This window comes from Micromonospora sp. NPDC049081, assembly GCF_040648835.1.
In the GTDB taxonomy this organism is placed as follows: Bacteria; Actinomycetota; Actinomycetes; order Mycobacteriales; family Micromonosporaceae; genus Micromonospora; species Micromonospora antibiotica.
On the sequence record NZ_JBEZEK010000001.1, the window covers coordinates 888,287 to 945,957 of the forward strand.

Sequence of the window (57,671 nt, forward strand, 5' to 3'; positions counted from 1 at the left end):
GTCCCTGGTGGCCGAAGCCCCCACGGTGCGGTACGTGGCGACGTCGGCCGCCGCCGACCCGGACGACACCGAGTGGGCCACCCGACTGGCCGCCCACCGGGCCCGCCGGCCGGGCAGCTGGACCACCGAGGAGACCGCCGGGGACCCGCGCCGGCTCGCCGACGTGCTCGCCTCGGCCGGGCCGAACGAGACGCTGCTCGTCGACGACCTGGGCGGCTGGGTGACCGTGCTGCTCGACCCCGCCCACCAGCCGGCCGACGACGTCGCCACGATCACCGAGCTGGCCGACGCGGTACGCGCCAGCGAGGCGCGGATCGTGCTGGTCAGCCCGGAGGTGGGGCTGTCGCTGGTGCCGACCACCCCGTTGGGGCGGGCGTTCACCGATGCGCTGGGCGCCGCCAACCGGGCCGTCGCGGACGCCTGCGACGCCGTCGCGCTGGTGGTCGCCGGCCAGCCGGTCTGGCTCAAGCCGGCCACCCCGGCCCGGCCGGTCGACGTACCCACCCAGGCCACCCCGACCACCGGTGCGGCCGCGCCGACCAGCGGTGTGGCGGACCCGACCGGCGGCGCGCAGCCGCCGCTGCCGGACGTGCTGACCCCCACCGTGCCGGCGGCCCCGGCCGCACCGACCGCCGACGGCACCGGCTGGGCGGCACCGACCATGGCGCTGCCGGTGGTCGCCACCGGGCTCGTCATCCAGCCCGGCATGGAACTGCCGATGCCCGACGAGTACGCCGGACCGCAGGCGGTGCAGCGGCTCGGCACCCTGGACCTGCCGGGGGCCGGGCTGGGCGTGCTGGAGCGGGTGGTCGAGTTCGCCGCCGCCACCCAGGGCACGCCGACGCCTACGCCGTGGACCGGTGTCCGGGTGCTGCTGCTGCACGGCGACCACGCCGGTGGCGCGGCGGCCGGGGCACCGGTCGGGGAGTCGGCCCGACTGGCCCGGCAGGCCCGCGCCGGCCGGGGTGCGTTGGCCCGGCTGGCCGCCGAGAGCGGTGCCAGCCTCCAGGTGGTGGACGCCCCGCCGTCCGCGCCGATCGAACACGGGCCGGCGCTGGACGCCGACGCCGTCGAGGCGGCGCTGCGCTACGGCTGGCGGTTGGCCGAGGAGGCCGCCGAGGCGGGCGTACGACTGCTGGTGCTGGGGGCCTGCGGCGCGGGCGCGGAGGCCGCTGCGGCGGCGGTGCTCGTGGCGACGGCCGGCGCGGAGGCCCCGACCGTGCTGGGTCGGGTGCACACCGCCGACGGCGAGATCGACGACGCCGCCTGGATGGTGCGGTGCGCGACCGTACGGGACGCCCTGCACCGCACCCGCCGCTCCCCCCGCGACGCCAAGGACATCCTGGCCGAGCTGGGCGGCGGCGACGTGGCGGTGGCGGCCGGTGTGCTGCTCGGTGCGACCGCCCGCCGGGTCCCGGTGCTGCTGGACGGGCCGGTCGGGCTGGCCGCTGGCATGGTCGCCCGGGACCTGGCCGGCCAGGCCCGGCACTGGTGCCTGCTGGTCGACCACGGCGGCCACCCGGCGGTCCGGCTCGCCGCCGACGTGCTCGGCCTGACCCCGCTGCTGGACCTGCGGCTCGACCTCGGCGAGGGGGCCAACGCGCTGGCCGCCCTGCCGCTGCTGCGCTCGGTGCTGGCGCTGGCCGGGTCGCTGCCCGCGCACCCGCACCACGGTGGCCCCGACGACGAGCCCACCGGCGACCCGACCGGCGACGTCGCCCCGACCACGCCGACCGCCGCCACGGCCACGCCGACCGGTGAGGTCGGGGCCACGCCGACCGGTGAGGTCGGGGCCACGCCGACCGGTGAGGTCGAGGCCAACACCGTTCCGGCCACCGCCGACCGGGCCAGCGACCTCCCGGCCGGCGACGCCGCGACCGGGGCGGCGGACCCCGACGCCGGGCCGGCCGTGGGCGAGGTGGCGGATCCCGACGCCGGGCCCGCCGGGCCGGACGCCACCCCGGAGTTCGCGGAGCCGGTGCCGGCCGGCCCGGGCCCGACCACCACCGACGCCGGGCCGGAACGCGACCCGTCCGGCCGGCGTGCCGGCTGAGTCGGGGCGCGGCGACGGGTTCCGACTGGCGCTGACCACCCTCACCACCGTGCCGGTCCGCGCCGGCCGGATCGACCGGGCCACGGCGGGCACCGCGATGGCGCTCGCCCCACTGGTCGGGGTGCTGCTCGGCGTGCTGCTCGGGGCGGTGCTGCTGGTCCTGGCCGCGCTCGCCCCACTCCTGGTCGCCGCCGGGCTGACCGTCGGAGTGGCGGCCCTGCTGACCCGGGGGCTGCACCTGGACGGGTTGGCCGACACCGTGGACGCGCTGGGGTCGTACCGGCGCGGGGCGGCGGCGCTGGAGATCATGAAAAAGCCGGACGTGGGCCCGTTCGGCGTGGTCGCGCTGGTGGTCGTCCTGCTGCTCCAGACGGCGACCCTCGCCGAGCTGGCCGGACGCTCCTGGCCGACGGCGCTCGCCGCGGTGGTCGCCGGCACCGCCGCCGGTCGGCTCGGGATCACCCTGGCCTGCCGTCGGGGCGTGCCGGCGGCCCGTCCCGACGGGATGGGCGCGCTGGTCGCCGGGACGGTCGGGCCGGTCGCACCGGTCGTCGGCACCCTCGTCGTCGCGCTGGCGGCGGTGCCGGCCGTGCCGGGCCGCCCGTGGCAGGGGCCGCTGGCCGTGCTGGTCGCCCTCGCCGTCGCCACCGGCCTGCTCCGCCATCTGGTACGCCGCCTCGGCGGGATCACCGGCGACGTGCTCGGGGCCCTCGTGGAGGTGGTGACCACGCTGGTCTACCTGGGCTTGGTGCTGTCCGGCTGAGGACGACGCGGCGTGCCGGGTAGCGTTTGCCCCGACAACACCGGCACGGCCTTCCGGGGGACGACTTGCTCATCACGGACGACTTCCTGCCCGTACCGGTCCCGGAGTCGCTCAGCGCGACCTACCTGGTACCGATGGCGGGGTTGCCACCGGTGAGCCCGAAGACCGCGGTACGGGCGTTGGCGGGCCGGCTCGCCGACCCGGTCTACGGACTGGCCACGCAGATGCTGGACAGCCCGCTGATGTCGGTGGACACCCGCTCGATCGACGAGTTCCCGCAGCTGCCGCCGGACCTGCTCACCGCCTTCGGCGCGACCGAGGCCCAGTTGGGCCGGCTCGCCGCCGCCAGCCACCTGGTGGTGGTGCAGGCCGAGTACCGGCCGGGTTGGCCACCGGCGCACGAGTGGGCGGCCCGCGCGGTGGCCGCCGCCGTCGCCGAATCCGTCGACGGTGACGTGGTGGACGTGTTCGGGTTGCAGTTCCTCGACCCGGCGACGGCGCTGAAGTCGCTGCCGGACGCACAGGGCCGCATCCGGCTGGTCGACTGGGTGCTGGTCCCGTACTCCTCGGACACCGAGGGGCTGTGGTTCACCACCAAGGGGTTGCGCCGCTTCGGGCTGCTGGAGTTGCAGACCCAGGGGGTGCCCGACCACCTCACCCGGGCCTGGGGCGCGGTGCTGACCGGTGCCGCCCGCCGGCTGCTGCGGGACTGGACCGACGGGCTCGCCGGCGAGGAGGTGCCGGCGTTCGTGCAGCTGCCGGTGCTGGCCACGGTGACCGGCCACGACATCGCGGTGGCGTACGGCAACCCGGAGCAGCACGGCGCGACGGCCCCGGTGCTGCTGCGTCTGGAGCTGGACCCGGCGACCGACCCGGAGGCCGACTCGTTCCTCAGCCTGCGCCCGCCGCCCGGCCACCCCGGGCCGGACGGTCGCTACTTCGCGGCGGCCTGCGCGACCCTCTTCTCCGGCATCGAGCCGGACGTCCGGTACGCCCGCTCGGGCGACGCGATGAGCCGGGCCGTCGCCACCGCCCGCGCCGGGTTGGACGACATCCGGGCCCGGTTCCTCGCCGACGGGCTGCCACCGGAGGCCCAACTGGTGGTCAAGTACGGCCTACCCGGCGACGACGGCCCCGAGTACGTCTGGGCCGGGGTCAACTCGTGGGACGCCCCGGAGCGGATCGTCGGCGCGAGCGCCAGCGACGCCAACACCGACCCCACCGTCCGGATCGGCTCCCCGGTCGAGGTGGCCGTCACCGAGGTCGTCGACTGGGCGGTCCTCGACGGCACCGGCGTCATCGAGGGCGGCTGGACCCAGGCCGTCCTCGACGCCGGCGAACGCCCCCACCCCACCCACTAACCCCACCCGCCCTCGCCCTCGCCCCGCCTCGCCCCGGCCCGGCCCGGCCCGGTGAGCAAGAGGTTTACGTCAAAATCTCGGCCTGACATGACGTAAACCTCTTGATCACCGAGCCCAAGTCGGGGTCGCGGGAGCTGGCCTCGGGTGATCAAGAGGTTTAGGTCAGGATTTCGGCCCGACGTGACGTAAACCTCTTGATCACCGAGGCCAGCCCGGGGGCCGAGGACAGAACCGGTGGGTGGGGTCAGCGGACGGAGGGGGTGACGAAGGGGGGGCGGGTGATGCGCATCTGGGCGCGGCGGCCCCGGATGTCGACCTCGACGAGGTCGCCGTCGGCGAGTTTCGGGTCGGTGTCCAGCAGGGCGAGGGCGATGCCCTGCTTGCGGGTGGGGCTGAAGGTGCCGCTGGTGACCGTGCCGACCGGGGCGTCACCGGCGTGGACGGTCATTCCGGCACGGGGGATGGCCCGGTCGACGGCCTCCAGGCCGCGCAGCGTACGGCGGGGGCCGGCGGTCTTCTCGGCGCGCAGCGCGTCGCGGCCCCAGAAGGCCGGCTTGTCCCAGCCGACGGCCCATCCGGAGCGCCCCTGCACGGGGGTGATGTCCAGGGAGAGGTCCTGCCCGTGCAGCGGGTAGCCCATCTCGGTACGCAGGGTGTCCCGGGCGCCCAGCCCGCAGGCGCGCAGCTCGACCTGCTCCCCGGCGGCGAAGAGCGCGTCCCAGACGGCGACGGCGTGTTCGGCCGGCACCACCAGCTCGTAGCCCAGCTCACCGGTGTAGCCGGTACGGCAGACGGTCAGTTCGGCACCGGCCAGTGTCGCCGGGGAGAAGCTCATGTAGTCGTGCCCGGTGGGCAGGCCCAGCGCGTCGAGCAGCTCGGCCGAGCGGGGGCCCTGCACGGCCAGCACCGCGTACCGGTCGTGTTCGTCGGTGACCTCGACGTCGGCCGGGGCGGCGGCGCGCAGCCGGCGTACCACCTCGGCGGTGTTCGCCGCGTTGGGGATGAGGAAGACGTGGTCGTCGGCGTACCGGTAGACGATGATGTCGTCGACCACCCCGCCGGTGGCGTCGTCGCAGCAGAGCGTGTACTGCGCCTTGCCCGCCCCGATCCGGTCCAGGTCGTTGGTCAGGCAGGAGTTGACGAACCGCGCCGCGCCGGGGCCGGTGACCCGCGCCTTGCCCAGGTGTGAGACGTCGAAGACGCCGACCGCCGTCCGGACCGCCGCGTGTTCCCTGAGTACGCCGCCGCCGGCGTACTCCAGGGGCATCTCCCAGCCCCCGAAGGGGGCGAACTTGGCACCGAGCGCGGTGTGCCGCGCGTGCAGCGGGGAACGGCGCAGCCGGGTCGCGGCGGCGTCGGAGGTCACGTCCGTCATGGGTGGCAACTTACCGGTGGGTGCGCCGCTGGTTAGCATCGGCGGGACCCGTCGGCAGTTCGGCGGGACGCACCCGCGCTCCGGCGGTTAGGTTGCCGCCGGAGACCATCACCGCCGGTACGCGACGACGCGGCCGGCCCGGCCCGCCCGGAGTAGCTCAGTGACATCGTCCAGCACCACCCTCAGCCTGGTCGACACCGACCCCGCCGAGCTCACGGTCGACGCGATCGTGATCGGCGTACACAGTCAGACCACCGGCCCGGACGCCACGAGCGGTCCCGCCGGCACCCTGCTGCTGGCCGACGGCGCGGAGAGTATCGCCGCCGCCTTCGACGGCAAGCTGACCGCGACGCTGGCCCTGCTCGGCGCGACCGGCGGCCCCGGCGAGGTGATCAAGCTGGCCACGCTGGGCACCGTCACCGCACCGCTGGTCGTGGCGGTCGGGCTGGGTCCGGAGCCGACCGGTGCCGCCCCCGCCCCGGAGACCCTGCGCCGGGCCGCCGGCGCGGCGGTCCGGGCGCTGGCCGGGGCACCCCGGGTGGCCCTGAGCCTGCCGCTGCCCGACAATGCCGACGCCCCGGCCGTGCTGCGCGCGGTCGCCGAGGGCGCGCTGCTCGGCGGCTACCGGTTCGCCGGTTACAAGACCAAGCCGCAGCCGTCCCGGCGGGAGCCGGTGGCCGAGGTGCTGATCGCCGTACCGGACGCCGCCGACGCGACCGCCAAGGCCGAGATCGACCGGGCCACCGCGGTGGCCGGTGCGGTGCGCACCAGCCGGGACTGGGTCAACACCGCGCCGAACGAGCTGCGTCCGCCGGCCTTCGCCGACGCCGTCGCCACCGCCGCCCGCGCCGCCGGCCTCGACGTCGAGGTGCTCGACGAGCAGGAGCTGAGGGCCGGCGGGTACGGCGGCATCACCGCCGTCGGGCAGGGCTCCGAGGCCCCGCCGCGCCTGGTCAAGCTCACCTGGACCCCGCAGGGTGAGACGAACGGCAAGCGGGTCGCGCTGGTCGGCAAGGGCATCACCTTCGACACCGGCGGTATCTCGATCAAGCCGGCGCAGGGCATGTGGGAGATGAAGTCCGACATGGCCGGCGCGGCGGCCGTCGGGGCGGCGATGCTGGCGATCGCCGCGCTCAAGCCGTCCGTGACGGTGACCGGTTACCTGCCGATGGCGGAGAACATGCCGTCGGGCACCAGCTACCGGCCGGGTGACGTGGTCACCATGTTCAACGGCAAGCGGGTCGAGGTGCTCAACACCGACGCCGAGGGCCGGATGATCCTCGGCGACGCGATGGCCCGGGCCTGCGCCGACGGCACCGACTACCTGTTCGAGACGTCCACCCTCACCGGTGGTCAGGTGATCTCGTTGGGCAAGCGGATCGCCGGGGTGATGGGTACCCCCGAGTTGTGCGAGCGGGTGAAGGTGGCCGGTGACACGGTCGGCGAGCCGGCCTGGCCGATGCCGCTGCCGGACGACGTCCGCAAGGGCATGGACTCGGACGTGGCGGACATCTCGCAGGTCAACGCGGGCATGGACCGGGCCGGTCACATGCTCCAGGGCGGGGTGTTCCTGCGCGAGTTCGTCACCGACGACGTCGCCTGGGCGCACATCGACATCGCCGGCCCCGGCTACCACTCGGGTGAGCCGACCGGCTACTGGACCAAGGGCGGCACCGGTGTGCCGGTGCGTACCCTGGTGCAGCTGGTCGAGGACGTCGCCGCCAACGGCTGACGGATTCGCGACACGACGACGGGACGCCCACGGGCGTCCCGTCCGCGTTTTCCCGGGCCGGGCGCGTCGCCGGTCGGGCGTGACGTCGCCGGCACCGGGCGGGGCGGGGCGGGGCTCAGAACAGCTCGGGTCGGCGTTTGCGGCGTTCGTTGTAGTCGCGCATCCGCTGCGGGTAGCCCATCAGCCGGACGTCGTAGATCGGGATGCCCAGGGCGTGCGCGAAGCGGCGGGCGCCCTCCGGGCCGTCGATGCGCCGCCGGGTCCACTCGCCGTCGTCGGCGATCATGATGACGGTGGTCTCGGTCATCGTGGTCCGGGGTTCGATGAACGCCTCGACCCCCCGGCGGGTGCGGGCGAAGTTGGCCAGGTGATCCAGGTCAGCCCGTTCGGCCGGCCGGTCACGGTTGGCCGGGGTCGGCGGTTTGCGTCGCCGGAACAGCGCCACCGGGCTACTCCTCTCCCCCGTCCGTCGTCGAGGACGGTGCCAAGAGTACGTGTCGGGGACGTGTCGTTGGGCACCTCGGTACGCGCCCCGGACGGGCAAGTGACAAGATGACCGAGGTGGGGTCTGCCCGTGCCGCCCCGCCGTGACCCCCCGATGCAGCGAAGCGACCAGGGAGTTGGACGTGAGCGAGCCGAACGACGCAACCTTCGACATCGTCATTCTCGGAGGTGGCAGCGGCGGCTACGCGGCGGCGCTGCGTGCCGCCCAGCTTGACCTCTCCGTCGCGCTGATCGAGAAGGGCAAGCTCGGCGGCACCTGCCTGCACAACGGCTGCATCCCGACCAAGGCGCTGCTGCACGCGGCGGAGATCGCCGACCAGACCCGGGAGTCGGCGCAGTTCGGCGTCCAGGCCGAGCTGGTCGGCATCGACATGGCCGGGGTCAACGCGTACAAGGACGGGGTGATCTCCCGCCTCTACAAGGGCCTGCAGGGGCTGGTCGGCGGCAACAAGAACATCACCTTCGTGGCGGGTGCCGGCAAGCTGGTCGGCAAGAACGTCGTCGAGGTCGACGGCAAGCGCTACACCGGCCGCAACGTGATCCTGGCCTCCGGTTCGTACGCCAAGAGCCTGCCCGGCCTGGAGGTCGACGGCGAGCGGATCATCACCAGCGACCACGCGCTGACCCTGGACCGGGTGCCCGCGTCGGTGATCGTGCTGGGCGGCGGCGTGATCGGCGTCGAGTTCGCCAGCGTGTGGAAGTCCTTCGGGGTGGACGTCACCATCGTCGAGGCGCTGCCCCGGCTGGTGGCCGCCGAGGACGAGGAGTCGTCCAAGGCGCTGGAGCGGGCGTTCCGCAAGCGGAAGATCAACTTCAAGGTCGGCAAGCCCTTCGAGAAGGTCGAGAAGACCGAGAAGGGCGTCAAGCTGACCATCGCCGGCGGCGAGACCGTCGAGGCCGAGCTGCTGCTGGTCGCCGTCGGCCGGGGCCCGAACACCGCCGACCTCGGCTACGCCGAGCAGGGCGTCAAGCTCGACCGGGGGTACGTGCTGACCGACGAGCGGCTGCGCACCGGCGTGCCGAACGTCTACGCGGTCGGCGACATCGTGCCCGGCCTCCAGCTCGCCCACCGGGGTTTCGCCCAGGGCATCTTCGTCGCCGAGGAGATCGCCGGCCTGAACCCGGCCGTGATCGACGAGGCCGGCATCCCGCGCGTCACCTACTCCGACCCGGAGCTGGCGTCGGTGGGGCTGACCGAGGCCAAGGCCAAGGAGCAGTACGGCGACAAGGTCAAGGTCTACAACTACAACCTCGGCGGCAACGGCAAGAGCCAGATCCTCAAGACCGCCGGTTTCGTGAAGCTGGTACGCGTCGAGGACGGGCCGGTGGTCGGCGTACACATGGTCGGTGCCCGGGTCGGTGAGCTGATCGGCGAGGCGCAGCTCATCTACAACTGGGAGGCCTACCCGGCGGAGGTGGCGCAGCTCGTACACGCCCACCCGACCCAGAACGAGGCGCTGGGCGAGGCGCACCTGGCCCTGGCCGGCAAGCCGCTGCACGCGCACGCCTGACCCACACTCATTCCGCGACGCCGGCGGCAAGCGGGCGAGGATCGCACCAGGCCACGAAGGAGTTTCAGAACATGCCGGTATCGGTCACCATGCCTCGGCTCGGCGAGAGCGTCACCGAGGGCACCGTCACCCGCTGGCTCAAGCAGGAGGGCGAGACCGTCGAGGTCGACGAGCCGCTGCTGGAGGTCTCCACCGACAAGGTCGACACCGAGATCCCCTCCCCCGCCGCGGGGGTGCTGAGCCGGATCGTGGTCGGTGAGGACGAGACCGCCGAGGTGGGCAGCGAGCTGGCCGTCATCTCCGGCGAGGGCGAGTCGGCCGGCTCGCAGGACGACGGCGGGGCCGCCGAGCCGGAGCAGGCCGAGCCGGCCACCGAGCCGACGGCCGCCGCCGAGGGCACCGGCCCGGAGCCGGAGCAGCCGGAGCAGGAGCAGCCGGCGGCGCAGGCCGCCCCGGCGTCCTCGGGCGAGGGCACCGCGGTGAAGATGCCGGCGCTGGGCGAGAGCGTCACCGAGGGCACCGTCACCCGGTGGCTCAAGCAGGTCGGCGAGACCGTCGAGGTCGACGAGGCGCTGCTGGAGGTCTCCACCGACAAGGTCGACACCGAGATCCCGTCGCCGGTCGCCGGCACCGTTCTGGAGATCAAGGTCGCGGAGGACGAGACCGCCGCCGTCGGTGCGGACCTGGCGATCATCGGTGCGGCGGACGCCGCCCCGGCCGAGTCGACGCCGGAGCCGGAGCCCGCCCCGAAGGCGGAGGCCAAGCCCGCGCCGAAGGCCGAGCCGAAGCCGGAGCCCGAGGTCGCCGAGCCGACCCAGGGCGCGGGATACAACGAGCCGGCCGCCGAGGCCGAGTCGGCGGCCCAGCCGGCGAAGGCGGAGCAGGCTGCCCAGCCGGCCGCCCCGACCGCCACGCCGGCCCGGCCGGCCGCCCCCGTCCAGGGCGGCGGCGAGGAGGCCGCCGGTTACGTGACCCCGCTGGTGCGCAAGCTGGCCGGCCAGCACGGCGTCGACCTGGCCTCGGTCACCGGCACCGGCGTCGGTGGCCGGATCCGCAAGCAGGACGTGCTGGAGGCGGCGGAGAAGGCCAAGGCCGCCAAGGCCGCTCCGGCGGCCCCCGCGCAGCCGGCTGCGAAGGCTCCGGCGAAGCCGGCGGCCAAGGCGCAGCCGAGCGCCAAGCGCGGCAGCACCGAGAAGCTGCCCCGGATCCGGGCGACCATCGCCAAGCGGATGCAGCAGTCGCTGCACGAGATGGCGCAGCTGACCACGGTGATCGAGGTAGACGTCACCCGGATCGCCAAGCTGCGCGCCCAAGCCAAGGAGGCGTTCCAGCAGCGGCACGGCGTGAAGCTGTCGTTCCTGCCGTTCTTCGCCCTGGCGACCATCGAGGCGTTGCAGACGTACCCGATCGTCAACGCGAGCATGGACCTCGACGCGGGCACGATCACCTACCCCGACGCCGAGCACCTGGGCATCGCAGTGGACACCGAGCGCGGCCTGATGGTGCCGGTCATCCACGGTGCGGGCGACCTCAACCTGGGCGGCATCGCCAAACGGATCGCCGACCTGGCCGAGCGCACCCGGACCAACAAGATCAGCCCGGACGAGATCGCCGGGGCGACCTTCACGCTGACCAACACCGGCAGCCGGGGGGCGCTCTTCGACACCCCGATCGTGCCGTCGCCGCAGTCGGCGATGCTCGGCACCGGTGCCGTGGTGAAGCGTCCGGTCGTGGTGAACGACCCGGACCTCGGCGAGGTCGTCGCGGTCCGGTCGATGGTCTACCTGGCCCTGTCCTACGACCACCGGCTGATCGACGGCGCCGACGCGGCCCGTTTCCTGGTCGCGGTCAAGGAGCGGCTGGAGGGCGGCAACTTCGAGGCCGAGTTGGGCCTGTAACACCCGCGTTCGACGGAGGCGCCCCGGTCGGTCGACCGGGGCGCCTCCGTCGTCAGCACGCCAGGTGCCGGCCCGGGCGGACCGACCGGCCACCACCCGCCGGGCCATGCCGGGCGAGCGGGGCGGGGCGGGCGCACCGACCGGCTACCGCACGTCGGGCCCCTCGATCCGGGCAGGGCCGGCCGGGGCACGGCACCCGGCGGATCGGCGGGTCAGCCGCGCAGGGTCTGCTCGGAGACCGTCCAGAGCCGCTCGGCGGCGGCCGGGTCGAGGGCGTACGCGGCGACGCCGGTGCGGGTGCCGGGCTGGTGCGGGGCGGCCTGCTGGCAGTCCTCGAAGTACCGGCCACCGATCCCGTCGAGCAGCGGCGAGGTGGCGACCAGGACAGAGGTGGCGGCACCCTGCTCGACGGTCTTCCAGGTGGCCGCGCCGCCACCGCTGGCGGCCCGCATCCGCTCCAGTTCCTCGGCGCTGACGTACCGCTGGAGGTTGGTGTGGATCGCGCCGGGCATCAGCGCGTTGCTGAGGATGCCGTCGTCGGCCCAGCGCCGGGTCGCCTCGACGGCGAACAGCACGTTCGCGGTCTTCGACTGCCCGTACGCCGCCCACGGGTCGTAGGGGCGCTGCCGGAAGTGGATGTCGTCGAAGACCACCGGGGACCGCAGGTGCGCCGCGGAGCTGACCGAGACGATGCGGGCGCCGTCGGCGGCGGCGAGGGCGCGGTGCAGCCCGGTGGCGAGGGCGAAGTGCCCGAGGTGGTTGGTGGCGAACTGCAACTCCCAGCCCTCGGGGGTACGCCGCTCGGGCGAGGCCATGATGCCGGCGTTGTCGACCAGCAGGTGCAGCGGCCCGTCCCAGGTGGCCACGAAGGCGGCCACCGACGCCTGGTCGGCGAGGTCGAGCGGGGCGACCAGCAGCCGGTCGTTGCCGGTGCTGGCGGTGATGTCCCCGGCGGCCCGCTGGCCGGCGTCGAGGTCCCGGACGGCCAGGGTGACGTCGGCTCCGGCGGCGGCGAGGGCGCGGGCGGTCTCCACGCCGATGCCGGAGGCACCGCCGGTCACCACGGCACGGCGGCCGGTGAGGTCGACGTCGCGGACCACCTCCAGGGCGGTGGTCCGGGCGTCGAAGGGGGTGTGGACTGGCGAGTCGGTGGTCATGATCCGTCCTTGTCAGTGCGGTACGGGCCGGACGACCCGACCGCTACGATGAGAAGTGGAGGGCCCTCCGTTACGACTCCGAGCCTAACCGGAGGATCCTCCGTTTGCCACCCGACCCCCGAGCGGACCCGATCCCCGCGCAGACCCGGCCCTGAGCAGACCCGGCCCTGAGCAGACCCGGACCGGGCCCTGAGCGGACCCGACCGCCGGAGACACCACCCGTCAGCACCACTGCACCAGACCAGGAGGCGACGTGTCGCAGAACCGCTCAGGAGGCGACGTGCCGGAGCGCGGTTCCCGGCCGCTGCGCGCCGACGCGCTGCGCAACCGGCAGCGGCTGCTCGACACCGCCGTGAAGGCGTTCTCCCGACAGGGGCCGGAGGTGACCCTGGAGTCGATCGCCCGGGACGCCGGGGTGGGCATCGGCACCCTCTACCGGCACTTCCCCACCCGGGAAGCGTTGGTCGAGGCCGCCTACCGCAGCGAACTGGCCAAGCTCTGTGCCGCCGCCGACGACCTGCTGACCCGACTGCCGCCCGCCGAGGCGACCCGGGCGTGGATGGACCGCTTCGTCGACTACCTGGCCACCAAACGGGGCATGGCCGACGCCCTGCGCCTGGTGATCGCCGCCGGCACCAACCCGTACGCGCAGAGCCGGGACCTGCTGGTCGCCGCGCTGACCCGACTGCTGGCGGCCGGCGTCGCCGACGGCACGATCCGCCCGGACGTCGACCCCGGCGACGTGCTGGCCGGGCTGGGCGGGATGTCGCTGGCGGCGCAGGGACCCGAGCAGCGGGACCTCGCCGGCCGTTTGCTCGACCTGCTCCTGGCCGGCCTACGCCGACACTGACGGCCCGGGTGCCGACGCCCGTCGGCAGGCCAGGACCGACACCCACGGCGATGGGTCGGGTCGACACCCACGGCGATGGACCGGCACCCGTGACGGTGGGCCGGGCCGACAACCGGCGATGGACCGGCATCCGTGGCGGTGAGTCGGGCCGGCACCCACGGCGATGGGCCGGCACCCGTGACGGTCGGCCGGGCCGACAACCGGCGATGGACCGGCACCCGTGACGGTCGGCCGGGCCGACAACCGGCGATGGACCGGCACCCGTGACGGTGGGTCGGGTCGACAACCGGCGGTGGGTCGGCATCCGTGGCGTTGGAAGGGCGGACAGCGCGGCGGGTGGGTCGTAGGATCGTCGCCAGCGTCGCAGTGCACCCGGCAAGGAGACCGCCGAGGGCATGGAGGCGCGGGACAGCATGGGACACACGTGCACCCCGATTCCACTCCGGCCGACCGGTTGACCGCGCTCGGCCACCAACTGGTAGAGATCCACCTCTGGTTGCTCGACGAACTCGACCAGCTCCGGGCCGGCCTCGACGCCGGTCCCGACGGATCACCCGGGGCAGGCCGGCTACGCGGCCTGCGTACCCACTGCCTCAGCTTCTGTGCGGCGCTCACCCGGCACCACACCGGCGAGGACGCCGGGGCGTTCCGGGTGCTCGCCGACGAGGCACCCGAGCTGCGGCCCGTGCTCGACAAGCTCAGCCGGGACCACCGCATGGTCGACTGGATCGTCCACCGGATCGAGGCGCTGTTCACCGGCCCACCGCCCGACGACCCGGCGGCCCTCGACCGGGTACGCGTCGAGCTGGACGGGCTGTCCGCCATCCTCGAATCGCACTTCCGCTACGAGGAACGCACCCTCACCGCCGCCCTCGACGCGCTCGGCGACCGGGCCGGCGGCACCACCGAACTGCTCGGGGTGACCCCACCGCCGGACTGGTGACCCCACCGGAGTCGCGGCGAACCCCACCGGAGGCGCGGCAGATCCGGCCGGGAGCATGGGCGGTGATTCTCCGGTTGGCAGAATCCGGGGTCGCGGGCTGGCCGGGACGGCACGCGACGGCGAAGCTGGGCCGGTGACCGTCTTCTCGCTCCAGGCCACCCCGACCGACGCGGCGGGCTGGGTCGACCTCGCCCGCCGGGCCGAGGCGGTCGGCTTCGACGCCCTGCTCGCCGCCGACCACCCGGGCGACGTGACGTCCCCGTTCGTCGCGCTCGCCGCCGCCGCGTCGGTGACCTCCACGATCGGGCTCGGCTCGTACGTGTCGAATCTGGGGGTGCGGGAGCCGATCCTGCTCGCCGCCGACGTGGCCACCCTCGACCTGGTCTCCGGCGGGCGGGCCCGGCTCGGTGTCGGGGCCGGCCACACCCCCGCCGAGTGGGCCGCCGTCGGCCGGGTACGCCCCGACGTGGCCGGCCGGGTACGCCGCTGCGTGGCCGTCGCCGAGGCGGTCCGTGCCCTGCTCGACGGTTCCCCGGTGACTGTCGACTCCCCCGACCTGGTGGCGCGGGAGGCCCGGCTGACCTCGCCCCGGCCGGTGCAGGAGCGCATCCCGCTGACCATGGGCACCGCCAACTCGACGCTGCTGCGCTGGGCCGGCGCGCACGCCGACGTGGTCGGGTTGACGGGTTTCGGGCGTACCCTCGCCGACGGTCACCGGCACGAGGCGCGTTGGCGGACCGACCAGATCGAGGCGCAGCTCGCCCAGGTGGCCGCCGGCGCGGCCGGCCGGGACACCCCGCCCGCGGTGGAGGCGCTGGTGCAGACGGTGGTGGTCACCGACGATGCCGAGGCCGCCGCCGCCGAACAGGCGGGCCGGATCGGGCTGACCGTCGCCGAGCTGCTGGCCACCCCGTTCGTGTTGATCGGCACGGTGGACGAGATCGTCGCGGCGGTCGCGGCCCACCGGCGTCGCTGGGGCGTCACCCGCTTCGTGGTACGCCGGGACGCCCTCGAACCGCTCGTCCCGGTCCTGTCCCGGCTGCCCGGCGCCGCACCGACGCGGGACGGGTGAGGTCCCGGTCCGCGGGCACAGCGGAGGGTGCCGGGGCTGGAACACCCACGGTGTCGGGCGTCCGCCGAGGGGCGGAGGCCAACGCTTGACCTGGAGCGCGCTCCAGGTTGAACACTGGTCGGCATGACGACGACACGGACTCTGGGCCGCAGTGGAATCGAGGTCGGCGCGATCGGCATGGGGTGCTGGGCGATCGGTGGCCCACTCTGGGGCGACGACGGTCAGCCGTACGGCTGGGGTGAGGTGGACGACGACGAGTCGGTCGCCACCATCCACCAGGCCCTCGACCTGGGTGTCACCCTCTTCGACACGGCCAGCAACTACGGGGCCGGGCACAGCGAACGGGTGCTCGGCCGGGCGCTCGCCGGCCGGCGGGACCGGGCGGTGATCGTCACCAAGTTCGGCAACCGCGCCGACGAGGCGACCCGGCGGGCGCTGGGCGTGGACGCCAGCCCGGCGTACGCGGTGGCCAGCCTGGAGGGGTCGCTGCGTCGGCTCGGCACCGACCACGTGGACCTCTACCTGCTGCACCTCAACGACCTGCCGGCGTCCGCCGCGCTCGACCTGGTCGACACCCTGGAGGGCCTGGTCACCCAGGGCAAGATCCGCGGGTACGGCTGGAGCACCGACAACCCGGGGTCGGCGCGGGCGTTCGCCGGGGCGGGGCCGCACTGCGTCGCCGTCGAACACGACGAGTCGGTGCTGAACGACAACCCGGAGGTGCTCGCCGTCTGCGACACCTTCGACCTGGCCAGCCTCAACCGGGGGCCGCTGGCGATGGGCCTGCTCACCGGGGCCACCCGCACGCTGGGCGCGGACGACGTGCGGGGCCGGGCGCCGCAGTGGCTGGTCTGGTTCCGCGACGGCCGGCCCACCCCCGAGTGGTCGGCCCGGGTGGCGGCGATCCGGGCGGCGTTGACCTCGGACGGCCGTACCCTCGCCCAGGGGGCGCTGGGCTGGCTGCTGGCCCGCAGCCCCCGTACGCTGCCGATCCCCGGCTGCCGGACGGTGGCGCAGGCCCGGGAGAACTTCGCCGCCCTCACCCTCGGCCCGCTCCCGGCGGACGCGTTCGCCGAGGTGGAGCGCCTCCTGGCCGACCTGCGCCCGACCCCCGCCGGCACCCCGGCCACCCGATAGGTCCCACCACCGCGCACCCCACCCCCACCCGCCTCCCGCCCGCCCCGACCTCCCCACCCCACCTCGGCGGATCGCCGGCCGGCCCCGGTGATCAAGAGGTTTAAGTCAGTTGATCAAGAGGTTCAGGTCAAGTTGAAGATCAATCTTGACGCAAACCTCTTGATCACCGGGACGAGGCGGGTGGGGTTGGGGGTGGGGGGTTGGGGTGGGGGTGGTGGTCGGCGCATCTGGTTGGGGGTGCGTAGCCGAAGATGGGGGTATGCGGATCCTGATGGCCGGCGTGTCCGGCTTCCTCGGCACCCGGCTGGTCGACCGGCTCACCGGCGACGGGCACCAGGTCACCCGGCTGGTCCGGCGCTCGCCGCGTACCCCCGACGAACAGCGGTGGGACCCGGCCGCCGGGCAGCTCGACCCGGCCGTGGTGGCCGCGGCCGACGCGGTGGTCAACCTGGCCGGGGCCGGGGTCGGCGACAAGCGGTGGACCGACGACTACCGCCGGGTGATCCGGTCCAGCCGGGTGGACAGCACCACCACGCTGGCCGTGACGATCGCCGGGTTGCCGGCGGCGGACCGGCCCCGGGTGCTGCTCAACTCCTCGGCGGTCGGCTGGTACGGCAACACCGGCGACCGGGTGGTCGAGGAGGACGCCCCGGCGGGTGAGGGGTTCCTCGCCGACGTGTGCCGGGTCTGGGAGGCGGCGACCCGGCCCGCCGAGGACGCCGGGGTACGGGTGGTGCGGCTGCGGACGGGCCTGCCGCTGCACCGCGACGGGGGGCTGCTCAAGCCGCAACTGCTGCCGTTCAAACTGGGCATCGCCGGCCGACTCGGCAGTGGGCGGCAGTGGCTGCCGTGGATCTCACTGTTGGACTGGCTGGACGCCACGGTGTACCTGCTGGCCGCCGGGGAGGTCGCCGGCGCGGTCAACGTGGTCGGCCCACACCCGGCCACCAACGCCGAGTTCACCCGGGAGTTCGCCCGCCAACTGCACCGGCCGGCGATCGTCCCGATTCCGGCGGTCGCCCTGAAGGTCGCCCTGGGCGGCTTCGCCCAGGAGGCGCTGACCAGCACCCGGGTCCTGCCCGCCGTGCTCACCCGGGCCGGTTTCCCCTGGACCCACCCCGAGCTGCCCGCCGCCCTGCACGCCGCCCTGCACGACGGCTGACCCGCCCGGCACGACTGGCCGGGCTGCACGATAGACCCGCCCGGCACGACTGGCCGGACTGCTCGCCGCCCGGCGACCTGCCCGGGTGGCGCGGCGGGCATGCGGGCGCGGCGGTCGGCGGCCCGGTCGAACCGGGAGGGGTCGGGGTCGCGGGTCCGACCGGTCGGTCCAGTTCCGGTTGGTAACGTCCGCTCCGTGCCGACTTCCCCGACCCTGGCCGCCGACCAGCCACCCACCGCCGCCCCGGACACCGCCCGGGGTCGGCGGGCCGACCTGATCATGCTGGTCGTCGCGGTGGCGCTGGCGGTCTGGGTGACCAGCGGCCTGTGGCGCGACCCGAACCAGCGGGCGATCACCGTGAACTCCAGCGACCAGGCACTCTTCGAGTGGTTGCTCGCCTTCGGCGGGCACGCCGTCACGCACGGGGAGAACCCGCTCTTCACCCACCTGATCAACGTGCCGGACGGGGTGAACCTCGCCGTCAACACCTCGATCACCGTGTACGCGGTGGTCTTCGCACCGCTGACGTACCTGATCGGGCCGCCGGCGACGTTCCTGGTGATCCTCACCCTCAACCTCGCCGCCACCGCGCTGGCCTGGTACTGGTTGCTCTCCCGGCACCTGGTCGCCAGTCGGCTCGCGGCGGGCGTCGGGGCGCTGTTCATCGCCTACTCCCCCGGCATGGTCGCGCACGCCAACGCCCACCTGAACTGGACCGCCGGCTGGTTGGTGCCGCTGCTGGTGGCCGGGGTGTTCGCGCTGCGCCGGCCGGGTCGTTGGTTGCGGGGCGGGCTGGTGCTCGGGGTGCTGGTCGCGGTGGCCTTCTCGATCGCCGCCGAGGGGTTGTTCTTCACCGCGCTGGCAGTCGCCGTCTTCCTCGCCGTCTGGGCGCTGCACCCGGCCCGCCGGGCGCAGGCCCGTGCCGCGTTGCCGGACCTCCTGCGCGGGTTGGCGGTGACCGCGCTGGTCGCCGGGATGCTGCTGGCGTATCCGCTGTGGTTGCACTTCGCCGGGCCGCAACGGTTCCACGGCACCGGTTTCGACCCGGTCATCCACGCCGAGGACATCGCCGCGTTCGGGGCGTACCCGAGCCGGTCGGTGGCCGGGGCGCTGGGCTGGGACACCACGCTGGCGCCCAACCCGACCGAGGAGAACAGCTTCTTCGGGGTGCCGCTGCTGCTGCTCACCGTGGTCTGCTTCGGGTGGCTGTGGCGTCGGGCCAGCCCGGGCCGGCAGGCCACGCTGACCGCGCTCGGGGTGACCGCCGTGGTGTTCGCGGTGCTGTCCTGGGGCCCGGTGGCGAAGTGGAACGGGAGCCGTACCGGCCAACTGCTGCCTTTCGGTGTGTTGGACGACCTGCCGGTGGTCAACGCCGCCCTGCCGTCCCGGCTGGCCCTGGTGGTCGCGCCGGTCATCGGGGTGCTGCTGGCGTACACCGTCGACCGGCTGCGGGCGACGCCACCGGGTCGCACGGCGGCCTGGGTGTGGGGGGTGGGTTTCGCGGCGGCGCTGCTGCCGCTGCTGCCGACCCCGCTGCTGACCAGCGTCCGCCCGCCGGTGCCGGAGTTCGTCACCGCCGGCACCTGGCGGGAGTACGTCTCACCGGGCGGGGTGCTCACCCCGATCCCGCTGACCCTGGACGTCACGCCCGACGGCCAGCGCTGGCAGGCGTACGCCCTGTCCCACCGGCAGGGTGAGTTCCGGCTGCCCGCCGGCTTCTTCCTCGGCCCCGGCGGCCCCGACGGGCGGGGGCGGATCGGGCCGCCGCCGCGCACCTTCGACACGCTGATGGACCAGGCCGGCCGGACCGGGCTGGTGCCGATCGTCACCGAGGGCAGCATCCGCCTGTCCCGGGCGGACCTGCGGTACTGGGGGGTCGAGGCGGTCGTCCTGCCCGACGAGGTGCACGGGGCCAAGTACGACCTCGACGAGGACGCCCTGCGCCGTACCGCCACCGCCCTGCTCGGCGAGCCCCGCCGGGTGGACGACGTGTGGCTCTGGACGGTCCCCGCCGCCTGACGGTCCCCCTGACCGGTCACGCCCACGGCCCAGGTCCACGCCCGGCCGCGCGGGGTCACGCCCGGCGCCTGGGGTCACGCAGGGTGGGGCGACGAGGCTCACGGGGCGGAGCGCGGGCGGGCGGGGCTAGGGTGGCGGGGTGAGCGTGACGACTTCCGGGGTGACCGCCGTCCGGGCCGGTGTGGTCGACTACCCGACCGCGTGGGACGAGCAGCGGCGGCTGCACGCCGAAGTGGTGGCCGGTGAGCGTGGCGACACCGTGCTGCTGCTGGAACACCCGAGCGTCTACACCGCAGGCAAGCGCACCGAGCCCTGGGACAGGCCGATGGACGGCACCCCGGTGGTCGACGTCGACCGGGGCGGCAAGATCACCTGGCATGGTCCGGGGCAGCTCGTCGGCTATCCCATCGTCCGGCTGCCCGACCCGGTCGACGTGGTCGCCTACGTCCGCCGCACCGAGCAGTTGCTGATCGACGTCTGCGCCGAGTTCGGGCTGACCGCCGGCCGGGTCGAGGGGCGCAGTGGCGTCTGGGTGCCCGACGACGATCGGGGCCCGGCCCGCAAGGTGGCCGCCATCGGCATCCGGGTCGCCCGGGGGGTCACCCAGCACGGCTTCGCGATCAACTGCGACTGCGACCTGTCGTACTACGACCGGATCGTGCCCTGCGGCATCGCCGACGCCGGCACCACCTCGCTCACCGCCGAACTGGGCCGCTCGGTCCCGGTGGCCGAGGTGCTGCCCGTCGTGGAGCGGCACCTGCCCACCCTGCTCGGCTGAGCCGGTGCGGATCGATCTCGTCACCGTCGTCGTCGCCGACTACGACCCGGCCATCGCGTTCTTCACCGGGATCCTCGGTTTCGAACTGGTCGAGGACGAGCCGTCGCTGACCAACGACGGACGCCCGAAGCGGTGGGTGGTGGTCCGTCCGCCCGGCGCGCAGACCGGCATCCTGCTGGCCCGCGCCGACGGGGAACGGCAGGAGGCGGTGGTCGGTGACCAGGTGGCCGGTCGGGTCGGCTTCTTCCTCCAGGTCGACGACTTCGACGCCGTCCACCGGCGAATGGTCGACGCCGGCGTGGAGTTCGTGAAGCCGCCGCGCACCGAATCGTACGGTCGGGTGGCGGTGTTCCGGGACATCGCCGGCAACCGCTGGGACCTGCTCGGCCCGGCCTGACGCCGCTGCCCGCTGCCTCCGTCGAGCCGCCGCAGCTCCACCGGGTCCGGTATCCGCCGGGCCGGGGCCCAGGTCCTACCTCCCGCCCCCGCATCCCCCATCTGTTCCGATCCCGGCCCGGCCCCCGCACTGGTCCCGCTCCCGGGCTCCGCTCCCGGCTGCCGCTCCCGGATCCCGCTCAAGCCGCCGCAGCACCTCTCCGTCCGCTACACAGCGTAAAGACCCCGCCGGGCGTCACTTACCTCACTCGCGCACTTTGCTCTGCTGCCCTGGACGCACCGCATGCGGAGAGTGCCCGTCGCGTCGATGGCAGCAGAGCAAAGTGCGAATGGGCGGGTAAGTGGGACAGGAAGAGGTGGCAACAAAACTCCTGTTCAGCGAGGTGTGGGCTGCTACCCGGCAAAAAGCAGCTCCGCCCACACCTCGCATCGATCACGGAGAGCAACCAACAGCGAGTTCAGCGAGACCACTACCCAGAGTGCGTACCCAGACGCCCGGTGAGGGCCCACGGCAGGCCGGTCGCGCGGACACCCGGCGGCTCAGGGGGCCAGCCGGTGCAGGTCGCGGGGGAAGGCGGTGACCTCCCGGACGTTCGTCGCACCGACCAGCCGGGCCACGAAGCGTTCCAGGCCGATCGCGAAGCCGCCGTGCGGCGGCATCCCGTGCCGGAACGCGTCCACGTACCCGGTGTACGGCTCGACCGGCTCGCCGCGCGCCGCCAGCGCCGCCAGGTAGTCGGCGTGGCGGTGCAGCCGCTGCCCGCCGGTGACCAGCTCCAGCCCGCGAAAGAGCAGGTCAAAGCCGTTCGAGTACGCGGGCCGCGCCGGGTCGGGGTGGGTGTAGAACGGCCGCTTCGCCATCGGGTAACCGGTGACGAAGAGGAAGTCCGAGCCGTGGGTGGCACGGGCCCACTCGCTCAGTGTCCGCTCGTGGGCGGGGGCCAGGTCGGGTTCGTCGGCGGGTGCGCCGGCGAGCCGCAGCGCCTCGGTGAAGCCCACGGCCGGGATCTCGACCGGCACGTCGGGCAGGGTCAGCCCCAGGGTCGCCACCGCGCCGCCGGCCCGCCGGGCCACCTCGGCGAGCATCCCCGCGAGGGTGTCCCGCAGCACCGCCATCACGTCCCGGTGGTCGTCGACGAAGCCCAACTCGACGTCGAGCGAGGTGTACTGGGCCAGGTGCCGGACGGTGTCGTGCGGTTCGGCCCGGAACACCGGCCCCACCTCGTAGACCCGCTCGAAGACGCCCACCATGAGCTGCTTGTAGAACTGCGGCGACTGGGCCAGGTAGGCGGGCCGACCGAACCAGTCGAGGGCGAAGACGTTCGCCCCGCTCTCGGTGGACGTGGCGACCACCTTCGGGGTGTGCACCTCCACGAAGTCGCGGGCGTCCAGGGTGGCCCGGAAGCCGGCCACCGCCGCCGCCGAGATCCGCAGCGCCGCCGAGCGGGTCGGGTGACGCAGCGCCACCGGGGCGTGGTCGAGCTGGGTGGGCAGGGTCGCGGTGAGCGCCGGCCGGTACAGGTCGAACGGGGGCGGCACGGCGGGCGGGCCGAGTGGTCGTACCGTCGGGTGGGTCAGCTCGACCCCGGCGGGCGCGGTGCCGTTCGCGGTGACCGTGCCGACCACCTCGACCACGGTCTCCTCGGGCAGGGCCGTCACGGCGGCCCGGACGGTCGGGTCGGTGACCACCACCTGGGTCAGACCGGCGGCGTCCCGGACGATCAGGAAGGCCACCGACTTCAACAGTCGGCGGCGGTGCACCCACCCGGCGATCCGCACGGTCGCGCCGACACGGGTGGGCAGGTGGGAGGACAGGATGCGTTGCACGGCGGTTACCTCCTCGATCAATCGCAACGCGATCCCCGGGAGGTGTGGGCGAGCGGGAACCTCGCGGTGCCACCACACCTTCGCCCCCGCGACGGCGGGGGCCTCATTCGTCGCCTTTTCACCGGGGCCAGCCGGGCGGGGTCTACTGGGCGCGCGGACGCGCCGTTCTTCCCGCGGCTCGGGAGGGTCTTCGCGCCCCGGCGTCAGACCGCCTTCCAGCAACCGGCGGCTCTCTGCACTGGCGGATCGGGGCGGTACTCGGCTCCGTCACAGCTCTGCCGGGCACGCTAGCACCCGCCCCGGCCGCCTGTAACGGGCTTTTTCGGCCCGCCGGTGTCCGGTGTCACAAGACCGGTGACGTGACGCCGGTCGCCCGACGTGCATCGATCGCCGCCGTCGGGCGTAGGCTCGGTTTTGTGACGATCGAGCACTCCGCGCCGACGACCCAGCAGGCAGCGCGCTCCGCGACGGTCGCCCCCGAGGGGCGACGGATGCTGCGGATCGAGGCGCGCAACGCCGAGACGCCGATCGAGCGCAAACCGCCGTGGATCAAGGTCAAGGCCAAGATGGGGCCGGAGTACACCGAGCTGCGCGGGCTGGTCTCGCGTGAAGGGTTGCACACCGTCTGCCAGGAGGCCGGCTGTCCCAACATCTACGAATGCTGGGAGGACCGGGAGGCCACCTTCCTCATCGGCGGCGACCAGTGCACCCGGCGCTGCGACTTCTGCCAGATCGACACGGGCAAGCCGGCCGAGTTCGACGCCGACGAGCCGCGTCGGGTCGCCGAGTCGGTCGCCACGATGGGCCTGCGCTACGCCACCATCACCGGCGTCGCCCGGGACGACCTGCCCGACGGCGGCGCATGGTTGTACGCCGAGACCGTCCGGCAGATCCACGCGTTGCGGTCCGGCTGCGGCGTCGAGCTGCTGATCCCCGACTTCAACGCGGTCCCCGAGCAGCTCGCCGAGGTGTTCGGCGCCCGGCCGGAGGTGCTGGCGCACAATGTCGAGACGGTGCCCCGGATCTTCAAGCGGATCCGTCCGGCGTTCCGCTACGAGCGTTCGCTCGACGTGATCCGGCAGGCCCGCGCCGCCGGGCTGGTCACCAAGAGCAACCTGATCCTGGGCATGGGCGAGGAGCGGGCCGAGGTCTCCCAGGCGCTGCGTGACCTGCACGAGGCGGGCTGCGAGCTGATCACCATCACCCAGTACCTGCGGCCCACCCCCCGGCACCACCCGGTGACCCGCTGGGTCAAGCCGGAGGAGTTCGTCGAGCTGCGCGCCGAGGCCGAGGAGATCGGCTTCGCCGGGGTGATGAGCGGGCCGCTGGTGCGTTCGTCGTACCGGGCGGGGCGGCTCTACCAGCAGGCGTTGACGGCCCGCGAGGAAGCCTCGGTCACGGTCGGCTGACCCGGGCCGTGGCGGAACGATGCCCCGGGATCGCGCCGGATCACGGCGACGCCCGCTGGGCATTCGAGTGTGTCGATCTTCCCAGACCTGGGCGACGCCCGCAAGGGGTGGTGGGCGGCAGCTCAGCGTCGATTCGACGACGCTCCCCGGGCAGGGCGAGATCGTGTTAGATTCCGCCAGCCCCGACCCCTAACTCATCGATGGTGGTGTCTTTGATGGCGCAGCCGCACACGGTTGTCATCGGCGCCGGCCCCGCCGGACTCACCGCCGCGTACGAGTTGACGCGGCGGCACGCCCCGGTCGACGTAGTGGAGGCCGACGACGTGGTCGGCGGGATCAGCCGCACCGTGGAGCGGGAGGGCTGGCGGTTCGACATCGGCGGGCACCGGTTCTTCACCAAGGTGTCCCGGGTCGAGGCGTTCTGGCACGAACTGCTCTCCGAGGACGACTTCCTGCTGCGCCCCCGGATGAGCCGCATCCACTACCAGGGGCGGCTGTTCGACTACCCGCTGCGGGCCGGCAACGCGCTGCGCAACCTGGGCGTGTGGGAGGCGTGCCGGTGCGTCGGGTCGTACCTGTGGGCGCGGGTGCGCCCGCCGGCCGACCAGAGCCACTTCGAGGGCTGGGTGTCGGCCCGGTTCGGGGCCCGGCTGTACCGGATGTTCTTCAAGACGTACACCGAGAAGGTCTGGGGCATCCCCGCGACGGAGCTGCAGGCGGACTGGGCGGCCCAGCGCATCCGCAACCTCTCCCTCGGCGCGGCGATCCGCGGCGCGCTGCTGCCCCAGCGGGGCGGCACCGAGGTGACCAGCCTGATCGAGGAGTTCCGCTACCCCCGGCTCGGCCCGGGGATGATGTGGGAACGCTGCGCCGAACTGGTGGTCAAGGCCGGGGGGACGGTCGAGCTGGAGACGGCGGTACGCACCGTGCACCGCGAGGAGGGCCGGGCGGTCGCGGTGACCGTCGACGGCCCGTCCGGTGAGCGGCGGATCGCCGCCGACCACGTGGTCTCCAGCATGCCGATCTCGGCCCTGGTCCGGGCGATGGACCCGCCCGCGCCGACCGAGGTACGCGAGGCCGCCGACGCGCTGCGGCACCGGGACTTCCTGACCGTGGCGCTGGTGGTGCCGGCCGAGGCCGGTTTCCCCGACAACTGGATCTATGTGCACACCCCCGGGGTGCAGGTCGGGCGGATCCAGAACTACGGCGCCTGGTCACCGGAGATGGTCCGGGCCGGCGGCACCTGCCTCGGCCTGGAGTACTTCGTCAACGAGGGCGACGAGCTGTGGTCGACCCCCGACCCGGAGCTGGTCGCCTTCGGCACCGCCGAGTTGGAGCGGCTCGGCCTGGTCCGCCCCGGCTCGGTCACCACCGGGTACGTGGTGCGGATGCCGAAGGCGTACCCGGTCTACGACGAGGGCTACGCCGAGGCCGTCGAGGTGATCCGCCGCTGGCTGGCCGAGGCGGTGCCGAACGTGCACCCGGTGGGTCGCAACGGCATGCACCGGTACAACAACCAGGACCACTCCATGCTCACCGCGATGCTCGCCGCGGAGAACATCCTCGACGGCACCGACCACGACGTCTGGGCCGTCAACGTGGAGGAGGACTACCACGAGGAGGGCGGCAACGACGGTGCCGGCCACGCCGGCACGGGTCAGGGTGGCACCGGCCGCGCCGCCCCCGTCATGCCGCGCCCCCGCACCGCACCGCCGGTCGGGGACCGCTCCCCCACCGGCTGACCACCGTCGGGAACAGCCCCGGTCGATCACGGCCCGACCGGCCCCGCCTGCCGTGGATCGACCCCGCTCGCGGTGGTCCCGCCACCCGGGAACACCGCGGCCCACCGCCGACCACCGGCCGGGGATCATCCGTCCTGGCGGCGACCACTAGACTCGGCGGCATGGCAAAGCCCCAGGAGAAGGTCTCGTTCGGCCAACGGCTGAAGCAGATCGGGATGGTGTTCAAGTTCACCGCCAAGCAGGACCGGTGGTTCGCGCCACTGGCCGCCGGGGCGGTGCTGATCCCGCTCGCGCTCACCGTGGTCGCGGTGATCCTCTGGGGCTGGCTGTGGCTGCCGATCGGCATCCTGTTCGCCCTGCTCGCCCTGCTCGTCGTGCTCAACCTGCGGTCCAACAAGGCGATGATGAACGCCGCCGAGGGGCAGCCCGGCGCGGCGGCGCAGATCATGGAGAGCATGCGTGGCGACTGGCGGGTCACCCCGGCGGTCAGCTCCACCACCCAGATGGACATGGTGCACCTGGTGATCGGCCGGCCCGGCGTGATCCTGCTCGCCGAGGGCAACCCGCAGCGGGTCCGTGGCCTGCTGGGCCAGGAGAAGCGCCGGCTGGCCAAGGTGATCGGCTCCGCGCCGCTGCACGACTACGTGATCGGCCAGGGCGAGGGTGAGCTGCCGATCCGCAAGCTGCGGATGACCCTGATGCGGCTGCCGCGCACCCTCAACGGCAAGGACGTCAACTCGCTCGACAAGCGGCTCAAGGCACTCACCGCCCGCCCGCAGATGCCCAAGGGCGCGATCCCGAAGAACATGCGGCCACCGGGCCGCGCGTTCCGCCAGACCCGGGGCCGCTGACACCCCCGTCGTACGCCCGGCCACCTGCCGGCCGGCCGGCCGCCACCGGCCACCGGCCACCTGCCACCGGCCGGCCCCGTGCCCACCCAGCCCCGCCCGTGACCACCCGGCTCTGCCTGTGACCACCCAGATCTGCCGCGCCCACCCGGCGCTGCCCGTGACCACCCGGCTCTGCCCCGTGCCCGCGTGTCCACCTCTGCGCGGGGGCCAACGCCTGCCCGCTCCGCGCCCACCCGTGCCCGCGCCTGCACACGACCCGGCGTGGTCCTATCCGCAGCGGGGGTCGGCCGTCCATGATCGTGCTCGATCCTGGTTGTAGTGGTCTCACAGCCGTCGGATGCCACTACAACCAGGATCGAGCACGATCATGCGGCGGGCAGCGCGAGCGCCCGGGGCGGCGAGCACCCGCCAGGCAGCGCGGCGAGCACCTGCCCGGCAGCGCGAGCGCCCGGCCGGCAGCGCGAGTACCCGGCGGGCAGCGCGGGCACCCGCCGGGCGGGGCGGGCGGGGCGATCAGGTGGTGGGGCGGGGGGCGTCGGTGATGACCGCGCCGGTGAGGCGGTCGTGCAGGCCCCGGCGCTGCTCGTCCATGATCAGCGGCGGTACGACCAGGGCCAGGAGCAGGCCGCGCAGGAGCGCCCGGGGGACGCCGATCCGCCCGCCGTCGGACCAGTCGAGGCAGCGCAGCCGGGTGATCCTCATCCCGGGGGTCTGGGCGAAGAGGCCGAGGAAGAGGCCGTACTCGACGATGAGCACCGCCACCGGGGCCCAGCCGTCGCGGACCGGGTCGGCGAAGAAGTTCGCCACCAGCAGGCAGAGCACCCAGTCGATCACCAGGGCCCCGAACCGTCGGCCGAGGGTCGGCGGGGTGAAGGCGGGATCGGTGGCGGGCGGCACCGGCGCCGCAGGCGAACTCGTCACGGTGCTCAAGGGTAGTCAGCACCGCCCTGCCACCGGCCAGGGCGGCACCGGCACCCGCGGCGGCGCCACCGCTCAGGGTGGCACGCCACCGCTCAGGGCGGCACCGGCACCCCGCTACCGCTCAGGGACGGCGGCCGGCCGGGGTGGTCACCGGGGCCCCGGGTCGGTCGGCGGCCGGTCACCAGGTGGACAGGCAGAGTGTTTCAGCAATCTGTGCACATTCGGTCTAATCACTACGAATGGCAGCACAGCGCTTCAGCCGGTATCGTCCGAACGGACAACCCGGCGGGTACTGAGCGGCGCAGATGACGCTCCGCTAGCGGCGTAACACGGCAGAAACATTGGAGACACGGGCGAGCAACCCCACGGTCATAGCGTCGCCAGAGCCCAGCCACCGGAGTGGACGTGCCAGGAGGACGTGTGTTTGCCAATCCCGAGGAACTCCTGCGATACCTCAAGAACGAGGACGTAAAGTTCGTCGACGTACGTTTTTGTGACCTGCCCGGCGTGATGCAGCACTTCAATCTGCCGGTGGAGTCCTTCGACGACAGCGTCTTCACCGACGGTCTCGCGTTCGACGGTTCGTCGATCCGCGGTTTCCAGGCGATCCACGAGTCGGACATGCTCCTGCTCCCGGACGTCGCGACCGCCTTCATCGACCCGTTCCGCGCGCAGAAGACCCTCGCGCTCAACTTCTTCATCCACGACCCGTTCACCCGTGAGGCGTACTCGCGGGACCCGCGCAACGTGGCCAAGAAGGCCGAGGCCTACCTCGCCGCCAGCGGCATCGCCGACACGGCGTACTTCGGTGCCGAGGCGGAGTTCTACATCTTCGACTCGATCCGCCACGAGACCTCGGCGCACCAGTCGTTCTACTACATCGACTCGATCGAGGGCGCGTGGAACACCGGTCGTGAGGAGGCCGGCGGCAACCGCGGCTACAAGACCGCGTACAAGGGTGGTTACTTCCCGGTGCCGCCGGTGGACCACTACGCCGACCTGCGCGACTCGATCGTGCGTCGGCTGGTCGACGGCGGGTTCACCGTGGAGCGTTCGCACCACGAGGTCGGCACCGCCGGCCAGTCGGAGATCAACTACAAGTTCTCCACCCTGCTGCACGCCGGTGACCAGCTCCAGCTCTTCAAGTACATCGTGAAGAACGAGGCCTGGGCCAACGGCAAGACGGCTACCTTCATGCCCAAGCCGCTCTTCGGCGACAACGGCTCCGGCATGCACACCCACCAGAGCCTCTGGCTCAACGGCGAGCCGCTGTTCTACGACGAGACCGGTTACGCCGGCCTGTCGGACACCGCCCGCTGGTACATCGGTGGCCTGCTGCACCACGCCCCGTCGCTGCTGGCGTTCACCAACCCGACGGTCAACTCGTACCGGCGGCTGGTGCCCGGCTACGAGGCCCCGGTCAACCTGGTCTACTCGCAGCGCAACCGCTCCGCCTGCACCCGCATCCCGGTCACCGGCAGCAACGCCAAGGCCAAGCGGGTCGAGTTCCGGGTGCCGGACCCGTCCAGCAACCCGTACCTCGCCTTCTCGGCCATGATGATGGCCGGCCTGGACGGCATCAAGAGCAAGATGGAGCCGCCGGCTCCGATCGACAAGGACCTCTACGACCTCCCGCCGGAGGAGTGGGGCGACGTCAAGCAGGTGCCGGGCTCGCTGCCGGAGGTGCTCGACGCGCTGGAGGCCGACCACGACTACCTGCTCGACGGTGGCGTCTTCACCCCCGACCTGATCTCCACCTGGGTCGGCTGGAAGCGGGCCAACGAGGTCGACCCGGTGCGTCTGCGCCCGACCCCGCACGAGTTCGCGATGTACTTCGACTGCTGAGGTCCGCCTCGACGGTCACGTTCCACCGGCCGGGCCGGCTCCGCTTCCGCGGAGCCGGCCCGTTCCGTCACCCCGGCCGGCACCGTCACCCCGGCCCCGTTCCGTTACGCCGGCCCGCAGCGCTACACGACCGGCACCGTCACATCGGCCCGGCACCGTCACGCCGGCCCGGCACCGTCACGCCGGCCCGGCACCGTCACGCCGGCCCGTTCCGTTACGCCGGCCCGCTGCGTTACACGACCCGCACCGTCACCCCGGCCCGGCACCGTCACGCCGGACCGTTGGATGCCACCGGCCCCGTGCCGCGCCGACCAGCAGCACCAGCAGCAGCGCGGTCATCACGATCGCGCCGGGTGCCTTGGTGTACCGGGCGACCGACGTGCCGTCGGGCAGGGTGAGGAAGGCCGCCACCGCCGCCGGCGCCACGAACCAGGTCGTCCGGGTCGCCGACACCGCGAGCAGCAGCAACGGCCAGGTCACGTACCACGGGTGCAGGACCGGGGCGAGCAGCACCGTCGCGGCCAGCGCCGCGCCCGCCGCGCCCAGGGTGACCCGGGGCCGGGCCGCCGCCAGCCGGTGCACCCGCTGCCGGACGTCGTTGAGCCGGCGCAGCGCCGTCCACGCCCGCCACCAGAGCAGCACCAGCAGCACCGCCAGGACCAGCAGGCCCACCGCCCGGGTCACCGGCACCGCGTCCGGCCGCCGACCGGCCAGCTCGCCGACGTAGTCGACGACGAAACCGACCGCCGTCGGCGCCGACGTCCACTGCTGTGAGTCACCGCTGCGGGCCAGGCCGGCGACCCAGCCCAGCCCCAGGCCGGACAGCGCCGAGACCGCCGCCAGGGTGGCCAGGACCGCCCCGGCGAGCCGGCCGCCGTCGCGCAGCAGGGCCCGGAGGGTGTAGCGGCCGTGCACCGCCGCCAACGCCGCGAACGGCAGCACCACCAGCGCTGTCGCCTTCACCGCCACCGCCAGCCCGAGCAGCACCCCGGCCACGAGCAGCGCCCCCGTCCGGCCGGGCGACCGGACCAGCACCAGCAGGCCCAGCAGGAGCAGACCGAGCATCACCGCGTCGTTGTGCGCGCCGGCCACCAGGTGCACCCCGACCAGGGGGGAGGCCAACCCCAGCCAGGCCGCCCGGCGGGTGGGTACCCCGGCGGCGCGGGCCAGGCCGGGCAGGCTGAGCGCCACCAGCAGCACCCCGGCCACCGCGTACAGCCGCAGCACCATCAGGGTGCCGACCAGGGTCCCGCCGAGCACCGCGGCGAGCGCGGCCAGCAGCACGAAGGCGGGGCCGTACGGGGCCGGGGTGTCCCGCCAGATCGGCGCGACCGCGTCGACCCACGGGCAGCCGGCCGCCGCCACCCCCACCCGGTACGGGTCGTGCCCGGCCGCGTACGACCAGCCCTGGCAGGCGTACGAGTAGACGTCCCGGCTGGCCAGCGGTGGGGTGAGCAGCAGCGGCAGGGTCCACAGCCCGGCGGTGACGTACGCCCACCGGGTGGACGGGGCACCGGCGCGCAACGCCCACCAGGCACCCACCATCAGCGCCGTCCCGACCAGCCAGCAGAGGATCGCGGCCGGCCCGTGTGGCGCGCGCCACGGCCCGGTCGGCGGCACCTCGGGCAGCACCCCGCCCAGCCAGCCGGCCACGGCGAGCAGCACCGCTCCGGTCAACCCGAGGTGACGCGCCGCACGGGCCCGTCTCCCGGTCGGCACGCCGGGCTCGGTCACCGGCCACCTCTCCTCAGTCGGCGGGCGCGTCCACGGTGGCGGGCCGCCGGCCCGCCCGAGCCGACCGTACCAACCGGACGGCCACCACGATCACCAACAGCGTCATCAGCGGGGCACCGGGCATCTTGGTATACCGGGGCAGCCCGGTGCCGTCGGGCAGCACCAGGAACGACGAGATCAACGCCACCAACGCGAACCACCGGGTCGTCCGGTGGGTGGTCGCGGCGAGCACGGCCAGCGGCCACAGCCAGTACCAGGGGTGGAACAGCGGCGCGAGGGCCACCGTCGCGGCGAGTGCCAGGCCGGCGTGCCAGAGCGGGTCGCGGGTGCGGGCCCGCCACCACAACCAGACCAGCAGCACCGCCAGCACCAGCATGCCGATCGTCCGGGTCACCGGTAGCGCGTCGATGTCCGCGCCGAACAGGGCCGCGACGTAGCCGGCGGTCTGCCCGACGGCGGTCGGCGGCGACGTCCAGGCGATCGCCAGGCCACCCTGCTGCAGGCCGGAGATCCAGCCGAAGTTCAGTCCGGCCGCCAACGTCGCCCCGACCACCGTCCCCACCGCGCCACCGACCACCCAGCCGCCGTCCCGGCAGAGCCTGCGGATGGAGTACGTTCCGGCCAGCGCGGCCAACGCGGCGAAGGGCACGACGACCAACGCGGTCACCTTGATCCCGGCAGCCAGGCCGAGCAGCACGCCACCGGCCAGCAGCGGGCCGGGGCGGCCGGGATGTGACGCCACCACCGCCAGCCCGGCGACGAGCAGTCCGACCATCAGCGCGTCGTTGTGCGCGCCGGCGACCAGGTGCACCCCGACCAGCGGCGACCCGAGCGTCAGCCACAGCGCCCGTTCCGGTGCCACCCCGCATCGGCGGGCCAGTACCGGCAGCACCGCCGCGAGCAGGGCGACCCCGGCCACCGCCAGCAACCGGAACAGCACGATGCTGCCGACCAGTGAGTCCGTCGCCGCCACCGCCGCGCCGGAGAGCAGGGCGAACAGCGGCCCGTACGGGGCCGGGGTGTCCCGCCAGATCGGCGAGACCGTGTCCAACCACGGGCACGGCAGCTCCGACACCCCCTGCTCGTACGGGTTGAACCCGGCGGCGTAGGTGGCGCCCTGGCAGGCGTACGCGTACACGTCCCGGCTGGCCAGTGGGGGGGCGACGAGCAGCGGGACGAGCCAGAGCCCGATGGTCACCAGCGCCCACCGGGTCGACGGGACGCGATCGCGCAGCGTCCACCACACTCCGGCCATCAGCCCCAGCCCGACCACCCACAGCGCGACGAGCAGCGGCCCGTTCGGGCCCTGCCAGATGCCGACCGGGGTGTTTCCGTGCCGCGAGGAAGGCAGCGCGCCGCCCAGGAACGCTGCGACGGCGAGCATCGTCGAGCCGGCCAGGCCGGTCCAGCGCGCCAAGGGGAGGGGCATGGGAGAACATGCTGCCAGTACCACGGTGACGCCACCGGGGTGGGCTATGGCAGTGGGCTACGGCGTTGGGCTACGGCGGCGATGGTCGGGAGCGCCCTGGTGTCGGTGCCGGGGCCGGTGGGTCCACTCGGCGGGTGGGCGCGGGCCGGCCAGGTCCAGGCCCGCGTGCCAGTCCGGCCAGGTCGCGGCGGTGAGTGGGTCCGTCAGCAGTGACGCGCGGGCAGGAGATCGCTCGAGATCGAGAATTCACCCGGGCCGTCCACCCTGATCTCGGTCCACCCGTCGGGTCCCGGCCGCAGACAGCCGGCTGCCCCCGACAGCGAGAGCCAGCGCGACCACCGTACGTGCACCTGCACGTTCCCGGTCCGGTCGGTCGTGAACCGGACCCCGCTCTGATCCGCGGAGACCAGCCGTCCGGGAGCGCTCACCATCGGCGCGGGGTCGGCGACGGCGTACAGCCGCCAGTCGGCGTTGCGCCACACCTCGCGCAGGTAGGGCTGGCCGCCCAGCACCAGGTTGGCCTCGTCGCGCGCCCACCGGTCGGGTGGCGCGTCGGGCGCGACGGCGACGTAGCGGACGGCGTTGGCGCGCAGCCATTGCGCGTACGAGTCGGCGGTCAGCCGGCCGGTGTAGAAGATCGCGTTGCGGTCGGCGTCGACCTGCCGTTCCCACCCGCGGGCCAGCGGGACGGTAGGTGGGAGGTACGCCGACTCCCAGTGGTCGCGCAGCGGCACCACCTCGGCCCGGCCCACCGGTTGCCGTCGGGCCAGTTCGTCGACGAGCGGACGGTAGAAGGCGGCGCCGCTCTCCACCGAGCCGGCGCGCGTCACGTCGCTGACCATCACCGGGTTCTGCCACCAGACAACGGCGGCGAGCAGACCGGCCAGCCACGGTCCACGCACCGGAGCGAACCCGGCGAGCAGCGGCAGGCCGAAGAGCATCGGCAGCCGCAGGGCGTTGGAGCCGATCGGGCTGGGCAGGTAGAAGACGGCGACCAGCAACACCACGGTCAGCAGCGCACCGATGCGCAGCACCCGGTGCTCACGGCCGAGGACGGCGTACCCCAGCACGGCCAGCGCCACGTTGATCCGCATCGACTCGGCCGAGTACGGCTGGGTGCCGCCGTTGCCGAACAGCACCGCCATCGGCGCGAGGGCGAGCACGGGAGTAAGGCTGAGGACGAGGCCGTCGGCCACCGGGCCGGTGGCTCGCCAGCCACCCGGCAGGGATCTTCCCGGGCCGTCGCCTCGTCGCAGGGCGGCCAGCAGCACTGCGGCACCGGCCAGTCCGGTGAACAGACCGGCGACCGGGCTGGCCCAGGTGGCGAGCGCGGCGAGCAGGGCGGCCACCACCAGCCGCAGTGGCCGGCCGGGTCGTTGCGCCGCCACCGCGCAGAGGGCGAGCAGCCCGAACGCGAGCCCGACGGCGAAGGTGATCCGGCCGCTCGCCAGGTTCCCGACCAGGACCACCGCGCCCAGGACCGCGCCCAGCAGGCAACGGCGGGCACCGGAGCGGACGAACAGCCAGGCCAGTGCCGCCGACGAGACGACCGCTGCCGCCGCACCGAGCGGCCGTACGCCGACCAGCGCGCCGAGCAGTTGGGTGTAGAGGCTGTAACCGCCCTGGTGGACTCCGCCGTACCAGGCGAAGTCGATGGGGGCCAGGCCGTTGCGGTCGGCGAAGCCCGCGCGGGCGACCTGGGCCGACAGGTCGGTGCCCATCGGCGGGGCGAGCAGGAATGCGACGGCGAGCAGCAGCGACACCGCCAGCGCCGCGAGGACGGGACGCGCGAACTGCTCACGGCGGGTCGTCGGCACCGAGCAGTCCTACCACGGTAGGCGCGGTGACACCCGCCCGGGGTCGTCGCGCGCACCGCCAGCGCACGCCGCCAGTGCACCGCCGGCGCGCCGGCACCCGGTGCCGGTCAGGGGCGGGTGGGGCGGACCGGGGACGGGCGGGCGCGGACGTGCAGGCGCTCACCCTGGGGGCCGAAGAGGCTGAGGATCTCCGCCGGCTCGTCGTGGGGGTTGCCGAACCAGTGCGGGGTGCGGGTGTCGAACTCGGCGACCTCACCGGCGTCGAGGGTGAGGTCGTGGCTGCCGAGCAGCAGCCGGACCCGACCGGAGAGCACGTAGAGCCACTCGTACCCCTCGTGCGCCTGCTGGGTCGGCTCCCCCGCCGGCACCTGCGGTGGATAGATCATCTTGTACGCCTGGACGCCACCCGGGCGACGGGTCAACGGCACGATGGTGACGCCGTGACGGACGACGGGCCGGCGGTGGACCCGGGGGTCGCGGGTCTGCGGCGTGCCGACCAGGTCGTCCAGCGGCACCCGGTGGAAGCGGGCCAGGGCGAGCAGGAGTTCCAGGGTGGGCCGCCGGCCGCCGGACTCCAGCCGGGACAGCGTGCTGACCGAGATGCCGGTCGCCGCGCCGAGCTGACCCAGGGTCACGCCGCGCTGCTGCCGCAGCGCCCGCAGCCGGGGTCCGACGGCGGTGAGTACCTCGTCCGGGGGGATGTCGCTGTGGTCGTCGGTCACCGCACCAGTTTGCCATTTCGGCAACCAGATTTGGCAGTACGGTGATCCGGGCGCACGATCCGGGGCATCGGCGGGACGGACCCGCCCGTGAGGAGGCAGTCATGACGTACCCGGTGGTGCACGACGTGGTGGTGGTCGGTGGCGGTGCGGCCGGGCTCAGCGGTGCGCTCGCCCTGGGCCGGTTCCGCCGCGACGTGGTGGTGGTCGACGGTGGTGCACCGCGCAACGCCCCGGCCGACCGCGTGCACAACTTCCTGACCAACGAGGGTGTCCCACCCGCCGACCTGTACGCGACGGGCCGGTCCGAGGTGGCCCGGTACGGCGTGACCGTCCTCGACGGCACCGTCACCGCCACCCACCCGATCGACCCCACCCACCCGATCGACCCGGCCCACCCGCACGACGCCACGGCACCGGCGGGCGACGTCGGTCCGGGGCGGTTCACGGTGACCCTGGCCGACGGCAGCACCCTGCACACCCGCCGGTTGCTGGTCACCACCGGCCTGGTCGACGAGTTGCCCGACGTGTCGGGCCTGGCCGACCGGTGGGGCCGCGACGTGCTGCACTGCCCCTACTGCCACGGGTGGGAGGTACGCGACCAGGCCGTCGGGGTGCTCGCCACCGGCCCGATGGCCGCCCACCAGGCGCTGCTGTTCCGTCAGCTCACCGACGACGTGGTGGTCTTCACGCACACCGCCGGGCCGTTGCCCGCCGACGAGGCGGAGAAGCTGGCCGCCCGGGGCGTCACCGTGGTCGACGGGGAGGTGGCGCAGCTGGAGGTCACCGGCGACCGGCTCACCGGCGTACGGCTACGGTCCGGCCGGGTGGTCCCCAGGGAGGCGCTGGTGGTGGCCCCCCGGTTCGGCGCGCGGGCCGCTTTCCTCGCCGGGCTCGGATTGCCCACCGAGGAATTCGTCGTCGGTGGGCACGCCTTCGGTGACCGGGTGGCCGCCGACGCCTCCGGCGCGACCGGGGTGCCCGGCGTCTGGGTGGCCGGCAACGTCACCGACCCGCAGGCAACCGTCATCGCCGCCGCCGCGGCGGGACTGAAGGCCGCCGCCGCGCTCAACGCCGACCTGATCGCCGAGGACACCGACCGGGCGGTGGCCACGCACCGGGCCACCGCCGCCCGCACCGGCGACGAGGACGGCGGACAGGCCAGTGAGTGACCACGGGACCGGCAACGAGGACGGCGGGCAGGACCGCAGTGCCCACGGGACCGGCAACGAGGGCGGTCCGCACGGAACCGGTGTCGACGCGGCCGTGGACGAGCAGACCGCCCGGCACTGGGACGAGATGTACCGGGCCCGGGAGCGGCAGTGGAGCGGCCGACCCAATCCGCACCTGGTCGACGTCGTCGGGGCGCTGCCGCCGGGCAGCGCCCTCGACCTCGGTTGCGGCGAGGGCGGCGACGCGGTGTGGCTGGCCCGACAGGGCTGGCGGGTGACGGCGGTCGACGTCTCCACCACCGCGTTGGAGCGGTCGGCCGCCGCCGTGACGGCCGCCGGGGTGGCGTCCCTGGTCGACTTCCAGCGGCACGACCTGGCCCGGACCTTCCCGGCGGGCAGGTTCGACCTGGTCTCGGCGCAGTTCCTCCAGTCGCCGCTGGACTTCCCCCGGGCGCAGGTGCTGCGGGCGGCGGTCCGGGCAGTCGCCCCGGGCGGACGGCTGCTGGTGGTCGAGCACGGCGCGGTGCCCCCGTGGGGTGCCGCCGAACATCGCCACGTACGGTTCCCCACCCCGCAGGAGACTCTGGCCGAGCTCGACCTCGACCCGGACGGATGGCACGTCGAGCGCCTCGACGCGCCGCAGCGGCAGGCCACCGGCCCCAACGGCGAGGCCGGCACCCTGATCGACCATCTGGTGCTGGTCCGCCGCCGGTGACCGGGCCGCCCTGGTGACCGGGCCGCCGTCGTCGCCCGGCTACCCGGCCCGGCACGGCCCGGCCCGGCACGGCTGCCCGGCCCGGCACGGCTGCCCGGCCCGGCACGGCTGCCCGGCCCGGCCCGACTGTCCGGCCCGGCACGGCTGCCCGGCACGGCACGCCTGCCCGGCACGGCTGTCTGGCCCGACTATGCCGACGGCTTCGGTGCCGGCGGCGGTGGCTCAGCTCTCCAGGACCCGCTGCATGGCGGCCCGGGACCGCCGGGCGGTGCGCAGGTAGTCGTCGAGGAACTCCCCCGGGTCGTCCGCGCCGAGCAACCGCGCCACACCGGCGAGCTCCACCCCGTGCCGGGGAAGCTGGTCGCCGGCCCGACCCCGGACCAGCATCAGCGCGTTGCGGACCTGCGCGGCGAGGGTCCACCCGGCGACCATCGCGGCGGCGTCCGCCGGGTCGACCAGCCCCGCCTCCCGGGCCGCCGCGAGGGCATCGAGGGTACGCGTGCCGCGCAGCTGCGGGTACGCCCCGGCGTTGCGCAGCTGGAGCAGCTGCACCGCCCACTCGACGTCGGCCAGGCCACCCCGACCGAGCTTGGTGTGGGTGGCCGGGTCGGCACCCCGGGGCAGCCGTTCGTTCTCCACCCGGGCCTTGATCCGGCGGATCTCGACCACCTGCTCCCGGGTCAACCCGTCGGCCGGGTAGCGGACCGGGTCGACCATCTTCTCGAACTCGGTGCCCAGGTCGGCGTCGCCGCAGACGAACCGGGCCCGCAGCAGCGCCTGCGCCTCCCACACCCGCGACCAGCGGGCGTAGTACTGGGCGTAGGCGGCGAGGCTGCGGACCAGCGGGCCCTGCCGTCCCTCGGGGCGCAGGTCGGCGTCGACGCCGAGCGCCGGGTCGGGGGCGGGGGCGGCGAGCAGCCGGCGCAGTTCCTCGGCGATCGCGTGGGCGGCGGCGCTGGCGGTGCTCTCCGCCGTCCCGGCGGGCGGATCGTAGACGAAGAGCACGTCGGCGTCGGAGAGGTAGTTCGACTCGTACCCGCCGAGGCGACCGAGGCCGATCACCGCGAACCGCAGGCCGGGCAGTTCCGGCTGGGCGGCCCGGACGGCGCGCAGCGCGGCGGACAGGGTGGCGTCGGTGACGTACGACAGGCCGGTGCCGACCCGGGTGACGTCGGCCAGCGGGCCGGCCGGCACACCACGCTCGGGTCGCGGGGCCAGCCCGCCGGCCCGGCTGAGCACGTCGGCGCAGGCGATCCGGACGAGTTCCCGGCGGCGCAGCGCGCGTACCGCCCGGGTCGCCTCGACCGGGTCAGCGTGCCGGGCCGCCGCGGCGGCGAACCCGTCGCAGAGCACCTCCCGGGGTCGGGGCGTCAACTCGTTCTCCTCGGCCAGCAGCCGCAGCGCCTCCGGTTCCCGGGCCAGCAGGTCGGCCGCGTAGCGGGACGACGACAGCACCCGGGCCAGCCGCCGGGCCACCGGCCCGGAGTCGCGCAGCAGCCGCAGGTACCACGGGGTGCTGCCGAGCTTGTCGGAGACCTGCCGGTAGTTGAGCAGCCCCCGGTCCGGTTCGGGCGCGTCGGCGAACTCGCTGAGCAGCACCGGCAGCAGGGTCCGCTGGATGGCGGCGGTCCGGCTCACCCCGCCGGTGAGGGCTTCGAGGTGGCGCAGCGCCCCGGCCGGGTCGGCGAAACCGAGGATCTCCAGCCGGTGCCGGGCCGCCTCCGGGGTGAGCCGCAGGCCGTCGGCGGGCACCCGGGCCACCGACTCCAGCAGCGGCCGGTAGAGCAGTTTGGCGTGCAGCCGGCGTACCTCGGTGGCGTGCGCGACCCAGTCGGCGCGGAAGCTCTCCACGGCGCTGCGGCCCGGGATGGCGGCGTAGCCGAGCGCGGCGGCCAGCCAGCGCAGCGCGGCCGGCTCGGTCGGCACGGTGTGGGTGCGCCGCAGCGCCTGGAGCTGGAGCCGGTGTTCGACCCCGCGCAGGAAGCGGTATCCGCGCAGCAGCGCCTCACCGTCGGCCCGCCCGACGTAACCGCCGGCCACCAGCGCGCGCAGCGCCGGCACGGTGCCCGGCACCCGCAGCGACTCGTCGCCCCGGCCGTGCACCAGTTGCAGCAGTTGGACGGCGAACTCGATGTCCCGCAGCCCGCCCGGACCCCGCTTGATCTCGCGGTCCAGCTCCTTCGGCGGGATGTTGTCGATGATCCGGCGGCGCATGGCGCGTACGTCGGAGACCGCCTCGGGACGCTCGGAGGCCCGCCAGACCAGAGGGGCGAGGGCGTCGACCCACTCGCCGGCCAACGCCAGGTCACCGGCGGCCGGACGGGCCTTGAGCAGCGCCTGGAACTCCCAGGTGCGGGCCCACCGCTGGTAGTAGGCGAGGTGGCTGGCCAGGGTACGCACCAGCGGCCCCCGGTTGCCCTCGGGGCGCAGCGCGGCGTCCACCGGCCAGGCGACCAGTCCGCAGATGTGGATCAGCCGGGCGGCGACGGTGGTCGCGGCGGGCAGGTCCTCGTCGGTCGCGGCCACGAAGATCACGTCGACGTCGGAGACGTAGTTCAGCTCGTCGCCACCGCACTTGCCCATCGCCACCACGGCCAGCCGGGGCCGGGGCGTGCCCGCCGGCAGCTCACCCACCGCGATCTCGTAGGCCGCCGAGAGGGTCGCGTCGGCCAGCGCGGACAGCGCCGACATCACCTGTTCCAGGCCCCGCCCACCGGTCAGGTCGGCCGCCGCGATCCGCAGCAACGCCAGCCGGTACGCCTGCCGCAGCACCGCCACCGGCGCGGTGGCGACGGTCAACCGGCTGGCGAGCGCCAGGTCGAGTCGACCGTCGGCGGTGGGGGCCAACCCGTCCGGGGCGGTGCCGAGCACCGTCCACTGCCCCGGGTTGGCGACCAGGTGGTCACCCAGTGCGGAGGACGCCCCGAGGACGGCGACCAGCCGACGCCGCAGACCCGGATCGGCGGCGAGCCCGGCCAGCAGGGCCGACCCGGTGGCGTCGGCGGCGGTGCGGCGTTCGGTCTCCACCATCCGGTGCAGTTGACGCAGCGCCAGATCCGGGTCGGCGGCCCGGGAGAGCGCGGCCAGCAGGTCGGCCGCCGCGCGGTCGGTGGGCTCCTGCTCGTCGGCCTGCCACAGCCCGAGCCCGTCCGCGCCGAGCAGGTCGGCGGCGCGGATCCCGCCGTCGCCCTCGGCGAAGCCGTAGCGGGCCAGCCGTCCCCTGGTCGATCTGCTCATCTCAGTGCCCGAGCAGGGGCAGGCTGCGGCGGGTGTCGTCGTCCAGCTCGCCGAGGGCGAGGGCGGCGAAGCGGACCGCGAACGGCTGCCACACCTCCTCGACGTCGGCCATCACCCGGTCGCAGGCGGCCACCACCAGGTCCTCGTCGTAACCCAGTTCGGCGAGCAGTTCGGAGCCGCGCGCCCATTCGGCGATCATCGCGGTGTCGCACTCGATGTGGAACTGCAGGCCCCAGGCCCGGTCGCCGAGCCGGAACGCCTGGTGCGGGTAGCGGGTCGAGGCGGCCAGCAGGGTGGCGGCCCGGGGCAGCTCGGTGATCTCGTCGGTGTGCCACTGGAGCACGTCCGGGATCAGCGGCACGTACCGGAACAGCAGGTCACTCTCGGCGGCGTCGCGCCGGCCGACCACGCCCGGGCCCACCTCGGGGCCGGACGGGCTGCGCTCGACCAGGCCGGCGTGCGCGGTGGCGAGCAGTTGCGCGCCGAGGCAGACGCCGAGGGTCGGCACCCGGTGCCGCACGGCCTTGCGCAGCAACCCTTCGAGCTTCGGGAACCAGGGTGCGCCGGGGGTGCCGCCGGGGGCCGGGTAGGCGTGCTGGTCACCGCCGAGCACCACCAGCGCCACGTGGCCGGCGAGGTCGTCGGGGAGTTCGTCGCCGGCGTACGGGCGCAGCACCCGCAGCTCAAGGCCCCCCTCCACCAGCCACTCCCCCAGCCGTCGGGGGTCGTCGGTCGGGTCGTTCTCGATCACCAGTGCGGTTCCCACGCCGTCGAGGCTATCGGGTTCGTCGACGGACACCCGGAACGCCTCGGACCGCGCGGCGGGGAGACTATGCTCGGCCGCTGTGATCGCCGACGACCCGTCCGTCCTGCGCCCGCCCGTGCTGCACGAGGGCGACACGGTGATGCTGGTCTCGCCGTCCGGGCCGACCCGTCCGGAGCGGGTGGCCCGGGGTGTCGAGTTACTGACCGGCTGGGGGCTGCGCCCGGTGGTGGCACCGAATGCGTACGCCCGACGGGGTTACCTCGCCGGTGACGACGCGCTGCGCGCCGCGGACCTGAACGCCGCCTTCGCCGACCCGCAGGTGCGCGGGGTGATCTGCACCCGGGGCGGGTACGGCGCGCAGCGGGTGGTCGACCTGATCGACATGGCCGCCGTGCGGCGGGACCCGAAGGTGGTGGCCGGGTTCTCCGACATCACCGCCCTGCAGTTCGCGCTCTGGCGGGGTGCCCGGCTGACCGGCGTGCACGGCCCCGGGGCGGCCTGGGTCGACGAGCGGACCCCGCTGCGCTCGGCGGAGTCGCTGCACGCCGCGCTGATGACCACCGCGCCGGTCACCGTCGAGGCGGTGCCCACGGAGGAGACCTACCCGGTGCGGGTCCCCGGTCGGGCGGTGGGTCGGCTGCTCGGCGGGAACCTCTGCCTGATCACCGCCACCCTGGGCACCCCGGACATGCCGGACCTGACCGGGGCGGTGCTGCTCGTCGAGGAGGTGCAGGAGCCGCCGTACAAGGTCGACCGGATGCTCACCCACCTGCGCCGCGCGGGCGTGCTGGACGGTCTGGCCGGGGTGGCGGTGGGCCAGTTCACCGACTGCGCCGACGGCTGGGACACCACCGTCGTGGACGTGCTCACCGACCGGCTGGGCGACCTCGGCGTGCCGGTCCTCGGCGGCCTGCCGATCGGCCACGGCCCCGGCCAACTCACCGTCCCGGTGGGCACCCCAGCCACCCTCGACACCGAAACCGGCACCCTAACCACCACCCCCGCCGTCCAATAACCCCACCCCACCCCCACCCGGCCCGGCCCCGGCCCGGTGATCAAGAGGTTTGCGTCATCGGAGAACGCATTCCTGACCGAAACCTCTTGATCACCGGGGCGGTGGGGCGGGATTTTCAGCTCAGGGACAGGGTCGGGAGGGGGGATTCCCAGGTTCGGTGGTCACTGTCGGTGACGTCAACGCATCACCACCGACGTACTGGAGGACCGATGTCCCGCATGATGTCGAAGAAGCGCCTGCTGGTCGGTTTCGCCGCCGCTGGTGTGCTCGGGGTGGGGATCGCCGCTCCCACGGTCGCCTTCGCCGAGAACGGGGCCACCCCGACGCCGAGCGCCAGCAGCGAGGCCGCCCCGGGCACCGACCGGCAGCAGCAGCGCGCCGACCGGCAGAACGAGTTCGCCGAGGCGCTCGCCAAGGAGCTGGGGGTGGACACCGACAAGGTGACCGCCGCCCTGGAAAAGGTGCGCGAGCAGCACAAGGACCGCGCCAAGGGTGACCGGCCGGAGCGTCCGTCGGCCGAGGACCGGCAGGAGAAGCTGGCCGAGCGGCTGGCCCAGGCGGTCAAGGACGGCAAGCTCACCCAGGAGCAGGCCGACGCGATCACCAAGGCCGTCGAGGCCGGGGTCTTCCCGGGTGCGGGTGGCCCCGGTCACCACCGCGGTCCGGCGGGTACGCCCGGCGAGTGACCCACCTCCGGCCCGCCCGACCCGGGCGGGCCGGAGATCAACACACCGGGGCCGACGTTGCGGTGTCCGACGCACCGGGACACCGCAACGTCGGCCCTGGCGTCAGGCGCGGCCACCCGAGGAACCGCAACGTCGACCCGGTGGCGTCAGACACTGCCACCCGAGGAACCGCAACGTCGACCCGCTGGCGTCAGGCGCTGCCACCCGAGGAGAAGAGACCGAGGTGGGTGCCCACCGGGTCGCGCACCAGGGCGAGGGTCAGGCCGCTCGGCGTGGTCCGGGGCGGGGTCAGCACCGTGCCGCCCGCCGCCTCGGCCCGACCGCAGGTCTGCGCCACGTCGGCCACCTCGGCGTAGAGGATCGCGTAGCCGGGCGCGTCCTCGGCGAGAGCCCGGATGCCGCCGCCGATGCCGGTCGGCTCCCCCGCCGTGGTCGTCCGGTAGGAACCGCCCTCGGCCGTGCCCTCCTCGGTGAAGGTCCAGCCGAACAACTCCGCATAGAAGCTCTGCGCCTCGTCCGGCCGGTCGGTGCCGATCTCGAACCAGGTGACGGGTGTGCTGGTCACGCGTTGCCTCCTGTTCCCCCGCCGACCGGGCGGCCGGCGGGCTCGGCAGTCAGCCTCCCGGGTGTCCGCGACACCGTCCTGTCGGTGTTTACCGCCCGGTCCACACGGCCAGCACGCCGATCCGTCCGGACAGCCCGCGCCGACCGGACTGGACGGCCCGCACGCCGACCCGTCCGGACAGCCCGCGCCGACCGGACTGCGCGGCCGGCCCACGCCGAGTCAGACCAGGGTCAGCCGGCGCACCCGGTCGGCCGGGACGTCCAGGTCGGCCGGCGAGAACTCCCGGGTCACCCGCTGCGGCAACGCCTCGACCCCGACGATCCGGTCGGTACGGAAGCAGCGCAGCCCGTCGCGGAGCCGGCACCAGGCGAGCAGGTACCAGTGCCGGTCGTTGCCCAGGTAACCCAGCGGCTCGACCTCACGCGACGAGGGCACCCCGCAGCGGTCGGCGTACCGCAGGCGGAGCACCCGGCGGGCGGAGACCGCGTCGGCGACGACGGCCGGGACGGACGTGCCCGGCCCGGTGCCGACCAGCAGCACCCGGCCGGCGAGCAGGCGTGCGGCATCGGCGTCGGCGGCCGGTAGCACCGCGAGCAGCTTGCGCAGCGCGGTGCCGCCCGCCACGGCGAACGGGGTGCCGGCGAGCCGGTGCAGGGCCACCGCCATCGCCACCGCCTCGGTGGCGGTCAGGTTGACCGGCGGCAGGGTGTGCGACCGGTCGACCACGTAACCGCCGGTGCGGCCGGGCTCGGCCCAGATCGGTACGCCGGAGCCCTGGAGGGCGACGATGTCCCGTTCGACGGTGCGGGTGCTCACCTCGAACCGGGCGGCCAGCCAGCGGGCGCTGCGCGGCCGGGGCGACACCGCCCGCAGCTCCTCCACCAGGGCATAGAGACGATCCGTCCGGTTCATCCCCGCACGCTACGACGGGGGTACGACGCACCGCCCCCGTCCACCCCGGCGGGGCGGACGGGGGCGGGCGGTCACCTCAGGTAGGGACCGTCGGTGCCGATCCTGCCGGGGGCCGGGTTGCCGGGCAGGTCCAGCACGTACACCCGCAGGTTGCCCCGGCCGCTGACCGCAGCGGTGAGGGTGCCGTTCGTGACGGTCCGGACGTCCCCGGTCACCGCGTCCCGGTACGTCCCGTTCGGCACCCCGGTGAAGGTGGCCGTGCCGGAGACGGTGACCAGGGCGAAGCTGTCCACCCCATCGCTGGTGAACCGGCGCTTGTAGGCCATCTGGTTGCCGCTGACCCCCTCGGTCGAGTACTGGCCCTTCTGCAGGGCCGGGATGGCCCGCCGGATGCGGTTGAGCCGCTGCACGTGCTTGACCAGTGGCGCGGCCAGCGTGGTCGCCACCGCCCCGCTGGCGCTGCCGACCACCCCGAAGTCGGTGGCGGTGACGCTGCCGGCGAGGTGGTCGCCGTAGTACGCCCGCCCGGTGGTCGCCAACGGGCAGGTCGGCCCGCAGTCGATCTTCGCGCCCTTCTGGAACTCGATCTCGGAGCCGTAGTAGAGCGTCGGGATGCCGCGGAAGGTCCACATCAGGCTCATGTTCTCGGCCCAGGCGTCGGTGCCCCCGGCGTAGCGGGTGTTCGACTTGTTCGGCCCGTAGTCGTGGCTGTCGACGTAGACGACGTTGTAGGTGGCGTCGTTGTAACTGTCGTCGGAGTCGCGGCCGTTGCCGAAGGCGTTGCCGGCGTCGCCGAAGTTCATGTGCATCCGCATGTCGATGACGTTCATGCCGGAGAACTTCGAGTGGTCCGGCGCGTGGTAGGTGTTGCCCCGCAGGAACGCGTTGTCGCTGGTCGGCTGCCCGCCGGTGCCGATCAGCTGCTCGTAGTCGTACTGCTCGATGGCGGCCTTCACGTCGTCCGGGCTGTACTCCTTGCGCTCCTTCCAGGTGAAGAACTGCGCGGAGTGGTTGACCGAGCCCCGGTTCCACTTGTCGTTGACGAACGCGGCCACCTCACCGAAGACGTAGAAGTCCCGGCCCTTTTCGCCGTGCCGGGCGAGGGCGTGTTGCTGGATCGCCGGCAGGAAGCGCCGGTTCCAGGTGACCCGGGGGATGTGCACGGCGGTGTCGATCCGGAAGCCGTCCACCCCCATGTCGATGTACCTGTTGTACGCGTCGATCAGGTACTGCTGGACGGTGGCGTTCTCGGTGTTGAAGTCGGCCAGGTCCTCGTGCAGCCAGCAGCTCCGGGCGTCCTCGCCCTCCCAGTTGCCGATCCAGCACTGGTGGTAGAGGTCGGCGGGGAAGAGCTTGCCGGTCGGCACCGGCCACTGGCAGTGGTAGACGGTGTAGCCCTCCTGGCTGTACGCGCCGTTGGGGGTGCCCCAGTTGAGGCAGCGGTTGGCGGTGGGGGCGGTGCCCGACCAGACGTCGCCGTTGTAGGGGCGGCCCTTGGCCTTGGCGTTCTGCGCGGCGGTCAGGGTCGGGTCGTTGCCGTCGTGTTCGACCATCGGGTCGTACTCGCGGCCGGCCTGCGGTTGGTCGTAGTACCACTTCCACTGCTCGTCGCGGACGCCGTAGACGGTGGGGACGAAGAGCCCCTTGGCGCCCCAGCGGGAGCTGTGGTTGTAGACCACGTCCTGGAAGATCTTCATGCCCTTGGCGTGGGCCGCGTTGATCAGCTGCTGGTAGCTGGCCCCGGGGCTCTCCAACCGGGGGTCCACCCGGTGGAAGTCCCAGCCGTGGTAGCCGTGGAAGTCGTAGTCGGAGCGGTTGAGCACCACCGGGGTGATCCAGATGGCCGAGAAGCCCAGCCCCTTGATGTAGTCCAGCTTGTCGACCAGGCCCTTGAAGTCCCCCCGGAACATCGGGTCGTCGTTCGCCGCGTTGCCGGACCTGACGTGCTGGCTGCCGCCCCGGTTGTTGGTGGCGTCGCCGTCGGCGAAGCGGGCGGTCATCACGAAGTAGATGCTGTCCTCGCGCGGGTCACCGCCGAGCGGCGAACCGCCCACCGGCGGGGTGGTCCCGGTGGTCGCGGTGGCGGGCGCACTCGCCGCCGACCGGTTGCCGGCCGCGTCGAGGGCCCGCACCGTCCAGGTGTACGCGGTGCCCGCGGCGAGGTCGTACGCCACGTACCGGGTCGTCGTGGTGGTGACGGTGGTGGCCCCACCGGTGCCGCCGGTACGGGTCAGTTCGTACCCGGTGACCGCCCGGTCGTCGGTGGCGGCCGTCCAGGACAGCGTGACGGACAACCCGGCGGCGGTGGCGGTGAGCCCGGCGGGGGTGGCCGGGGGTGTGGTGTCCGGGGTGGCGGGCTGGCACGGGTCGGCGGCGTCCGGGGTGACCACCCCGCCGCGTACGGTGCTGCGCCCGACGCGCAGGGTGTAGTCGGCCCCGTTGTTGTTGTCCCAGGTGCCGGCGTTGTTGTTGAACGCGGCGGTGAGTCCGGTGGCGGTGCCGAGGTCGACGGTGCGACGCGCCCAGCCGGTGCAGGCGGCCTGCATCGCCACCCCCGGAGCGACGGTCCAGGCACCGCCGGTCGGCCGGTAGTGCAGGTTCGCGCCGGCCCATCCCCGGCTGGCGAGGTGGTACCAGACCTCGGCGGTGGCAACGCCCGGGGCGGCGGTCGGGGTCGGGGCGACGGTCGGGGTCGGGGTGGGCGTCGGGGTGGTGGTGGGCGTCGGGGTGGTGGTGCACGGGTCGCCGATGCCGGTCCGGCCCCCGGCGACGGTGACCGCGCCGGTGCCGAGCCGGTAGTTGCCGCCGTTGTTGTTGTCCCAGGTGCCGGCGTTGTTGTTGAAGACCACCTGCAGGCCGGTGGCGGCACCCAGGTCGATGGTCCGGCGTCGCCAGCCGGCGCAGGCCGCCTCCATGGCGACGCCGGGCACGGCGGTCCAGCTGCCGCCGTCGACGCCGTAGTGGATGTTGACCGACGTGCCCCAGGCCGCCGGGGGTTGGTAGTAGACGGTGACGGTGTTGGCCGCTGCCGCCGCGGTGAGCGGCAACAGGCTCGCGGCCACGCCGACGACGAGCGCGAGTGCGCCGGCCCGTCGGCGGTGGGTGGTGGTGGTCCGCCTCATGATGGCTCTCCTGACACCCGCACCCGAGCGACGGGTGCAAGCTACTGAAGGCGTTGCAAGAAGTTGCGAACGCGGTGCCAGGAAGTTAGCAGCTTCGATGCGCCGAAACCAGAGGTTCATCCCGATGAAGTGTGGAGGAAATTTCGCAGCCAGCCCGCAATGACTTTCACCGACGGAAAACTCTTCCCATCCCGCCGACCGGTGGAGGCGGGGCACGTCACCGGGCATCCGGTGGGCCGGCGGGACCGGGCGCAGACGACGCCAGGCCCGTGGTCTGGACCGTCCCGGCAGGGACAGCTCAGACCACGGGCCTGGCTCAGGTGGTACGGGCCGCGCGGGCGGCCGTGGTCAGGCGATGCAGGCGCAGACGATCAGGGCCGCACCGAAGTGGGTGGCGGCGCTGACCCGGGCCGCCGGGTGCGGCTGGTCCGAGCAGATGACCTCACCGAGCTTGCCCGGGGTGAGCAGGTCCAGCACGCCGAAGGCGAGCGCCATGACAGCCAGCCCGATCAGCCCGAAGAGCACCGTCGAGGCGATCCCCTTGGCGAAGTCGTCGTAGCTGGTCACGATCGCGGTGAAGACGATGCCGGCCACACCCAGCTGATTGGCGGCCAGCAGCAGCCCGGCGTTGCCGTTGCGCTGCACCCAGATCAGCTCGCGCAGCTTGCCCGGGGTGAGCACGTCGACCAGCACGAAGCCGGCCGCCATCAGCGCCACCCCGACGATCCCGAACACGACGCTCTGCCATGCTCCGGTGAGCAGATCATCCAGCACCGACGGCCTCCCGACCTCCTGCGCCCGGCGCGGGTGCCGGCACGGTGATCGAGACGATAGCGGCACCGCGCCACCCCCGACACCCCCCGGACCGTCGAACGCCCGGACCGTCGGCCGACCCGGAACCGCCGAACGCCCTGAGCCCCGGCGGACCCGGGACGTCGAGGACCCGGAGCCGCGCGGGCCCCGGGTCCCCGATGTCAACGGGTCACAACGACAGGTAGCGCTGCCGCTCGTACGGGGTGACCTCGCGGCGGTACTGCTCCCACTCGGCCCGCTTGTTGCGCAGGAAGAAGTCGAAGACGTGCTCCCCGAGCACCTCGGCGACCAGCTCGGAGCCGGCCATCACGTCGATCGCCTCGGACAGGTTCTCCGGCAGTGCCTCGTAGCCCATCGCGCGGCGCTCGGCGCTGGTCAGCGACCAGACGTCGTCCTCCGCGCCGGGTGGCAGCTCGTAGCCCTCCTCGATGCCCTTCAGGCCGGCGCCGAGCATCACCGCGAACGCCAGGTAGGGGTTGGTCGCCGAGTCCAGCGACCGGACCTCCACCCGGGCCGAGTTCGGCTTGCCGTACGCGGGCACGCGGACCAGCGCGGACCGGTTCAGGTGCCCCCAGCAGACGTACGCCGGGCTCTCGGTGATCCGGTCCGGCAACGCCTGCGGGAACAGCCGCTTGTACGAGTTGACCCACTGGTTGGTGACGGCGGTGTACTCCCGGGCGTGCATCAGCAGGCCGGCGATGAACGACTTCGCCACCTTCGACAGTTTCATCGGGTCACCGGAGTCGTGGAACGCGTTGCGCTCCCCCTCGAACAGCGACAGGTGGGTGTGCATGCCGCTACCCGGCTGGTCGGTGAACGGCTTCGGCATGAAGCTGGCCTGTACGCCGGTGGACAGCGCCACCTCCTTGACCACGTGCCGGAAGGTCATGATGTTGTCGGCGGTGGTCAGCGCGTCGGCGTAGCGCAGGTCGATCTCCTGCTGGCCGGGGGCGACCTCGTGGTGGCTGAACTCCACCGAGATGCCGATCCGCTCCAGCGCGAGCACGGCCTGGCGGCGGAAGTCCCGCGCGACGGCGTGCGTGGTGTGCTCGAAGTAGCCGCCGGTGTCCACGGCGGTGGGCACCGAGCCGTCCTGCGGGCCGTTCTCCAGCAGGAAGAACTCGATCTCCGGGTGGGTGTAGAAGGTGAAGCCCTTCTCGGCCGCCTTGGACAGCATCCGGCGCAGCACGTGCCGTGGGTCGGCCCAGGACGGGCCGCCGTCGGGCAACAGGATGTCGCAGAACATCCGGGCGCTCTCACCGCTGACCCCGCCCTCGAACGGGAACACCTGGAAGGTCGTCGGGTCCGGCATGGCGACCATGTCGGACTCGAAGACCCGGGCGAAGCCCTCGATGGCCGAGCCGTCGAACCCGATGCCCTCCTCGAAGGCTGCCTCCAGCTCCGCCGGGGCGACTGAGACGCTCTTGAGCGTGCCCAGCACGTCGGTGAACCACAGCCGGACGAACCGGATGTCCCGCTCTTCCAGCGTACGGAGGACGAACTCCTGCTGACGGTCCACTTCCCCAACCCCTCGCGACGTACGTCCGGCACCGGTCGGCCGGTCCGTCCTGACCGCCCAGTCTTCACCGGCCTGGTTAAGCAGACGTTACGCGACCTGCCGCCGCTCGTCCTGCGGTGTCCCGACGGCCGGATCGACGGGCGGCCCCGCCACCAGCGGCGGGCCGGCCGGGCGCGGCGAAAGGGTGGCCGTCGTCTCGTCGCAGCCGCCGGGTCGACCGCCTGCGGCTGGGGCAAGATGAGGTCATGCCCACCCTGCGTCTGGCCCTGTGCCAGGTCAACCCGACCGTCGGCGACACCGTCGGCAACGCCGAGCTGATCCGCGCCTGGACCCGTCGGGCCGCCGACGCCGGCGCCCAGCTCGTCGCCTTCCCGGAGATGACACTCACCGGCTACCCCGTCGAGGATCTGGTCTTCCGCCGTTCCTTCGTCGCCGCCTCACAGGCCGCGGTGCGGCAGCTCGCCGCCGACCTGGCCGCCGACGGCCTCGGCGACCTGCCGGTCGTGGTCGGCTACCTGGACGCCGACGGCCCACCCCAGGTCAGCGGGGACGCCCAGCCGGGCCGGGGGGCCCGCAACGCCGCCGCGCTGCTGCACCGGGGTGAGGTGGTCGCGACCTACTTCAAGCACCACCTGCCCAACTACGGCGTCTTCGACGAGGACCGCTACTTCGTGCCCGGCGACACCCTGACCGTGGTCCGGGTGGGCGGGGTGGACGTGGCGTTGACCATCTGCGAGGACCTGTGGCAGGCCGGGGGCCCGTTCGCGGTGGCCCGGCAGGCCGGCGTCGGCCTGGTGGTCAACATCAACGGCTCGCCGTACGAGTTGAACAAGGACGACGTCCGGCTGCCGCTGGTGCGTCGCCGGGCCGCCGAGGCCGGGGCCCCGATCGCGTACGTCAACATGGTCGGTGGTCAGGACGAACTGGTCTTCGAGGGCGACTCGATGATCGTCGACGCCGACGGGGGACTGCTCACCCGCGCGCCGCAGTTCGTCGAGCACCTGCTCGTGCACGACGTGGAGCTGGCCGGGGCGGGCCCGCACGCCGCCGACACCGAGGACCTCGCCGACGGGATGCGGGTGCTGCGTCGTACCGTCGAGGTGGTGCCGGCGGCCCCGACCGGGCCGGCGGCCGACGGCGGCCTGATGGCGCCGGTGGCCGACGAGGCCGAGGTGTGGCAGGCGCTGGTGCTGGGCCTGCGCGACTACGTCAACAAGAACCGCTTCCCCTCGGTGGTGCTGGGCCTGTCCGGCGGGATCGACTCGGCGGTGGTGGCCGCGCTGGCCGTCGACGCGCTCGGCCCACGACGGGTGGTCGGCGTGTCACTGCCCAGCCAGCACTCCTCGGAGCACTCCCGGACCGACGCGGAGGACCTGGCCAAGCGCACCGGCCTGGACTACCGCGTCGAGCCGATCCAGCCGATGGTGGACACCTTCCTGGCGAACATCTCGCTGTCCGGGGTGGCGGTGGAGAACCTCCAGGCCCGGGTGCGCGGGGTGATCCTGATGGCACTGTCGAACCAGGAGGGCCACCTGGTCCTCACCACCGGCAACAAGAGTGAGCTGGCGGTCGGCTACTCGACCCTCTACGGCGACTCGGTCGGCGGGTTCAACCCGGTCAAGGACGTCTGGAAGACGCTGATCTGGCGGCTGGCGAAGTGGCGCAACGCCGACGCGGCCCGCCGGGGCGAGACCCCGCCGATCCCGGAGAACTCCATCGGCAAGCCCCCGTCGGCCGAGCTGAGCCCCGGCCAGCTCGACAGCGACAGCCTGCCCGACTACGACGTGCTGGACCCGATCCTGATCGGTTACGTCGACGGTGACCTGGGCCGGGCCGGCCTGGTCGAGTCCGGCCACGACCCGGCGGTGGTCGACCGGGTGCTGCGGCTGGTGGACACCGCCGAGTACAAGCGTCGGCAGTCCGCCCCGGGTACGAAGATCTCGATGAAGGCGTTCGGCCGCGACCGTCGGCTGCCGATCACCAACCGCTGGCGCGAGGACGGCTGAGCATCCGGGCCGGCCGACCTGCGGTCGGCTGGGCATCCTGGACCGACCGATCGACCTGGTCGGCTGGGCAGCACAGCCCGGCCGACCCGGGTCGGTCGGGCACCCCGACGCCGGCCGGCCACGGTCGGTCGGCGTCGCCCCGGCGGAGTGAAATCCTGCACTGTTCCCTGCCGTCGACCGGTCGCGTGGTGCGACGATCGCGACGGAACCCGGGGACCGCGACAGCGGCCTCGAGGAAAGGAGACAGTCATGGTGGAGTCCACCCCGACCGAGGTGACCGCCCTGTACGGCGGGCCGGCCACCCGACGGGTCCGCACCCGCGACCTGATCGCCGCCAAGGAGCGTGGCGACCGGTGGGCGATGCTCACCTCGTACGACCAGTACACCGCCGGGATCTTCGACCAGGCGGGGATTCCGGCGCTGCTGGTCGGCGACTCGGCGGCGAACAACGTGTTCGGTTACGAGACCACCCTGCCGGTGACCGTCGACGAGTTGTTGCCGCTGGTCCGGGCCGTGGTCCGGGCGACCCGGCACACCCTGGTCGTCGGTGACCTGCCGTTCGGCTCGTACGAGGAGGGGCCGACGCAGGCGTTGCGCACGGCGGTGCGGTTCATGAAGGAGGGTGGCTGCCACGCGGTGAAGCTGGAGGGCGGCCGGCGCTGCGCCGACCAGATCGCGGCGATCACCGGGGCGGGCATCCCGGTGATGGCGCACATCGGCTTCACCCCGCAGAGCGAACACACCCTGGGCGGCTACCGGGTGCAGGGGCGCGGCGACACCGCCGACGAGGTGCTCGCCGACGCGCGGGCGGTGGCCGGGGCGGGGGCGTTCGCGGTGGTGCTGGAGATGGTGCCGGGTGAGGTCGCCAAGCGGGTCACCGCCGAACTGGCGATCCCCACCGTCGGCATCGGCGCCGGCCCCGACACCGACGCCCAGGTGCTGGTCTGGCAGGACATGGCGGGGCTGCGCACCGGGAAGGCCCCCCGGTTCGTCAAGCGTTACGCCGACCTGGCCGGGGTGCTGACCGAGGCGACCCGCCGGTTCGCCGACGAGGTACGCGGCGGCGACTTCCCCGCCACCGAACACACCTTCTGAGGTCGCGCCGGAGCCTGGTGGGGCGCTGCCCCCACAGCCCCACCGGGCTCCGCTAGGGTTCCGCTCGTGAATCATGCTCGCTTCTCGACTGTCGCCCTGACCTGTCTCTCCGTGCTGGCACTCGCGGCGTGCAGCGAGGCGAAGCCGTCGACGACGGCCGCGCCGTCGTCCTCCGCCACCGGCGCGGCCGCGCCGGCCGCCTCCCCCTCCGTCACGACCGCGCCGACCACCGACGCCCCGACCGCGGCCGCCGACCCGGCAGCCGACAAGAAGCTCTGCACGGCGGCCAAGAAGATCGCCGAGACGACGAAGGTCGACGTCGTGAAGGCCGCGATGGCGGGTGGTGACCCGAACCCGGCCATCAAGAAGGCCTACAACGAGCTGGCGTCGGGCCTGGCGAAGGCCACGGCCGGCACCCCCGGCAGCGAGGCGGCCACCGCGTTGGCGGCGTTCGGCGTCGCCGCCAGCAGGGTGGCCACCGCCCCGGACATGGACGCCGCCGCCGACGGCCCCGAGTTCCAGAAGACCAGCGCCATGGCGAACGCCGCCTGCAAGAAGGCCGGCGTCGACATCAACTTCTGACGGTGACGAGAGGGGAGCGGGTCACCCGGGCGGTCCGACCCACCGTCCGACCACCCGCACCGGGGGCCGGCCGGGGTTCCGGAGGTCAGCCGTGACCGCGACGGCAGCCCACGTCGGCACAGCCGGGTGGCCCGCTCCCGCATCGGCACGGTCAGCAACCGAGTCGGGGCAGCCGGGTGATCTGCTCCCACCTTCCCACCGTCAGAGGTCGGTGACCCGGATGCCGGCGTGCGCCTTGTACCGCTTGTTGATGGCGATCAGGTTGGCGGTGAACGCCTCGATCTGGTGGGCGTTGCGCAGCCGGCCGGCGTAGATGCCGCGCATGCCGGGGATCCGGGCGGCCAACGCGCCGACGATGTCGACCAGTTCCCGCTCCTCGGTGCAGATCAGCACGTCGAGGTCGATTCGGTCGATCTCCGGGTCGGCCAGCAACGGCGCGCTGACATGGTTGAATGCCGCGCAGACCCGGGAGTCGGGCAGCAGGGCCGCCGCCTGCTGCACCGCGCTGCCCTCGGCGACCGGCAGCGCGTACGGGCCCTGCCTGTCGAAGCCGAGCGGGTTGACGCAGTCCACGACGATCTTGCCGGCCAGTGGCCCGGCCAGCGCACCGACGGTGGCCGCGTGCCCGTCCCACGGCACCGCGATCACCACCACGTCGCTGCGGCGGGCCACCTCGTCGTTGTCCGCGCCGGTCACGTCGACCCCGGCGGGCAGCCGGGGCAGCACGGCGATCTCCGCCGCCGCCTCGGCCGCCCGGTCGGCGGAGCGGGACCCGATCAGCACCTGCTGGCCGGCGCGGGCGAACCGGTAGGCCAGCCCCCGCCCCTGGTCGCCGGTGCCACCGATGATGCCGACGGTCAGCCCGGACACGTCGGGAAGGGTGCTCGCGTCGTATGCCATGGCGTCATCCTCGCAAACCGCCCGCACGGTCAGCGGCACAAGGCGCTGTGACGCTGCCCGCCCCGCCGGGGCGGTCGGGCAGGGCGGGACCCGCCGGGGCCGGGTTCAGGCCCGCGCGAAGAGGACCTTGCGGCCGACCGGGTCGGCGGTGACCAGACGTACGGTGACCCGCTCCCCCAGTGGCAGCTCACCGGTGCAGCGGGCCCGTACCGGCGGATCGTCCAACGCCACCGTCCCGCCGGGCACCCGACCGGGCTTCGACTGACTGTTCGGCGGTGGGTCCACGTCCAGCACCGCCGCCGAGAACGTCTCCCCCACCCGGTGCTCCAGCAGCACCGCCTCGGCCAACTCGATCGCACCCCGGGTGGCGGTGCCCGCCGTCCGGTCGGTCGAGGCCATCACCTCCGGCAGCCGGGGCAGCGCCGTACGGGCCCACTCCGGCACCTCACGGCCCTCGTGCAGGGCCAGGCAGACCTCCGTGGCGTACCGGTCGGCCAGTCGACGCAGCGGGGCGGTGACATGGGCGTACGCGGCTGCCACCCCACCGTGCTCCGGTTGCTCGGGCAGCTCACCGTCGAACGCCGTGTACGCCGCACCGCGCATCAGCTCCGCCGCCTGGTCGACGAAGGCGGCGGCCCGGGGCTGCGAGGCGTCCAACCCGGCCAGCACCTCGCCCACCCGTACCCCGTCCGGCCAGTGCACGCCCAGCGGGGCCGCCGCCGCGCGCAGCCGGGCCACCGCCTCCGGTTTCGGTGCCGGCATGGTACGCAGCAACCCGATCCGGCCGGCGAGCATGATGTCCGCCGCCGCCATCCCGGTGAGCAGGGAGATCTGGGCGTTGTGGTCCTCCATCGGGCCGGGACCGCGCAGCACCAGCCGCCACCCGTCCCCGTCGGGCTCGACGTCCTGCTCGGGCAGGGGCAGGTTGATCGCGCCCCGGCGCAGGCCACGGGCGGTGAGCAGGGCACCGATCTCGGGCAGCAGGGCGATCGGATCGGGCAGCCGACCGGCGTCGGCAGCCACCTGGACGCCCGAATAGTCCAGTTTGGCGCGGCTGCGGACCAGGGCGCGTTCCAGCGCGACGGCGACGGTGGCCCCGTCGGCGTCGAGGTCGATGGTCCACAGCACCGCTGCCCGGTCGACGTCGGGCAGCAGGCTGGCCGCCCCCTCGCTGAGGGTGTGCGGGTGCAACGGCACGTTGCCGTCGGGCAGGTAGACGGTCTGCCCGCGCCGCCAGGTCTCCTCCTCCAGCGCCCCGCCCGGGCGTACGTGGGTGGCGACGTCGGCGATCGCGTACCGCACCCGGTAGCCGCCGGGTCGGGCGCTGAGGTGCATCGCCTGGTCCAGGTCGCGGGAGGCGGCCGGGTCGACCGTGACGAACGGGATGTCGGTACGGTCGGCCGCGGCGGGCGGCGGGGCGTCGGCCGCCTCGTCCGCCTCGCGCTGCGCAGCGGGCGGGAAGCTGTCGGGCAGTCCCAGCTCGCGGCGCAGCGCGCCGAAGTCGATGCGGGGCGCGAGCACACGTCGGATGACCACGGGTCAATCCTGGCAGCGTGCCGGGCGATCCGCTCTCCGGCAGGCGGGCGAGGCGTCCCCGTACGGTCAGCCGGTGGTCTTCCGGGCGCGGGAGCGGGCGCCGGCCGGGGCGGTCGGCCGCGCCGCCGCCGTACGCCCGGGGGCCTTGCGGGCGGTGACCTTCTTGGCGGGCGTCTTCGTGGCGGTCGCCTTCTTCGCCGCCGTCGCGCGGGTGGCCGTCGCGCCCGCCTTGCGGGCCGGGGCCTTCTTCGCGGTGGACTTCGACGCGGGTGCCGTCTTGGCGGTCGACTTCCGGGCCGGCGCCTTCCTGGCCGCGGCGGCCTTCTTCGCGGGCGTGGTCTTCGTCGCCGCAGCGGTCTTCGTCGCCACCGTGGTCTTCGTCGCCGCCGAGGTCTTCGTCGCCGCCGTGGTCCTCTTCGCCGCCGTCGCGGGCGTCGCCTTCCTGGCGGTCGTGCTCTTCGCGGGCGCGGCCTTCTTCGCGGCTGTCTTCTTCGCGGGCATGGCCTTCGCAGCCGTCGTCTTCGCAGCCGTGGCCCGCTTGGCGGTCGTGGTCTTCGCGGCCGTGGTCCGCTTGGCGGTCGCCTTCTTCGCGGGCGCGGTCTTCCGGGCCATGGTCCGGGCGGTCGCGGTGGTCTTCTTCGCCGCTGCCGCGGTCGTCCGTTTCGCCGCGGTGGTCTTCTTCGCCGCCGTGGTCCGGGCGGCGGCCGTGGTCTTCTTCGCCGCCCCGGCGGTCTTCCGGGCGGCGGCGGTGGTCGTGTCGGCGGCTTTCCTCGCCGGAGCCTTCTTCGCCGGGGCCGTCCTCGCGGTCGACTTAGCCGCGGCACTCCGGGAGGCCGGGGCCTTCTTCGCGGTCGACTTCGATGCGGGAGCCTTGCTGGCGGCGCTGCGGGTGGCCGGGGTCTTCTTCGCCGGGCCGGTCGCCGCCGTCCTGGCGGTGCCGGTGGACGGGGTCCGGCCCGCGCCGGCACCCGCCACGTTCGCCGTCGCCCGGCCGGCCGACGCCCTGCGGGCCGCGGTCATGGTGGTGGTGGAGCGGCGGGCCGCAGTGCTCCGGGTCGCGCCTGCGGTCCGCTCCGCCGCGGCGGTCTTCGTCGCGGCCGGGCGGGTGGTGGCCTTTGTTGCTTCGGCCATCTCGGTTCCCTCCTTGGGGACATGCTCCCGCGTGCCTCCTCACGGAGGCACGGAGTCCTCGACGCGGGCCGTCCCGCGCCGTTCAGTTGCCCTCCCCGGCCCAGCGGGCGTCTTCGGCTTCCCACGCCTCGTTGCGCTCCTGCACCTTCTGCAGGGCGTTCTCCGCGTCGGCAGCCGAGGGATACGGTCCGAGAACGTGCTTGGCAGGGCACACGTCGGCATCGGTCTCGACCCGGTGGTGTCGGGTGCACCAGTAGTAGTGCCCACCACTTCCGCTGTCGTTCATGAGATCACTGTGCACCGGGCGCAGCCCGACCGCCACCGGATCGCCGCAATTGGTCGCGACCACATCCACAGTAGACGTGCTCGGCGGCGCCGGAGGCGAAACCACGAAATTGGTCCTGACCTGCGCGGAGGCCGTCGCATGCGGCCCGGCGGCACCCCCGTCGGGCCGTGTTCGGCAGCGGCCGGGGCGGGCCCACCGACGGCGACGCCACCCCGCGTGGCCGGCGGTGGGCGGAACCGGCCGAGCCGAAAAGCCGGTGGTACGACTTCGACGACCCCCGGCAGAATCGAACCTCGTGATCATGACGGGGACGTGTCCGCACTGCGCGTCGGCGACGGTGTCGATACGGGGGCGACGCCCTGGTGCGCGGACTGCGAGTGGAACCTGGACACCTACGACCCGGGGCGTCGGACACCCGAGTTCGGCTGGGGACGGGTCGACCGACGTACCCACCGGATCGCCGCCCGGCTGAACCGTCGGCAGTACGCCGACCTCGTCGGCCGCCCGTTGGAGTCGACCGGACCGGACTGGCGCACTTCGTCAACGGCGACGTACGCCGCCTGCTGGTCACCCAGCCCGCGCTGACGATGCTCGGCGATGCCGCCGAC

47 protein-coding genes (2 of these 47 running past the window's edge) are annotated in these 57,671 nt (G+C 73.8%); 27 read left to right on the plus strand and 20 right to left on the minus strand.

The genetic code is table 11. From position 1 onward, the window contains the following. From AB0B63_RS03395 to AB0B63_RS03405, 3 genes are all read left to right on the plus strand, one after another. Window positions 1–2,053: the 3' portion of a bifunctional adenosylcobinamide kinase/adenosylcobinamide-phosphate guanylyltransferase gene (locus AB0B63_RS03395; protein ID WP_357014244.1), read on the plus strand. It extends 71 nt beyond the left edge of the window; 2,053 of the gene's 2,124 nt are visible here — the last part of the coding sequence; its start codon lies off the left edge, out of view; the stop codon is at window positions 2,051–2,053. Beyond that, on the plus strand, window positions 2,043–2,816 hold the full coding sequence (cobS, locus tag AB0B63_RS03400; RefSeq protein ID WP_357014246.1) for an adenosylcobinamide-GDP ribazoletransferase: 774 nt from the start codon (window positions 2,043–2,045) through the stop codon (window positions 2,814–2,816). The genes AB0B63_RS03395 and cobS overlap by 11 nt, the downstream gene beginning before the upstream one ends. Window positions 2,817–2,881: 65 nt before the next feature. Then, window positions 2,882–4,177, plus strand: coding sequence for a DUF2314 domain-containing protein (locus AB0B63_RS03405; protein WP_208568744.1), 1,296 nt, complete (start codon window positions 2,882–2,884; stop codon window positions 4,175–4,177). A 244-nt stretch (window positions 4,178–4,421) separates the two neighbouring features. On the opposite strand, the gene gcvT is transcribed toward AB0B63_RS03405, so the two are convergent. Continuing rightward, window positions 4,422–5,552, minus strand: coding sequence for a glycine cleavage system aminomethyltransferase GcvT (gcvT, locus tag AB0B63_RS03410; protein WP_357014248.1), 1,131 nt, complete (start codon window positions 5,550–5,552; stop codon window positions 4,422–4,424). A gap of 160 nt (window positions 5,553–5,712) precedes the next feature. Between gcvT and AB0B63_RS03415 the strand changes: the two genes are divergently transcribed. Further along, window positions 5,713–7,284: a leucyl aminopeptidase gene (locus AB0B63_RS03415; RefSeq protein WP_219464053.1), complete on the plus strand. Its 1,572-nt coding sequence runs from the start codon at window positions 5,713–5,715 to the stop codon at window positions 7,282–7,284. A 115-nt stretch (window positions 7,285–7,399) separates the two neighbouring features. On the opposite strand, the gene AB0B63_RS03420 is transcribed toward AB0B63_RS03415, so the two are convergent. After that, window positions 7,400–7,729, minus strand: a complete 330-nt coding sequence (locus tag AB0B63_RS03420) for a hypothetical protein (RefSeq protein WP_208568747.1) — start codon at window positions 7,727–7,729, stop codon at window positions 7,400–7,402. A 142-nt stretch (window positions 7,730–7,871) separates the two neighbouring features. Here AB0B63_RS03420 and lpdA point away from each other — a divergent pair, with 142 nt between their 5' ends. Next, entirely contained in the window at window positions 7,872–9,299 is a 1,428-nt protein-coding gene (gene lpdA, locus AB0B63_RS03425; RefSeq protein WP_208568748.1) for a dihydrolipoyl dehydrogenase, read from the plus strand. 71 nt (window positions 9,300–9,370) lie between these two features. After that, window positions 9,371–11,197 carry a 2-oxoglutarate dehydrogenase, E2 component, dihydrolipoamide succinyltransferase gene (gene sucB, locus AB0B63_RS03430; protein WP_357014252.1) on the plus strand — a complete coding sequence of 609 codons (1,827 nt, stop codon included), beginning with the start codon at window positions 9,371–9,373 and terminating at the stop codon, window positions 11,195–11,197. 212 nt (window positions 11,198–11,409) lie between these two features. Here the strand turns inward: sucB and AB0B63_RS03435 are convergent, their stop codons facing one another. Continuing rightward, a complete protein-coding gene (locus tag AB0B63_RS03435) occupies window positions 11,410–12,354 on the minus strand; it encodes an SDR family NAD(P)-dependent oxidoreductase (protein WP_219464057.1) in 945 nt (314 codons plus the stop codon). Between the two features lie 253 nt (window positions 12,355–12,607). Between AB0B63_RS03435 and AB0B63_RS03440 the strand changes: the two genes are divergently transcribed. From AB0B63_RS03440 to AB0B63_RS03475, 8 genes are all read left to right on the plus strand, one after another. Beyond that, window positions 12,608–13,204, plus strand: coding sequence for a TetR/AcrR family transcriptional regulator (locus AB0B63_RS03440; RefSeq protein WP_307799482.1), 597 nt, complete (start codon window positions 12,608–12,610; stop codon window positions 13,202–13,204). A gap of 424 nt (window positions 13,205–13,628) precedes the next feature. After that, complete coding sequence (locus AB0B63_RS03445) at window positions 13,629–14,147, plus strand: hemerythrin domain-containing protein (protein ID WP_307799483.1); 519 nt, start codon at window positions 13,629–13,631, stop codon at window positions 14,145–14,147. 133 nt (window positions 14,148–14,280) lie between these two features. Beyond that, window positions 14,281–15,219, plus strand: a complete 939-nt coding sequence (locus AB0B63_RS03450; RefSeq protein ID WP_208568752.1) for an LLM class flavin-dependent oxidoreductase — start codon at window positions 14,281–14,283, stop codon at window positions 15,217–15,219. 123 nt (window positions 15,220–15,342) lie between these two features. After that, window positions 15,343–16,356, plus strand: a complete 1,014-nt coding sequence (locus AB0B63_RS03455; protein ID WP_208568753.1) for an aldo/keto reductase — start codon at window positions 15,343–15,345, stop codon at window positions 16,354–16,356. A gap of 259 nt (window positions 16,357–16,615) precedes the next feature. After that, the gene (locus AB0B63_RS03460; RefSeq protein ID WP_357014256.1) at window positions 16,616–17,518 is read left to right on the plus strand and encodes a TIGR01777 family oxidoreductase; all 903 of its coding nucleotides are present in this window, start codon (window positions 16,616–16,618) and stop codon (window positions 17,516–17,518) included. 195 nt (window positions 17,519–17,713) lie between these two features. Further along, window positions 17,714–19,537: a DUF2079 domain-containing protein gene (locus AB0B63_RS03465; protein ID WP_357014258.1), complete on the plus strand. Its 1,824-nt coding sequence runs from the start codon at window positions 17,714–17,716 to the stop codon at window positions 19,535–19,537. A gap of 139 nt (window positions 19,538–19,676) precedes the next feature. Further along, complete coding sequence (lipB, locus tag AB0B63_RS03470) at window positions 19,677–20,315, plus strand: lipoyl(octanoyl) transferase LipB (RefSeq protein ID WP_357014260.1); 639 nt, start codon at window positions 19,677–19,679, stop codon at window positions 20,313–20,315. Window positions 20,316–20,319: 4 nt separating this feature from the next. Continuing rightward, on the plus strand, window positions 20,320–20,712 hold the full coding sequence (locus AB0B63_RS03475; RefSeq protein WP_357014262.1) for a VOC family protein: 393 nt from the start codon (window positions 20,320–20,322) through the stop codon (window positions 20,710–20,712). A 539-nt stretch (window positions 20,713–21,251) separates the two neighbouring features. On the opposite strand, the gene aspS is transcribed toward AB0B63_RS03475, so the two are convergent. After that, window positions 21,252–22,538, minus strand: a complete 1,287-nt coding sequence (gene aspS, locus AB0B63_RS03480) for an aspartate--tRNA(Asn) ligase (protein ID WP_357014415.1) — start codon at window positions 22,536–22,538, stop codon at window positions 21,252–21,254. Window positions 22,539–22,897: 359 nt separating this feature from the next. Here aspS and lipA point away from each other — a divergent pair, with 359 nt between their 5' ends. The 3 genes from lipA (at window position 22,898) to AB0B63_RS03495 (ending at window position 26,540) form a co-directional block, all read left to right on the plus strand. Then, complete coding sequence (lipA, locus tag AB0B63_RS03485; protein ID WP_208568758.1) at window positions 22,898–23,947, plus strand: lipoyl synthase; 1,050 nt, start codon at window positions 22,898–22,900, stop codon at window positions 23,945–23,947. A 215-nt stretch (window positions 23,948–24,162) separates the two neighbouring features. Continuing rightward, entirely contained in the window at window positions 24,163–25,689 is a 1,527-nt protein-coding gene (locus tag AB0B63_RS03490) for an NAD(P)/FAD-dependent oxidoreductase (protein WP_357014265.1), read from the plus strand. A 161-nt stretch (window positions 25,690–25,850) separates the two neighbouring features. Further along, a complete protein-coding gene (locus AB0B63_RS03495; protein WP_208568760.1) occupies window positions 25,851–26,540 on the plus strand; it encodes a DUF4191 domain-containing protein in 690 nt (229 codons plus the stop codon). A gap of 513 nt (window positions 26,541–27,053) precedes the next feature. Here AB0B63_RS03495 and AB0B63_RS03500 read toward each other — a convergent pair. Beyond that, window positions 27,054–27,437: an RDD family protein gene (locus AB0B63_RS03500; RefSeq protein WP_357014417.1), complete on the minus strand. Its 384-nt coding sequence runs from the start codon at window positions 27,435–27,437 to the stop codon at window positions 27,054–27,056. A gap of 444 nt (window positions 27,438–27,881) precedes the next feature. On the opposite strand from AB0B63_RS03500, the gene glnA (AB0B63_RS03505) reads away from it, so the two are divergent. Continuing rightward, the gene (gene glnA, locus AB0B63_RS03505; RefSeq protein WP_208568762.1) at window positions 27,882–29,306 is read left to right on the plus strand and encodes a type I glutamate--ammonia ligase; all 1,425 of its coding nucleotides are present in this window, start codon (window positions 27,882–27,884) and stop codon (window positions 29,304–29,306) included. A gap of 249 nt (window positions 29,307–29,555) precedes the next feature. Here the strand turns inward: glnA (AB0B63_RS03505) and mptB (AB0B63_RS03510) are convergent, their stop codons facing one another. From mptB (AB0B63_RS03510) to AB0B63_RS03525, 4 genes are all read right to left on the minus strand, one after another. Beyond that, window positions 29,556–31,040: a polyprenol phosphomannose-dependent alpha 1,6 mannosyltransferase MptB gene (mptB, locus tag AB0B63_RS03510; protein ID WP_208568763.1), complete on the minus strand. Its 1,485-nt coding sequence runs from the start codon at window positions 31,038–31,040 to the stop codon at window positions 29,556–29,558. A 13-nt stretch (window positions 31,041–31,053) separates the two neighbouring features. Beyond that, entirely contained in the window at window positions 31,054–32,469 is a 1,416-nt protein-coding gene (gene mptB, locus AB0B63_RS03515; protein ID WP_357014268.1) for a polyprenol phosphomannose-dependent alpha 1,6 mannosyltransferase MptB, read from the minus strand. 203 nt (window positions 32,470–32,672) lie between these two features. After that, window positions 32,673–34,286: a hypothetical protein gene (locus AB0B63_RS03520; protein WP_357014270.1), complete on the minus strand. Its 1,614-nt coding sequence runs from the start codon at window positions 34,284–34,286 to the stop codon at window positions 32,673–32,675. Between the two features lie 107 nt (window positions 34,287–34,393). After that, a complete protein-coding gene (locus tag AB0B63_RS03525; RefSeq protein WP_307799485.1) occupies window positions 34,394–35,008 on the minus strand; it encodes an XRE family transcriptional regulator in 615 nt (204 codons plus the stop codon). A 101-nt stretch (window positions 35,009–35,109) separates the two neighbouring features. On the opposite strand from AB0B63_RS03525, the gene AB0B63_RS03530 reads away from it, so the two are divergent. Continuing rightward, entirely contained in the window at window positions 35,110–36,177 is a 1,068-nt protein-coding gene (locus AB0B63_RS03530) for an NAD(P)/FAD-dependent oxidoreductase (protein WP_357014273.1), read from the plus strand. Then, window positions 36,170–36,892 (plus strand): class I SAM-dependent methyltransferase, encoded by a 723-nt coding sequence (locus tag AB0B63_RS03535; RefSeq protein ID WP_357014275.1) that lies wholly within the window; start codon window positions 36,170–36,172, stop codon window positions 36,890–36,892. Before AB0B63_RS03530 ends, AB0B63_RS03535 begins: the two co-directional genes overlap by 8 nt. A 222-nt stretch (window positions 36,893–37,114) precedes the next feature. Here the strand turns inward: AB0B63_RS03535 and AB0B63_RS03540 are convergent, their stop codons facing one another. Next, the gene (locus AB0B63_RS03540; RefSeq protein WP_357014277.1) at window positions 37,115–40,129 is read right to left on the minus strand and encodes a bifunctional [glutamine synthetase] adenylyltransferase/[glutamine synthetase]-adenylyl-L-tyrosine phosphorylase; all 3,015 of its coding nucleotides are present in this window, start codon (window positions 40,127–40,129) and stop codon (window positions 37,115–37,117) included. 1 nt (window position 40,130) lies between these two features. Then, window positions 40,131–40,895 carry a type 1 glutamine amidotransferase gene (locus AB0B63_RS03545; RefSeq protein WP_357014279.1) on the minus strand — a complete coding sequence of 255 codons (765 nt, stop codon included), beginning with the start codon at window positions 40,893–40,895 and terminating at the stop codon, window positions 40,131–40,133. 79 nt (window positions 40,896–40,974) lie between these two features. Between AB0B63_RS03545 and AB0B63_RS03550 the strand changes: the two genes are divergently transcribed. Continuing rightward, window positions 40,975–41,910: an LD-carboxypeptidase gene (locus tag AB0B63_RS03550; protein ID WP_357014281.1), complete on the plus strand. Its 936-nt coding sequence runs from the start codon at window positions 40,975–40,977 to the stop codon at window positions 41,908–41,910. Window positions 41,911–42,119: 209 nt separating this feature from the next. After that, window positions 42,120–42,596, plus strand: coding sequence for a hypothetical protein (locus AB0B63_RS03555; protein WP_357014283.1), 477 nt, complete (start codon window positions 42,120–42,122; stop codon window positions 42,594–42,596). A 190-nt stretch (window positions 42,597–42,786) separates the two neighbouring features. Here AB0B63_RS03555 and AB0B63_RS03560 read toward each other — a convergent pair whose 3' ends face one another. From AB0B63_RS03560 to glnA (AB0B63_RS03580), 5 genes are all read right to left on the minus strand, one after another. Then, window positions 42,787–43,161: a VOC family protein gene (locus AB0B63_RS03560; protein WP_208568771.1), complete on the minus strand. Its 375-nt coding sequence runs from the start codon at window positions 43,159–43,161 to the stop codon at window positions 42,787–42,789. 219 nt (window positions 43,162–43,380) lie between these two features. Next, window positions 43,381–44,073, minus strand: a complete 693-nt coding sequence (locus tag AB0B63_RS03565) for a WYL domain-containing protein (RefSeq protein ID WP_357014286.1) — start codon at window positions 44,071–44,073, stop codon at window positions 43,381–43,383. Window positions 44,074–44,144: 71 nt separating this feature from the next. Next, window positions 44,145–47,195 (minus strand): carbohydrate binding domain-containing protein, encoded by a 3,051-nt coding sequence (locus AB0B63_RS03570; RefSeq protein ID WP_357014288.1) that lies wholly within the window; start codon window positions 47,193–47,195, stop codon window positions 44,145–44,147. Between the two features lie 348 nt (window positions 47,196–47,543). Continuing rightward, entirely contained in the window at window positions 47,544–47,969 is a 426-nt protein-coding gene (locus AB0B63_RS03575) for a DUF350 domain-containing protein (RefSeq protein ID WP_357014290.1), read from the minus strand. Between the two features lie 208 nt (window positions 47,970–48,177). Then, window positions 48,178–49,527 (minus strand): type I glutamate--ammonia ligase, encoded by a 1,350-nt coding sequence (glnA, locus tag AB0B63_RS03580; protein ID WP_208568774.1) that lies wholly within the window; start codon window positions 49,525–49,527, stop codon window positions 48,178–48,180. A gap of 245 nt (window positions 49,528–49,772) precedes the next feature. On the opposite strand from glnA (AB0B63_RS03580), the gene AB0B63_RS03585 reads away from it, so the two are divergent. The 3 genes from AB0B63_RS03585 to AB0B63_RS03595 all read left to right on the plus strand — a co-directional run bounded on the left by AB0B63_RS03585 (window position 49,773) and on the right by AB0B63_RS03595 (window position 53,210). Continuing rightward, window positions 49,773–51,533 carry an NAD+ synthase gene (locus AB0B63_RS03585; RefSeq protein ID WP_357014293.1) on the plus strand — a complete coding sequence of 587 codons (1,761 nt, stop codon included), beginning with the start codon at window positions 49,773–49,775 and terminating at the stop codon, window positions 51,531–51,533. A 249-nt stretch (window positions 51,534–51,782) separates the two neighbouring features. After that, window positions 51,783–52,628 (plus strand): 3-methyl-2-oxobutanoate hydroxymethyltransferase, encoded by an 846-nt coding sequence (gene panB, locus AB0B63_RS03590; RefSeq protein ID WP_208568776.1) that lies wholly within the window; start codon window positions 51,783–51,785, stop codon window positions 52,626–52,628. A gap of 66 nt (window positions 52,629–52,694) precedes the next feature. After that, window positions 52,695–53,210: a hypothetical protein gene (locus tag AB0B63_RS03595; protein WP_357014296.1), complete on the plus strand. Its 516-nt coding sequence runs from the start codon at window positions 52,695–52,697 to the stop codon at window positions 53,208–53,210. A gap of 201 nt (window positions 53,211–53,411) precedes the next feature. On the opposite strand, the gene npdG is transcribed toward AB0B63_RS03595, so the two are convergent. The 4 genes from npdG to AB0B63_RS03615 all read right to left on the minus strand — a co-directional run bounded on the left by npdG (window position 53,412) and on the right by AB0B63_RS03615 (window position 57,063). Next, window positions 53,412–54,110, minus strand: a complete 699-nt coding sequence (npdG, locus tag AB0B63_RS03600) for an NADPH-dependent F420 reductase (protein WP_208568778.1) — start codon at window positions 54,108–54,110, stop codon at window positions 53,412–53,414. 105 nt (window positions 54,111–54,215) lie between these two features. After that, the gene (locus AB0B63_RS03605) at window positions 54,216–55,646 is read right to left on the minus strand and encodes an RNB domain-containing ribonuclease (RefSeq protein WP_357014298.1); all 1,431 of its coding nucleotides are present in this window, start codon (window positions 55,644–55,646) and stop codon (window positions 54,216–54,218) included. Between the two features lie 66 nt (window positions 55,647–55,712). Continuing rightward, a complete protein-coding gene (locus AB0B63_RS03610; RefSeq protein WP_357014300.1) occupies window positions 55,713–56,777 on the minus strand; it encodes a hypothetical protein in 1,065 nt (354 codons plus the stop codon). An 82-nt stretch (window positions 56,778–56,859) separates the two neighbouring features. Continuing rightward, a complete protein-coding gene (locus AB0B63_RS03615; protein ID WP_088644869.1) occupies window positions 56,860–57,063 on the minus strand; it encodes a hypothetical protein in 204 nt (67 codons plus the stop codon). Between the two features lie 312 nt (window positions 57,064–57,375). Here AB0B63_RS03615 and AB0B63_RS03620 point away from each other — a divergent pair, with 312 nt between their 5' ends. Both AB0B63_RS03620 and AB0B63_RS03625 read left to right on the plus strand, forming a co-directional pair. Then, window positions 57,376–57,648 (plus strand): hypothetical protein, encoded by a 273-nt coding sequence (locus AB0B63_RS03620; RefSeq protein WP_357014303.1) that lies wholly within the window; start codon window positions 57,376–57,378, stop codon window positions 57,646–57,648. Window positions 57,649–57,650: 2 nt separating this feature from the next. Continuing rightward, window positions 57,651–57,671 carry the beginning of a hypothetical protein gene (locus AB0B63_RS03625; RefSeq protein ID WP_357014305.1) on the plus strand. It continues 543 nt past the right edge of the window, so only the first 21 of its 564 coding nucleotides appear in the window; its start codon is at window positions 57,651–57,653; its stop codon lies beyond the right edge, outside the window.

What these genes read in the sequence shown, in the direction of transcription:
- gcvT (WP_357014248.1), bottom strand. Translation starts at nt 5,552, where the DNA reads ATGACGGACGTGACCTCCGACGCCGCCGCGACCCGGCTGCGCCGTTCC.
- sucB (WP_357014252.1), top strand. Translation starts at nt 9,371, where the DNA reads ATGCCGGTATCGGTCACCATGCCTCGGCTCGGCGAGAGCGTCACCGAG.
- AB0B63_RS03435 (WP_219464057.1), bottom strand. Translation starts at nt 12,354, where the DNA reads ATGACCACCGACTCGCCAGTCCACACCCCCTTCGACGCCCGGACCACC.
- AB0B63_RS03455 (WP_208568753.1), top strand. Translation starts at nt 15,343, where the DNA reads ATGACGACGACACGGACTCTGGGCCGCAGTGGAATCGAGGTCGGCGCG.
- AB0B63_RS03460 (WP_357014256.1), top strand. Translation starts at nt 16,616, where the DNA reads ATGCGGATCCTGATGGCCGGCGTGTCCGGCTTCCTCGGCACCCGGCTG.
- AB0B63_RS03490 (WP_357014265.1), top strand. Translation starts at nt 24,163, where the DNA reads ATGGCGCAGCCGCACACGGTTGTCATCGGCGCCGGCCCCGCCGGACTC.
- AB0B63_RS03495 (WP_208568760.1), top strand. Translation starts at nt 25,851, where the DNA reads ATGGCAAAGCCCCAGGAGAAGGTCTCGTTCGGCCAACGGCTGAAGCAG.
- mptB (WP_357014268.1), bottom strand. Translation starts at nt 32,469, where the DNA reads ATGCCCCTCCCCTTGGCGCGCTGGACCGGCCTGGCCGGCTCGACGATG.
- AB0B63_RS03530 (WP_357014273.1), top strand. Translation starts at nt 35,110, where the DNA reads ATGACGTACCCGGTGGTGCACGACGTGGTGGTGGTCGGTGGCGGTGCG.
- AB0B63_RS03540 (WP_357014277.1), bottom strand. Translation starts at nt 40,129, where the DNA reads ATGAGCAGATCGACCAGGGGACGGCTGGCCCGCTACGGCTTCGCCGAG.
- AB0B63_RS03555 (WP_357014283.1), top strand. Translation starts at nt 42,120, where the DNA reads ATGTCCCGCATGATGTCGAAGAAGCGCCTGCTGGTCGGTTTCGCCGCC.
- AB0B63_RS03565 (WP_357014286.1), bottom strand. Translation starts at nt 44,073, where the DNA reads ATGAACCGGACGGATCGTCTCTATGCCCTGGTGGAGGAGCTGCGGGCG.
- AB0B63_RS03570 (WP_357014288.1), bottom strand. Translation starts at nt 47,195, where the DNA reads ATGAGGCGGACCACCACCACCCACCGCCGACGGGCCGGCGCACTCGCG.
- AB0B63_RS03585 (WP_357014293.1), top strand. Translation starts at nt 49,773, where the DNA reads ATGCCCACCCTGCGTCTGGCCCTGTGCCAGGTCAACCCGACCGTCGGC.
- panB (WP_208568776.1), top strand. Translation starts at nt 51,783, where the DNA reads ATGGTGGAGTCCACCCCGACCGAGGTGACCGCCCTGTACGGCGGGCCG.
- npdG (WP_208568778.1), bottom strand. Translation starts at nt 54,110, where the DNA reads ATGGCATACGACGCGAGCACCCTTCCCGACGTGTCCGGGCTGACCGTC.
- AB0B63_RS03610 (WP_357014300.1), bottom strand. Translation starts at nt 56,777, where the DNA reads ATGGCCGAAGCAACAAAGGCCACCACCCGCCCGGCCGCGACGAAGACC.
- AB0B63_RS03615 (WP_088644869.1), bottom strand. Translation starts at nt 57,063, where the DNA reads ATGAACGACAGCGGAAGTGGTGGGCACTACTACTGGTGCACCCGACAC.